This is a genomic window from Leeia aquatica (assembly GCF_012641365.1).
In the GTDB taxonomy this organism is placed as follows: Bacteria; Pseudomonadota; Gammaproteobacteria; order Burkholderiales; family Leeiaceae; genus Leeia; species Leeia aquatica.
In genome coordinates this window covers 512,588-569,409 of the sequence record NZ_JABAIM010000002.1, presented here as the reverse complement: position 1 = coordinate 569,409, position 56,822 = coordinate 512,588, and the positions used below count along the sequence as shown (strand labels likewise).

Annotated in this window: 56 protein-coding genes (1 of these 56 cut by a window edge); 50 read left to right on the top strand and 6 right to left on the bottom strand. The window is 60.2% G+C overall.

The annotated features are described in order from the left end of the window. The first annotated feature begins 65 nt into the window (after window positions 1–65). The 15 genes from dcd to pnp all read left to right on the top strand — a co-directional run bounded on the left by dcd (window position 66) and on the right by pnp (window position 16,795). On the top strand, window positions 66–638 hold the full coding sequence (dcd, locus tag HF682_RS11845; protein ID WP_168877489.1) for a dCTP deaminase: 573 nt from the start codon (window positions 66–68) through the stop codon (window positions 636–638). A gap of 14 nt (window positions 639–652) precedes the next feature. Beyond that, window positions 653–1,330 carry a response regulator transcription factor gene (locus HF682_RS11840; protein WP_168877488.1) on the top strand — a complete coding sequence of 226 codons (678 nt, stop codon included), beginning with the start codon at window positions 653–655 and terminating at the stop codon, window positions 1,328–1,330. After that, the gene (locus HF682_RS11835; RefSeq protein ID WP_168877487.1) at window positions 1,327–2,745 is read left to right on the top strand and encodes a sensor histidine kinase; all 1,419 of its coding nucleotides are present in this window, start codon (window positions 1,327–1,329) and stop codon (window positions 2,743–2,745) included. Before HF682_RS11840 ends, HF682_RS11835 begins: the two co-directional genes overlap by 4 nt. Before the next feature lie 104 nt (window positions 2,746–2,849). Further along, window positions 2,850–3,272, top strand: coding sequence for an EamA family transporter (locus HF682_RS11830; RefSeq protein WP_168877486.1), 423 nt, complete (start codon window positions 2,850–2,852; stop codon window positions 3,270–3,272). A gap of 230 nt (window positions 3,273–3,502) precedes the next feature. Then, a complete protein-coding gene (locus HF682_RS11825; protein ID WP_308418731.1) occupies window positions 3,503–4,762 on the top strand; it encodes an ABC transporter substrate-binding protein in 1,260 nt (419 codons plus the stop codon). A 172-nt stretch (window positions 4,763–4,934) separates the two neighbouring features. Next, the gene (locus tag HF682_RS11820; RefSeq protein ID WP_168877485.1) at window positions 4,935–5,837 is read left to right on the top strand and encodes a carbohydrate ABC transporter permease; all 903 of its coding nucleotides are present in this window, start codon (window positions 4,935–4,937) and stop codon (window positions 5,835–5,837) included. Then, window positions 5,830–6,678: a carbohydrate ABC transporter permease gene (locus tag HF682_RS11815; protein ID WP_168877484.1), complete on the top strand. Its 849-nt coding sequence runs from the start codon at window positions 5,830–5,832 to the stop codon at window positions 6,676–6,678. The genes HF682_RS11820 and HF682_RS11815 overlap by 8 nt, the downstream gene beginning before the upstream one ends. 29 nt (window positions 6,679–6,707) lie before the next feature. Continuing rightward, window positions 6,708–7,790: an ABC transporter ATP-binding protein gene (locus tag HF682_RS11810; RefSeq protein ID WP_168877483.1), complete on the top strand. Its 1,083-nt coding sequence runs from the start codon at window positions 6,708–6,710 to the stop codon at window positions 7,788–7,790. Window positions 7,791–7,967: 177 nt separating this feature from the next. Beyond that, complete coding sequence (gene rimP, locus HF682_RS11805) at window positions 7,968–8,405, top strand: ribosome maturation factor RimP (RefSeq protein WP_168877482.1); 438 nt, start codon at window positions 7,968–7,970, stop codon at window positions 8,403–8,405. Window positions 8,406–8,477: 72 nt separating this feature from the next. Continuing rightward, window positions 8,478–9,956, top strand: coding sequence for a transcription termination factor NusA (gene nusA / locus HF682_RS11800; protein WP_168877481.1), 1,479 nt, complete (start codon window positions 8,478–8,480; stop codon window positions 9,954–9,956). 25 nt (window positions 9,957–9,981) lie between these two features. Continuing rightward, the gene (gene infB, locus HF682_RS11795) at window positions 9,982–12,774 is read left to right on the top strand and encodes a translation initiation factor IF-2 (RefSeq protein WP_168877480.1); all 2,793 of its coding nucleotides are present in this window, start codon (window positions 9,982–9,984) and stop codon (window positions 12,772–12,774) included. Between the two features lie 81 nt (window positions 12,775–12,855). Continuing rightward, window positions 12,856–13,221: a 30S ribosome-binding factor RbfA gene (gene rbfA, locus HF682_RS11790; protein ID WP_168877479.1), complete on the top strand. Its 366-nt coding sequence runs from the start codon at window positions 12,856–12,858 to the stop codon at window positions 13,219–13,221. Beyond that, window positions 13,214–14,140 carry a tRNA pseudouridine(55) synthase TruB gene (truB, locus tag HF682_RS11785; protein WP_168877478.1) on the top strand — a complete coding sequence of 309 codons (927 nt, stop codon included), beginning with the start codon at window positions 13,214–13,216 and terminating at the stop codon, window positions 14,138–14,140. The genes rbfA and truB overlap by 8 nt, the downstream gene beginning before the upstream one ends. A 75-nt stretch (window positions 14,141–14,215) precedes the next feature. Then, complete coding sequence (gene rpsO / locus HF682_RS11780) at window positions 14,216–14,485, top strand: 30S ribosomal protein S15 (RefSeq protein WP_168877477.1); 270 nt, start codon at window positions 14,216–14,218, stop codon at window positions 14,483–14,485. Window positions 14,486–14,662: 177 nt separating this feature from the next. Next, window positions 14,663–16,795 (top strand): polyribonucleotide nucleotidyltransferase, encoded by a 2,133-nt coding sequence (pnp, locus tag HF682_RS11775; RefSeq protein WP_168877476.1) that lies wholly within the window; start codon window positions 14,663–14,665, stop codon window positions 16,793–16,795. Window positions 16,796–16,863: 68 nt separating this feature from the next. Here pnp and HF682_RS11770 read toward each other — a convergent pair whose 3' ends face one another. Continuing rightward, a complete protein-coding gene (locus HF682_RS11770) occupies window positions 16,864–17,706 on the bottom strand; it encodes a hypothetical protein (RefSeq protein ID WP_168877475.1) in 843 nt (280 codons plus the stop codon). 85 nt (window positions 17,707–17,791) lie between these two features. After that, a complete protein-coding gene (locus tag HF682_RS11765) occupies window positions 17,792–18,379 on the bottom strand; it encodes a superoxide dismutase (protein ID WP_168877474.1) in 588 nt (195 codons plus the stop codon). Window positions 18,380–18,735: 356 nt separating this feature from the next. Here HF682_RS11765 and HF682_RS11760 point away from each other — a divergent pair, with 356 nt between their 5' ends. Both HF682_RS11760 and pip read left to right on the top strand, forming a co-directional pair. Beyond that, the gene (locus HF682_RS11760; RefSeq protein WP_168877473.1) at window positions 18,736–19,659 is read left to right on the top strand and encodes a CobD/CbiB family protein; all 924 of its coding nucleotides are present in this window, start codon (window positions 18,736–18,738) and stop codon (window positions 19,657–19,659) included. Window positions 19,660–19,691: 32 nt separating this feature from the next. Further along, window positions 19,692–20,678 (top strand): prolyl aminopeptidase, encoded by a 987-nt coding sequence (pip, locus tag HF682_RS11755; RefSeq protein WP_168877472.1) that lies wholly within the window; start codon window positions 19,692–19,694, stop codon window positions 20,676–20,678. A gap of 149 nt (window positions 20,679–20,827) precedes the next feature. Here the strand turns inward: pip and HF682_RS11750 are convergent, their stop codons facing one another. Genes HF682_RS11750 through mfd form a run of 3 tightly spaced genes read right to left on the bottom strand, consistent with a single transcriptional unit; the run spans window position 20,828 to window position 25,695 of the window. After that, the gene (locus HF682_RS11750; protein WP_168877471.1) at window positions 20,828–21,439 is read right to left on the bottom strand and encodes a pyridoxamine 5'-phosphate oxidase family protein; all 612 of its coding nucleotides are present in this window, start codon (window positions 21,437–21,439) and stop codon (window positions 20,828–20,830) included. Between the two features lie 2 nt (window positions 21,440–21,441). After that, on the bottom strand, window positions 21,442–22,281 hold the full coding sequence (gene serB, locus HF682_RS11745) for a phosphoserine phosphatase SerB (protein ID WP_168877470.1): 840 nt from the start codon (window positions 22,279–22,281) through the stop codon (window positions 21,442–21,444). 3 nt (window positions 22,282–22,284) lie between these two features. Continuing rightward, entirely contained in the window at window positions 22,285–25,695 is a 3,411-nt protein-coding gene (gene mfd, locus HF682_RS11740) for a transcription-repair coupling factor (RefSeq protein WP_168877469.1), read from the bottom strand. A gap of 184 nt (window positions 25,696–25,879) precedes the next feature. Between mfd and HF682_RS11735 the strand changes: the two genes are divergently transcribed. The 10 genes from HF682_RS11735 to HF682_RS11690 all read left to right on the top strand — a co-directional run bounded on the left by HF682_RS11735 (window position 25,880) and on the right by HF682_RS11690 (window position 33,894). Further along, window positions 25,880–26,245 (top strand): ComEA family DNA-binding protein, encoded by a 366-nt coding sequence (locus HF682_RS11735; protein ID WP_168877468.1) that lies wholly within the window; start codon window positions 25,880–25,882, stop codon window positions 26,243–26,245. 172 nt (window positions 26,246–26,417) lie between these two features. Continuing rightward, window positions 26,418–27,320, top strand: a complete 903-nt coding sequence (gene cysM, locus HF682_RS11730; protein ID WP_205882039.1) for a cysteine synthase CysM — start codon at window positions 26,418–26,420, stop codon at window positions 27,318–27,320. Next, window positions 27,317–29,296 (top strand): hypothetical protein, encoded by a 1,980-nt coding sequence (locus tag HF682_RS11725; protein WP_168877467.1) that lies wholly within the window; start codon window positions 27,317–27,319, stop codon window positions 29,294–29,296. The genes cysM and HF682_RS11725 overlap by 4 nt, the downstream gene beginning before the upstream one ends. 25 nt (window positions 29,297–29,321) lie before the next feature. Further along, on the top strand, window positions 29,322–29,498 hold the full coding sequence (locus HF682_RS11720; protein ID WP_168877466.1) for a hypothetical protein: 177 nt from the start codon (window positions 29,322–29,324) through the stop codon (window positions 29,496–29,498). A 14-nt stretch (window positions 29,499–29,512) separates the two neighbouring features. Continuing rightward, entirely contained in the window at window positions 29,513–29,938 is a 426-nt protein-coding gene (locus HF682_RS11715) for a YdbL family probable chaperone protein (RefSeq protein WP_240947237.1), read from the top strand. 39 nt (window positions 29,939–29,977) lie between these two features. Continuing rightward, a complete protein-coding gene (locus HF682_RS11710) occupies window positions 29,978–30,325 on the top strand; it encodes a hypothetical protein (RefSeq protein WP_168877465.1) in 348 nt (115 codons plus the stop codon). A 27-nt stretch (window positions 30,326–30,352) separates the two neighbouring features. Then, window positions 30,353–30,856, top strand: a complete 504-nt coding sequence (locus HF682_RS11705; protein ID WP_240947236.1) for a disulfide bond formation protein B — start codon at window positions 30,353–30,355, stop codon at window positions 30,854–30,856. Continuing rightward, complete coding sequence (locus HF682_RS11700; protein WP_168877463.1) at window positions 30,853–31,176, top strand: (2Fe-2S) ferredoxin domain-containing protein; 324 nt, start codon at window positions 30,853–30,855, stop codon at window positions 31,174–31,176. The genes HF682_RS11705 and HF682_RS11700 overlap by 4 nt, the downstream gene beginning before the upstream one ends. A 136-nt stretch (window positions 31,177–31,312) precedes the next feature. Next, the gene (locus HF682_RS11695) at window positions 31,313–31,948 is read left to right on the top strand and encodes an alpha/beta hydrolase (protein WP_168877462.1); all 636 of its coding nucleotides are present in this window, start codon (window positions 31,313–31,315) and stop codon (window positions 31,946–31,948) included. A gap of 98 nt (window positions 31,949–32,046) precedes the next feature. After that, window positions 32,047–33,894, top strand: coding sequence for a diguanylate cyclase (locus HF682_RS11690; RefSeq protein WP_168877461.1), 1,848 nt, complete (start codon window positions 32,047–32,049; stop codon window positions 33,892–33,894). A gap of 5 nt (window positions 33,895–33,899) precedes the next feature. On the opposite strand, the gene HF682_RS11685 is transcribed toward HF682_RS11690, so the two are convergent. Next, a complete protein-coding gene (locus tag HF682_RS11685) occupies window positions 33,900–34,670 on the bottom strand; it encodes a DUF2189 domain-containing protein (RefSeq protein WP_168877460.1) in 771 nt (256 codons plus the stop codon). A 203-nt stretch (window positions 34,671–34,873) separates the two neighbouring features. Between HF682_RS11685 and HF682_RS11680 the strand changes: the two genes are divergently transcribed. From HF682_RS11680 to rpoD, 23 genes are all read left to right on the top strand, one after another. Next, window positions 34,874–35,206 (top strand): PilZ domain-containing protein, encoded by a 333-nt coding sequence (locus tag HF682_RS11680; RefSeq protein WP_168877459.1) that lies wholly within the window; start codon window positions 34,874–34,876, stop codon window positions 35,204–35,206. Window positions 35,207–35,295: 89 nt separating this feature from the next. Beyond that, entirely contained in the window at window positions 35,296–36,933 is a 1,638-nt protein-coding gene (gene pyrG, locus HF682_RS11675; protein ID WP_168877458.1) for a CTP synthase, read from the top strand. A 6-nt stretch (window positions 36,934–36,939) separates the two neighbouring features. After that, complete coding sequence (gene kdsA / locus HF682_RS11670) at window positions 36,940–37,779, top strand: 3-deoxy-8-phosphooctulonate synthase (RefSeq protein WP_168877457.1); 840 nt, start codon at window positions 36,940–36,942, stop codon at window positions 37,777–37,779. A gap of 4 nt (window positions 37,780–37,783) precedes the next feature. Beyond that, window positions 37,784–38,260 (top strand): GNAT family N-acetyltransferase, encoded by a 477-nt coding sequence (locus HF682_RS11665; protein WP_168877456.1) that lies wholly within the window; start codon window positions 37,784–37,786, stop codon window positions 38,258–38,260. A gap of 67 nt (window positions 38,261–38,327) precedes the next feature. After that, entirely contained in the window at window positions 38,328–39,611 is a 1,284-nt protein-coding gene (gene eno / locus HF682_RS11660; protein ID WP_168877455.1) for a phosphopyruvate hydratase, read from the top strand. Window positions 39,612–39,873: 262 nt separating this feature from the next. Beyond that, a complete protein-coding gene (ftsB, locus tag HF682_RS11655) occupies window positions 39,874–40,212 on the top strand; it encodes a cell division protein FtsB (RefSeq protein ID WP_308418730.1) in 339 nt (112 codons plus the stop codon). Between the two features lie 142 nt (window positions 40,213–40,354). Then, window positions 40,355–42,133: a GGDEF domain-containing protein gene (locus HF682_RS11650; RefSeq protein ID WP_168877454.1), complete on the top strand. Its 1,779-nt coding sequence runs from the start codon at window positions 40,355–40,357 to the stop codon at window positions 42,131–42,133. A 119-nt stretch (window positions 42,134–42,252) separates the two neighbouring features. Further along, window positions 42,253–42,657, top strand: a complete 405-nt coding sequence (gene flgB, locus HF682_RS11645; RefSeq protein ID WP_168877453.1) for a flagellar basal body rod protein FlgB — start codon at window positions 42,253–42,255, stop codon at window positions 42,655–42,657. A gap of 15 nt (window positions 42,658–42,672) precedes the next feature. Then, window positions 42,673–43,083, top strand: a complete 411-nt coding sequence (flgC, locus tag HF682_RS11640; RefSeq protein ID WP_168877452.1) for a flagellar basal body rod protein FlgC — start codon at window positions 42,673–42,675, stop codon at window positions 43,081–43,083. A 12-nt stretch (window positions 43,084–43,095) separates the two neighbouring features. Continuing rightward, entirely contained in the window at window positions 43,096–43,770 is a 675-nt protein-coding gene (locus HF682_RS11635; RefSeq protein WP_168877451.1) for a flagellar hook assembly protein FlgD, read from the top strand. 12 nt (window positions 43,771–43,782) lie between these two features. Further along, on the top strand, window positions 43,783–45,051 hold the full coding sequence (gene flgE / locus HF682_RS11630) for a flagellar hook protein FlgE (RefSeq protein WP_168877450.1): 1,269 nt from the start codon (window positions 43,783–43,785) through the stop codon (window positions 45,049–45,051). A gap of 21 nt (window positions 45,052–45,072) precedes the next feature. Further along, the gene (flgF, locus tag HF682_RS11625; protein WP_168877449.1) at window positions 45,073–45,816 is read left to right on the top strand and encodes a flagellar basal-body rod protein FlgF; all 744 of its coding nucleotides are present in this window, start codon (window positions 45,073–45,075) and stop codon (window positions 45,814–45,816) included. 11 nt (window positions 45,817–45,827) lie between these two features. Then, on the top strand, window positions 45,828–46,610 hold the full coding sequence (flgG, locus tag HF682_RS11620) for a flagellar basal-body rod protein FlgG (RefSeq protein WP_168877448.1): 783 nt from the start codon (window positions 45,828–45,830) through the stop codon (window positions 46,608–46,610). 11 nt (window positions 46,611–46,621) lie between these two features. After that, complete coding sequence (locus HF682_RS11615; protein ID WP_240947235.1) at window positions 46,622–47,338, top strand: flagellar basal body L-ring protein FlgH; 717 nt, start codon at window positions 46,622–46,624, stop codon at window positions 47,336–47,338. 14 nt (window positions 47,339–47,352) lie between these two features. Then, window positions 47,353–48,441 (top strand): flagellar basal body P-ring protein FlgI, encoded by a 1,089-nt coding sequence (locus HF682_RS11610; protein WP_308418729.1) that lies wholly within the window; start codon window positions 47,353–47,355, stop codon window positions 48,439–48,441. Between the two features lie 109 nt (window positions 48,442–48,550). Further along, window positions 48,551–49,594: a DUF475 domain-containing protein gene (locus HF682_RS11605; RefSeq protein ID WP_168877447.1), complete on the top strand. Its 1,044-nt coding sequence runs from the start codon at window positions 48,551–48,553 to the stop codon at window positions 49,592–49,594. 79 nt (window positions 49,595–49,673) lie between these two features. Next, a complete protein-coding gene (gene flgJ / locus HF682_RS11600) occupies window positions 49,674–50,648 on the top strand; it encodes a flagellar assembly peptidoglycan hydrolase FlgJ (RefSeq protein ID WP_168877446.1) in 975 nt (324 codons plus the stop codon). Between the two features lie 53 nt (window positions 50,649–50,701). Beyond that, a complete protein-coding gene (gene flgK / locus HF682_RS11595; protein ID WP_168877445.1) occupies window positions 50,702–52,588 on the top strand; it encodes a flagellar hook-associated protein FlgK in 1,887 nt (628 codons plus the stop codon). Window positions 52,589–52,617: 29 nt separating this feature from the next. Next, on the top strand, window positions 52,618–53,523 hold the full coding sequence (gene flgL, locus HF682_RS11590) for a flagellar hook-associated protein FlgL (protein ID WP_168877444.1): 906 nt from the start codon (window positions 52,618–52,620) through the stop codon (window positions 53,521–53,523). Window positions 53,524–53,658: 135 nt separating this feature from the next. Next, complete coding sequence (gene rpsU, locus HF682_RS11585) at window positions 53,659–53,871, top strand: 30S ribosomal protein S21 (RefSeq protein ID WP_168877443.1); 213 nt, start codon at window positions 53,659–53,661, stop codon at window positions 53,869–53,871. Window positions 53,872–53,893: 22 nt separating this feature from the next. Continuing rightward, window positions 53,894–54,343: a GatB/YqeY domain-containing protein gene (locus tag HF682_RS11580; RefSeq protein ID WP_168877442.1), complete on the top strand. Its 450-nt coding sequence runs from the start codon at window positions 53,894–53,896 to the stop codon at window positions 54,341–54,343. Between the two features lie 108 nt (window positions 54,344–54,451). Beyond that, a complete protein-coding gene (gene dnaG / locus HF682_RS11575) occupies window positions 54,452–56,242 on the top strand; it encodes a DNA primase (RefSeq protein ID WP_168877441.1) in 1,791 nt (596 codons plus the stop codon). A 76-nt stretch (window positions 56,243–56,318) separates the two neighbouring features. After that, window positions 56,319–56,822: the beginning of an RNA polymerase sigma factor RpoD gene (gene rpoD / locus HF682_RS11570; RefSeq protein WP_168877440.1), read on the top strand. The gene runs 1,407 nt beyond the window's last position; only the first 504 of its 1,911 coding nucleotides appear in the window; the start codon lies at window positions 56,319–56,321; its stop codon lies beyond the right edge, outside the window.

The following is a 56,822-nucleotide window of genomic DNA, read 5'->3' as shown; positions in this document are numbered from 1 at the left end:
CATGCCGGTTCAACGTTACAATAGACCATTGCTGCAAGCCGTGCAGTAGATTGAAAGGGGAGCAGATGTCCATCAAGTCCGACAAGTGGATACGCCGCATGGCCGAGCAACACGGCATGATCGAGCCCTTTGAGCCGGGCCAGGTGAAAGAAGTTCACGGACAGCGTGTGGTGTCATATGGTACCTCCAGTTATGGCTATGACATACGTTGCGCCAATGAATTCAAAATCTTCACCAATATCAACAGCACCATCGTGGACCCCAAGGATTTCGACCACAACAACTTTGTCGATTTTCAGGGTGACGTCTGCATCATCCCGCCGAATTCCTTTGCCTTGGCGCGCACGGTAGAGTATTTCCGCATCCCGCGCGAAGTGCTGACCATTTGCCTGGGCAAGTCCACCTACGCCCGCTGCGGCATCATCGTCAACGTCACCCCGTTTGAGCCGGAGTGGGAAGGCTATGTGACGCTGGAGTTCTCCAACACCACGCCGCTGCCTGCCAAGATTTATGCCAATGAAGGTTGCGCGCAGGTGCTGTTCTTCGAAGCGGATGCTGATGATGTCTGCGAAACCTCCTACCGCGACCGCGGTGGCAAATACCAAGGGCAGGTGGGTGTCACCTTGCCCAAAACCTGACCGGGCAGAGCGGCATGCGCCTGTTTCTTGCAGAAGACGACACCATCCTGGCGGACGCGCTGTGCACCGGTCTGGGCAAGCATGGCTTTACGGTGGAGTGGGAGACCGATGGCGCGGTGGCTGAGCGGCGCTTGCTGAATGGAGAGTTTGACCTCGCCATTCTGGATATTGGCCTGCCCTCGCTGGATGGACTCACCCTGCTGCGGCGGGTTCGCATGCTCAAGCCCTCGCTGCCCATTCTGCTGCTCACCGCGCTGGACGGGCTGGACAACCGGGTGGCCGGGCTGGACGCGGGTGCGGATGATTACCTGGCCAAACCCTTCGAATTCCCCGAGCTGGAAGCCCGCTTGCGCGCCTTGATGCGTCGCAGCCATATCCTACCGCCTTCTGCTCAGCAGTTTGGCGAACTGATGCTGGACCGCGCTGCGCAACGCGCCTGGTACGCGGGTACCCCGCTGGATCTGTCGGCTCGCGAGCTGGCGGTGCTGGACATCCTGATCTCCCGGCGTGACCGGGTGGTGACCAAGGAACAGATCGCGGAAGGCTTGACCGAAGAGCCGAGCGAGGTGGGGCTGAACGCCATCGAGGTCTATATCCACCGGCTGCGCAAGAAACTGGAACCCTGCCATGTTGGTATCCGCACCATACGCGGCTTGGGTTATCTGCTGGAACAGCAGGGCAGCGAAGCGTGACCCAGCGCTGGGCCAAAGCCAATCTGGGGCCCAGGAAGCTGTCCTTGCGGCGGCTGCTGTTGATCTGGTTGCTGCTGCCTCAGCTGGTACTGTGGGTGGCGGGGGCTTGGGTCAGCTACAACGTGGCCTTGCGCTACGCCAATATCGCGATTGACCGCAGCCTGTGGCAATCCAGTAAAGCCTTGGCCCGGCAGGTGCAGCCGCTGGGCGGCGGCCTGTATATTGACTTCCCCAAGGCGGCACAGCAGATTCTGGAAGAAGACCCGGATGACCGGGTGTACTACATGGTCAGCACCCCTCCGGGCCGTTTTATCCTGGGCAACCGTAATTTGCCACCGGTACCGTCACGCCAGAGCGTGCACCTGAATGATCCCTTCTTTTACGATGGCAAACTGGGCAGCCTGACCGTCCGCGTGGCGGCGTTGTACCTCAACTATGGCTCGGTTAAACAGCCGCAGTTGCTGCTGGTGCAGGTGGCCAAGGGGGTGGTGGCGAGGGAAGAGCTGGCGCGCGAGATTCTGTACGCCACCGTGGTGCCCCTGTCCATCCTGATGGGCCTGACCAGCGTGCTGGTGTGGAGCGGGATCAGCCGTGGCCTTAACCCCTTGCGGCGCCTGCGCCGGCAGGTCGAGAATCGCAACCCGCAAGATCTGGCACCAATCGAATTGCACAGCGCGCCGGACGAGGTGCGCTCGCTGGCCGAGGCGCTGAATGCCCTGCTGGGCGCCGTCAACCACAGTATCAGTGTGCAGCGCCGCTTTATCGGCGATGCTGCGCACCAGCTGCGCACGCCGCTGGCAGGGCTGAAATCACAGACTGAACTGGCCATGCAGGAAACTGACCCTGCCCAGCTGCGCGAGCGCTTGCAGCGGGTGCATACCAGTGCCACCCGCAGCATTCACCTGGTCAACCAGCTGTTGACGCTGGCCCGGGCAGAGCCTGAGCAGGAGCATGCCTTGCTGCGGGCACCGGTGGAGCTGGGCAAGCTGTTACGGGAAGTGACCGCCGAGGCTGTACCCCGTGCCTTGCAGGCCGGGGTGGATCTGGGGTGCGAGGTCGGGGCGGAGGCGGTGCACATTGCGGGCAATAGTGCGCTGTTGCGCGAGTTGCTGCTGAACCTGATCGATAATGCCAACCGCTATGTTGGGCAAAACGGTACGGTGACCGTCCGCTTGCGTCGGGAGGGCGACAAGGCCGTGGTTGAAGTGGAGGATGACGGACCGGGCATCGCCGAAGCGGACAAGGAGCGCGTGTTCGAGCGCTTCTATCGAGGGGTGCAAACGGGTAATGGTTGCGGACTGGGCCTGGCCATCGTACAGGAAATCGCCCGCCGTCATGCCGCCGAAGTGCTGCTGCAGGATGTGGTGCCGCACGGCTTGCGGGTGCAGGTCCGTTTCCCGCTGGAGGCGGACTGATTGCTGGCTTGAATGCAGGATGGCTGCAATGGTCATGCCTGGCCTGGTACCCGGTCGGTAAGTCCAAACGCCTGTGATGCAGTGCAATGGGAAGGAGGGTGAACATGGAGCGCTGGGTGGGCTATGCCGTGGTATCCATGTTTTTTGCGGGCTTTACTTCTGTGGTCGCCAAGCAAGGGTTACAGGGCATCTCGGCGGAGCTGGGCTTGACCGTGCGTACGCTGTTTGTCGCCCTCTTCATTCTGCTGTTTGCCGCGCAAGCGGTACCACTGTCCAGCTGGCAGACCTTGCATGGGCGTAATCTGCTGTGGCTGGGCCTGTCGGGTGTGACCACCGCCATTTCCTGGGTGTTTTATTACAAGGCGCTGAAGGCCGGTGATGTGGCCACCGTGGCCCTGATCGACAAGGGGAGTGTCGTGGTGGCCATGCTGCTGGCCTGGTTGCTGCTGCGAGAGCAGATCAGCGTGCGCATGCTGCTGGGCGCTGCCTTGATTGTCAGCGGCTTGCTGGTGATTGCCCGCAAGTAGGCGCTTGCGTGTAGCCATTGGAAGCCAGCTTCAGCGCGGAGCTGACGGTGTGCTGTCATTTGTATGTGCATTTGCTTACCGTGTGCCTCCAAAAAACTTACTCAAAACTTACAAAAGCTATTTACTTCTGTAAGGTAGCTGTCTATAGTGAGCAGCAATTGGCGTGCTGTAACAGGCAGCAACACCAATTTGTCTGTCACCTATAAATTTTTCCTGTAAGGAGAAGAGACGTGTCGCTGAAACTGAAAACCCTGCTCAAAGCCCTGACCGTAGCTGGTGTAGTGAGTGCTGCTGGTGCAGCGGTGGCTGGTGAAGTGGAAGTGCTGCACTGGTGGACCTCCGGTGGTGAGGCCAAATCGGTGGCTGAACTGAAGAAGATGATGCAGGCCAAGGGCCACACCTGGAAAGATTTCGCGGTGGCTGGTGGTGCTGGTGACAATGCCATGACCGTGCTGAAGTCGCGCGTGGTGTCGGGCAACCCGCCTGCAGCTGCACAGATCAAGGGCCCGGCCATCCAGGAATGGGCGGCTGAAGGCGGCGTGGCAGACATCTCTGCCGTTGCCAAGGCCAACAACTGGGACAAGGTGCTGCCGTCTGTCGTGTCCCAGCAGATGAAATACAAGGGCGCTTACGTGGCGGCCCCGGTGAACGTGCACCGCGTGAACTGGCTGTGGGTCAACAAGGCCGCGCTGGACAAGGTGGGCGGCAAGGCTCCGGCCAACTGGGACGAATTCTTCGCGCTGGCCGACAAGTTCAAGGCTGCAGGCATTATCCCGGTCGCACACGGTGGCCAGGACTGGCAAGACTTCACCACCTTTGAAGCGGTGGTGCTGGGTGTCGGTGGTGCCAAGTTCTACAACGATGCACTGGTGAAGCTGGACCAGAAGGCGCTGAAGTCGCCGACCATGGAAAAAGCCCTGACCGTGTTCAAGAAGATCCAGAGCTATGTGGACAAGGGCGCTCCGGGTCGTGACTGGAACCTGGCTACTGCCATGGTGATCCAGGGCAAGGCCGGCATGCAAATCATGGGTGACTGGGCCAAGGGTGAATTCGTTGCTGCTGGCAAGGCACCAGGCACCGACTTCGTCTGCGCAGCGACTCCGGGTTCCGCCAATGCCTACACCTTCAACGTGGACAGCTTCGTGATGTTCAAGCAGAAGGATGCCAACAATGCCAAGGCACAAGGCGATCTGGCTGCTGCCATCCTGAGCCCGGAATTCCAGGAAGTATTCAACCTGAACAAGGGTTCCATCCCGGTACGCACCGACTCCAAGATGGACAAGTTTGACAGCTGCGCCCAGCAGTCCAACAAGGACTTCCTGGCCACGGCCAAGAATGGCGGTCTGCAACCGTCCATCGCCCACGGTATGGCCGTTTCCCCGGCTGCTGCAGGCGCCATCAAGGATGCCGTTTCCAACTACTGGAACACCAACGGCATGAGCGCCAAAGACGCCATGGCCAAGATCGCCGCTGCAGCACAAGCCAAGTAAGCGTTACCAGTCTGACGCAAGCCTTGACGCCGGGCCCAGGCCCGGCGTGAAAAGGGGCACCAGCGTCATGCTGCGTGCCCCTTTTCACTTTCCAATGCCCTGACCGTGCGTCCTGCACGGGGTGTTGTATAGTCAATGCATACAGGCTTGCCTGACGAGCAAAGGTATTGTCATGTCTGATCAATCATCCGTTGTCGGCACGCGCCGACTGGACCAGTGGTTGCCGAAGATGGTGGTTGCGCCATCCTTTGTGCTGTCGCTGATCTTCATTTATGGCTTCATCCTGTGGAACGGCTACCTGTCGTTCTCGGAATCCCGCATGCTGCCCAACTATGACTGGGCGGGCACGGTGCACTATGAGGCACTGTGGGAGAACGACCGCTGGTGGGTGGCGGTCAAGAACCTGGGTATTTTCGGCGGCTTGTTCATCCTGGTGGGCACGGTACTGGGCCTGTTTCTGGCGATCCTGCTGGATCAGAAGATCCGTCTGGAAGGGGCGCTGCGCAGTATCTATCTGTACCCGATGGCGCTGTCCTTCATCGTGACCGGTACCGCCTGGAAGTGGATGCTGAACCCGGAGTTCGGGCTGGAGCATCTGGTGCAGTCCTGGGGCTTTCCCAACTTTACCTTCGACTGGCTGGTCAACCCGGATTACGCCATCTACACGGTGGTGATTGCTGGGGTGTGGCAGTCCTCGGGCTTCGTGATGGCGCTGTTCCTTGCCGGTTTGCGCGGGATTGACGATTCCATCATCAAGGCGGCCCAGGTGGATGGTGCCTCGCTGCCGCGCATCTACTGGCGCATCATCATTCCGTCGCTGCGCCCGGTGTTTTTCAGCACCATCATGATTCTGGCGCATCTGGCGATCAAGAGCTTTGACCTGGTGATTGCCCTGACCAATCGCGGACCGGGTTACTCCACCGACATGCCGGCCTCGTTCATGTACACCATGGCGTTCGAGCGCGGCAAGCTCGGTATGGGGGCGGCCAGTTCCACCATGATGCTGGCCATGCTGGCGGCCATCGTGGTGCCTTATCTGTATTCGGAGCTGCGGGGTTACAAGAAAAATGGCTAAGAGCGGACGCTTCGTGATTTATGCAGTGCTGCTGCTGGCCGCGCTGTTCTACCTGATGCCGATGTATGTGATGCTGTCCACCTCGCTGAAGTCGATGGATGACATCCGCAACGGCGGCCTGCTGGCCTTGCCCAGTGCGCTGGACTTTACCGCCTGGCTCAAGGCGTGGTCGGGTGCCTGTACCGGTATTGAATGCAGTGGCCTCAAGCCCTACTTCCTCAATTCGGTGATGATGGTGGTGCCAGCTGTGCTGACCTCCACCCTGCTGGGGGCCATCAATGGCTATGTGCTGACCAAGTGGCGCTTCAAGGGATCGGACCTGATCTTCTCGCTGATGCTGTTTGGCGTGTTCATGCCGCTGCAGGTGGTGCTGCTGCCGATGTCGCAGACGCTGGGCTGGCTGGGGCTGACCGAGTCAATCTGGGGGCTGGTAACGGTGCACGTGCTGATGGGGATTGCGTCGACCACGCTGTTTTTCCGTAACTACTACATCTCGATTCCGGATGAGCTGGTGAAGGCTGCGACGCTGGATGGCGCAGGGTTCTTCCGCATCTTCTGGCGCATCATCCTGCCGCTGTCCACCCCGATCTTCATGGTGACGCTGATCTGGCAGTTCACCAATATCTGGAACGACTTCCTGTTTGGCGTGGTGTTCTCCGGAGCAGACAGCAAACCGATTACGGTGGGCCTCAACAATCTGGTGAATACTTCCACCGGGGTGAAGGAATACAACGTGGACATGGCGGCGGCCATCATTGCCGGTCTGCCCACCATGCTGGTGTACCTCATCGCGGGCAAATACTTCGTGCGCGGCCTCACCGCCGGCGCCGTCAAGGGCTGACGGGGCGCGCCCCGCAAAGGAATGCAAACATGCGTGCATTGAAAATCAAGAATGTCAAAAAGAGCTTCGGCGGGACCGACATCCTCAAGGGCATCAATATCGAGATCGAGCCGGGGCAGTTCCTGATCCTGGTCGGGCCTTCCGGGTGTGGCAAGTCCACCCTGATGAACCTGATTGCGGGCCTGGAGAGCGTCACCAGCGGCGAAATCGTGATCGGTGACCGGGTGGTGAACGATGTACCACCGAAGGACCGTGATATCGCCATGGTGTTCCAGAGCTATGCGCTCTATCCCAACATGAATGTGCGGCAGAACATCACCTTCGGCATGGAAATGCGTAACGTGCCGAAGGAAGAGCAGGCCACCACCTTGGCCCGTGTGGCCAAAATGCTGCAAATTGAACATTTGCTGGACCGTAAGCCGGGGCAGCTGTCCGGTGGCCAGCGTCAACGGGTGGCGATGGGGCGGGCGCTGGCACGCAACCCGGGGCTGTTCCTGTTTGACGAGCCGCTGTCCAACCTCGATGCCAAGCTGCGTGTGGAGATGCGGACCGAAATCAAGCTACTGCATCAGCGTACCAAGACCACAGTGGTGTACGTGACGCACGACCAGATTGAGGCCATGACGCTGGGTGATCGTATTGCCGTGATGCGCGATGGCGTGATCCAGCAGTTCGGCAGCCCACAGGAAATCTACGACAACCCGGCCAATATGTTCGTGGCAGGCTTCATTGGCTCGCCGTCGATGAACTTCATCCCGACCAAGCTGGTGGCCCGCGAGGGTGGGCTCGGCGTGGAGATTCAGCACGGTGAGCAACACTGGGTGTTCCCGCTGCCGGAGAAGAAGGGTCTGGAAGCCTGGGTAGGCAAGGACGTGGTGCTGGGCATTCGCCCGGAACAACTCACCGCCAACAGCGAAGGTTACGACTGCAAGGTCGACATCATTGAGCCGACTGGTCCGGATACCCTGGTGTTTGTCGAACTGAACCACAAGGAAGTGGTGTGTCGCGTGCATCCGCGGGATGCCAAATTGCCGGGTGAAACCATTCGCCTCGGCGTCGATCTGAGCAAGGCGGTACTGTTCGACCCCAAGACCGAGCAACGTATCGACTGATTCCCTGTGTCACCTTACGTGCACATTGGCCGGGTAGCGTGCTGCCCGGCCTTTTTTATCAGGCGATAGTGGCCGGTTTTGTCAATCGGCATCAAGTCTGGTACAATCCAGCCGTTTATCGGATTCGCTTTTTCAGTACTGATGGGCCTCGGCCCTTTTTTTGTTTGTGGAACGGGTATGGACATTCGCGCATTGGTCGAACACACGCTGGGCGGGATGGGGTTTGAGCTGGTTGATCTGGTGGTAACCCCTCGCGGCGGCTTTCAGCTGTTTATCGACCGGCTGGACCAGAGCAATGGTGGCGTCACCATTGATGACTGCGTGCGGGTCAGCAACCAGTTGAGCAACGTTTTCCTGGTGGAGAACGTGGATTATGACCGGCTGGAGGTGTCCTCGCCGGGTCTGGATCGCTTGCTGAACAAACCGGCGGATTTTGTACGCTTTGCCGGTCGCAAGATCAAGGTCAAGCTGCGCACCCCGCTTGATGGGCACAAACGCTTGGTAGGGCATCTGAAAGGGCTGCAGGACGATGTGCTGACCCTTGAGGTGAACGGTCAGGCACAGGCGGTACCGATGTCGCAGGTCGACAAGGTGCGGCTGGAACCGGAATTCTAACAGCGGCGTTTTCATGAGAAACGGCCGTCAGGCAGGTATGACAAGGTTATTGGGAATCCCCGGAGGCAAGACATGAGTCGTGAAATTCTGTTGCTGGTCGACGCGCTGGCTCGGGAAAAGAACGTCAATAAGGAAGTGGTGTTTGGCGCGCTGGAGTATGCGCTGGCCTCGGCCACCAAGAAGCGTTACAGCGAAGATATCGATGTGCGTGTGCAGATCGACCGTGTCACCGGTGAATACCAGAGCTTCCGTCGCTGGGAAATCGTCGAAAAGGACGTGTTCGAATTCCCCAGCAAGCAAATGATGCCGCACGAGGTGGAAGAGGATTATCCGGAACTCAAGCTCGAACTGGGTGAGTTCGTGGAGGAGCCGCTGGAAGCCATTGAATTTGGCCGCATTGGCGCACAGACCGCCAAGCAGGTGATCTTGCAGCGCATCCGTGATGCAGAGCGTGAGCAACTGCTGGAAGACTTCCTGGCCCGCAAGGAACACTTGGTCAATGGCGTGATCAAGCGCATGGACCGTAACGGTGCCATCATCGAAGCCGGCAAGCTGGAAGCCCTGCTGCCGCGTGACCAGATGATCCCGAAGGAAAATCTGCGGGTGGGCGACCGGGTGCGTGCGTTCCTCGCCAAGGTCGAGCGTACCGCACGCGGTCCGCAACTGTTCCTGTCGCGCACCTCGCCGCAATTCATCGGCAAGCTGTTCGAGCTGGAAGTGCCGGAAATTGAAGAAGGCCTGATCGAGCTGAAGGGCGCGGCGCGTGACCCGGGTGTGCGCGCCAAGATCGCAGTCAAAAGCAACGATCCGCGCATTGACCCGCAGGGTACCTGCATTGGCATGCGCGGCAGCCGTGTGACGGCGGTGACCAATGAACTGTCCGGCGAACGCGTGGACATCATCCTGTGGTCCAGCGATCCGGCCAGCTTTGTGGTCAACGCGCTGGCTCCGGCCGAGATCAGCAAGATCTCGGTGGATGAGGAAGCCCATAGCATGGACGTGGTGGTGGATGAAGACCAGCTGGCGATTGCCATCGGTCGCGGTGGCCAGAACGTGCGCCTCGCCTCCGAGCTGTCAGGCTGGCAAATCAACATCATGACCGTGGATCAGGCGGAAGAAAAGAATGCCGCCGAATTCGCGGCCATCCGTCAGCTGTTTATCACCACGCTGGATGTGGATGAAGAAGTGGCGGACGTGCTGGTGGACGAAGGCTTCTCCACGCTGGAAGAAGTAGCCTATGTCCCGCTGGCCGAAATGCTGGAAATCGATGCCTTCGATGAAGACACTGTGAACGAACTGCGCAGTCGTGCCCGTAATGCACTGTTGACCCGTGCCATCGCCAGCGAGGAACAGCTGGAAGCAGGTGCAATGGACCTGCAATCGGTGGACGGTGTGGACAGCGCCATCGCACACAAGCTGGTAGAACATGGTATTCAAACCCGTGATGACCTGGCCGAATTGGCCGTTGATGAGCTGGTCGAGATGACCGGCATCGACGAGGAGCGCGCCAAGGCGCTGATCCTGAAGGCCCGTGCACACTGGTTTAACTGAGACACTCCGGGAACAAGGAGCGAGTATGGGAACGACAAACGTCGCACAATTTGCGGAAGAGCTCAAGCTGCGGCCTGAGCTGCTGCTGGACCAGCTGCGCGCGGCCGGGGTGAGCAAGTCTTCATTGAATGATCAGCTGTCTGAGGCCGACAAGTCCCGGTTGCTGGACTACCTGCGCCGTCAGCATGGCGCAGCATCGGACAAGAAGATTACCTTGACCAGCCGCCAAACCACCACCATCAAGCAAGCAGATGGTGCCGGTCGCGGCCGCACCATTCAGGTGGAAGTCAAAAAGAAGCGGGTCTTCGAGAAGCGCGAACCACAAGCTGCGGAAGCCCCGGTGGCGGAAGCCGACCTTGCGCTGGAAGCTCCGGTGCCGGTGATTGAAACGCCGGTGGTCGAGGCACCTGAAGTGGTGGTAGCCCAGCCGGAGCCGGTTATCGAAGCCCCGGTAGTGGAGGTGGTGCCGGAGCCGGTCGTGGTGGTCGAACCGGAACCCGAGCCGGTGGTGGAGCCCGTGGTGGTGGCCGAAGTTGAAGCGGCCCAGCCGGAGCCGGTGGCTGAAGCACCGGCAGCGGCACCGCAGCCTGCCGCAGAGGCCAAATCCAAGACCCAGGGTACCCTGCATGTCAAACATGCCTTCCTGACACCGGAAGAAATCGCCGCGCGTGAGCAGGATGCCAAGCGCCAGGCGGAGCTGCGCGCTCGCCAGGAGGCCGATCGTCAGGCCCGTCTGGATCGCGAAGAGCGTCTGCGTCGTGCACAAGCTGCCCAGCAGCAGGCTGCTGCTGCGCCGAAGCCTGCGGAAGCCGCACCGGCCCGTGGTGCTGCGGCCAAGCCCGCCGCACCGGCCGCGACCGACCGCAAGGATGCCGCGCCGAGCAAGGACAACAAGGACGCCCGCAAGGGTGGTGGCCGTGATGAGCGTGACGATGGCAACCGCAAGCGTGGCCTGAAGGTGCGCGGTGGTGCCGATAGTAACGACCGTCGTTCCCGCAAGGGTGGCAAGCGTGGTGGCAGCGATGCCAACTCCACCTTCCAGGCGCCGACCGAGCCGATGGTGCGTGACGTTGCGGTGCCGGAAACCATTACCGTGGCCGAACTGGCGCACCGCATGGCGGTGAAAGCGGCTGAAGTGATCAAGACCATGATGAAGATGGGGTCGATGGTCACCATCAATCAGGTGCTAGACCAGGAAACCGCCATGATCGTGGTGGAAGAAATGGGCCACGTCGCCAAGGCCGCCAAGCTGGATGACCCGGAAGCCATGCTGGCCGATGCCGACGAGCAACATCAGGATTACCAGCTGTCGTCTCGTGCACCGGTGGTGACGGTGATGGGTCACGTTGACCACGGCAAGACCTCTCTGCTGGATTACATCCGCCGCGCCAAGGTGGCATCGGGCGAAGCGGGTGGCATTACCCAGCATATTGGTGCGTATCACGTGGAAACCAGCCGTGGCATGATCACCTTCCTCGACACGCCGGGTCACGAGGCGTTTACCGCCATGCGTGCCCGTGGTGCCAAGGTGACCGACTTGGTGGTGCTGGTGGTGGCCGCTGACGACGGCGTGATGCCGCAAACGATTGAAGCCATTCACCACGCCAAGGCGGCGGAAGTGCCGATCGTGGTGGCAGTGAACAAGATCGACAAGCCGGATGCTAATCCCGAGCGGATTCGCCAGGAACTGGTGCAGCATGAAGTGGTGCCGGAAGACTGGGGTGGCGATGCCATGTTTGTCGAAGTGTCGGCCAAGCAAGGTACCGGCATTGACGAACTGCTGGAAGGCATCCTGCTGCAGGCCGAAGTGCTGGAGCTGACCGCGCCGGTCGATGCACCAGCCAAGGGTATTGTGATCGAAGCCCGTCTGGACAAGGGCCGTGGCCCGGTCACCACCCTGTTGGTGACCAGCGGTACGCTGCGTCGCGGTGATGTGGTGCTGGCCGGTGGTGTGTATGGCCGTGTCCGTGCCATGCTGGATGAAAACGGCAAGCCGGTGGATGAAGCTGGCCCGTCGATTCCGGTCGAGATTCTCGGTCTGTCCGATGTACCGAATGCCGGTGAAGATGCCATGGTGCTGGCCGATGAGCGCAAGGCACGTGAAATTGCCCTGTTCCGTCAAGGCAAGTTCCGCGACGTCAAGCTGGCCCGCCAGCAGGCTGCGAAGCTGGAAGGCATGTTCGAACAGATGGGCGAGGGCGAGGTCAAGACCCTGCCGTTGATCATCAAGTCTGACGTGCAAGGCTCCTACGAAGCGCTGGCGCAGTCACTGCAGAAGTTGTCGACCGAAGAAGTGAAGGTCAACATCATCCACAGCGCAGTGGGTGCCATCAGCGAATCCGACGTCAACCTGGCGATTGCCTCCGGCGCCGTCATTATCGGCTTCAACGTGCGTGCCGATGCACAATCGCGCCGTCTGGCCGAAGGCAATGGCGTGGACATCCGCTACTACAACATCATTTACCAGGCGGTGGATGAGGTGAAGTCGGCGCTGTCCGGCATGCTGGCACCGGAGAAGCGCGAGCAGGTCATCGGTATGGTGGAAGTGCGTCAGGTGTTCGTCATCTCCAAGGTGGGGACGATCGCCGGCTGCTACGTGCAGGATGGTATGGTCAAGCGCCACGCCGGGGTGCGTGTGCTGCGTAACAACGTGGTCATCCACCAGGGTGAGCTGGACTCGCTCAAGCGCTTCAAGGACGACGTCAAGGAAGTGCGCTCCAACTTTGAGTGCGGCCTGTCGCTGAAGAACTATAACGACCTGGTCGAAGGTGACCTGCTGGAAATCTTCGAAGTCGTGGAAGTGGCCCGTTCGCTGTAAGGCGTGCTGGGTGCAGGATCGGAACGCCGGACCGAGTGTCCGGCGTTGCCGCTCGTAGCATGAACATCATATTGGAACACAATGGCCAAACATTTTACCCGGGCTGACCGGGTGGCACAGCAGCTGCAAAAAGACATCGCCGAGTTGATTCGCGCCGAGCTGGATCATCCGCGTGCTTCGCTGATTACCATCACCGATGTGGAAGTAACGCGCGATTACTCGCACGCCAAGGTGTTCTACACCTTCCTCGGTGAGGAAACCGCTCGTGAAGAGATCGCCGACAAGCTGGAGGCGGCCAAAGGCTTCTTGCGCTCGCAACTGGCGCGCGGCTTCAAGCTGTTCAAGATGCCGGAACTGCACTTTGTCTACGACCTGTCGGTCGAGCAAGGGGTGCAGCTGGATCAATTGATCAGCCGCGCCAACCCAACTCCGGCCAGCGATGAGTAAACCTCGCCGCATCAAACGGCGGGTGGATGGTGTGCTGCTGCTGGACAAGCCTGAAGGCGCATCCAGCAACCAGGTACTACAAAAGGTGCGCTGGCTGTACCAGGCCGAAAAGGCAGGCCATACCGGCGTGCTGGATCCGCTGGCGACTGGACTGCTGCCGCTGTGCTTTGGAGAAGCCACCAAATTTGCGCAGCGCTGGCTGGATGCCGACAAAGCCTACCGGGCCACGGTACAACTGGGCGCCACCACCACCACCGGCGACCGCGAAGGCGAGGTATTGCAGACCTGGCCAGTGACCGTGGATGAGGCCGCGTTGCGTGCCGTGCTGCCACAGTTTCTTGGCCCGCAGATGCAGGTGCCACCGCTGTACTCGGCACTCAAGCACCAGGGCCGCCCCTTGTACGAATATGCCCGTGCCGGACAGGAAATTGAACGAGCGGCGCGCGCGATTCACATTTATGCGTTAGAATTGCAGTCTTGCTCGTTTCCGCAGTTTGTTCTGGATGTGCGTTGCTCCAAAGGCACTTATATCCGGACCCTGGCGGAAGACATGGGCAAGGCTTTGGGCTGTGGTGCGCATCTGGCAGGCCTGCGCCGTACCGAAACCGGTGGCTTTTCACTGGATCAGGCGGTGACGGTTGAGGAACTGGAAGCGATGGACCCTGCTCAAAGGGATGAATTGTTGTTGCCGGTAGACCGCCTGTTGGGTGATCTGCCGCAATTGCAACTGTCGGCGAACGATGCCGGCAGGCTGACCCACGGTCAGGCTGTACGCCATGACGGCCAGCCGGGGCAGCAACGGGTATACGGGCCAGAAGGCCGTTTCCTCGGACTCGGGGAAATCAGGCTGGACGGCATGCTGTATCCGTCGCGCATGATGGGTGGTGCCAATGAGCCCAAGCTGTCTGCTGCGGAATGAGGTCTTATTTTTTTGAACCAGGGCTGAAATGCCCGCCCCGACTGCCGCAAGGCACGGGTTGATGGAGAAATTGAAATGGCGATTACCGTTGCCCAGAAAGCCGAAGTGATTGGCAAGTTCCAGCGTGCCGCTGGTGATACCGGTTCTTCCGAAGTGCAGATTGCACTGCTGACCACCCGTATCAATGACCTGACCGGCCACTTCAAGAACAACAGCAAGGATCACCATTCCCGCCGCGGTCTGCTGCGGATGGTGAGCCGTCGTCGCAAGCTGCTGGACTACCTGAAGCGTACCGATCTGGATCTGTATCGTTCGCTGATCGAACGTCTGGGCCTGCGTAAATAAGTTGCTCCGGCGGGAAACCGCCTGCCTGCATGCCACCCCTTGCCTTTGGGTAACGGGTGGCATGTTCACATCGAAGGAGGGAGTCTCTAATCGTGCCCGGCGGTTGCAAGACCGGCTGGCAGGCTTAGAGTCTCCTTCGGCAGGGATGCCCAGTGGGGCTGAGTTGAAAGGAAAAACATGAAATTGCAATTGAGCAGTGTGAAAAAAAGCTTCCAGTTTGGACAGCATACCGTCACCCTGGAAACCGGCGAAATCGCGCGCCAGGCCAGCGGTGCCGTGATGGCCAGCATGGGCGATACCGCTGTGCTGGTGTCGGTGGTGGCGGCCAAGAGTGTCAAGCCGGGACAGGATTTCTTCCCGCTGACCGTGGATTACCAAGAGCGTACCTACGCCGCCGGCAAGATTCCGGGTGGCTTCTTCAAGCGTGAAGGCCGCCCGAGCGAAAAGGAAATTCTGGTTTCCCGCCTGATCGACCGTCCGCTGCGCCCGCTGTTCCCGGAAGGCTTCTTCAACGAAGTGCAGATCGTGGCTACCGTGATGTCGGTGGACCCGGAGATTGATCCGGACATCCCGGCCATGCTGGGTGCCTCTGCCGCGCTGGCTGTGGCTGGTGTGCCGTTTGATGGCCCGATTGGCGCGGCCCGTGTGGGTTATGTGGATGGCCAGTATGTGATGTGCCCCACTTCCACCCAGCTGAAGTCCTCGCAACTGGACTTGGTGGTGGCCGGTACCGAAACCGCCGTGCTGATGGTGGAATCGGAAGCGCAATGCCTGCCGGAAGATGTGATGCTGGGCGCCGTGGTGTTCGGTCACGAACAGATGCAGGCCGCCATCAACGCCATTCTGGATCTGGCCGAAGAAGGTGGCAAGGACCTGTGGGACTGGCAAGCACCGGCTCAGGACGAAGCGCTGGTAGCCCGTGTAGCCGAGTTGGCACAGGAAGGCATCGCAGCCGCCTATCGTATCCGCGACAAGCAGGCGCGTACTCAGGCGCTGGCACAAGTGAAGGAAACGACTTTTGCCGCTGTCCTCACCGCCGAGATGGACACGGTACAGGTCAACGCCATCAAGAACATGGTGAAAGAGCTGGAAGCCAAGGTGGTTCGTGGTCAGATCCTGGCCGGTGAGCCGCGAATCGACGGTCGTGACACCCGTACCGTGCGCCCGATCGCCATTCGCAACAGCGTGCTGCCGCGTACCCATGGTTCGGTGCTGTTCACCCGTGGTGAAACCCAGGCGCTGGTGGTAGCCACGCTGGGTACCCCGCAAGACGTGCAGAAGATCGACGCACTGATGGGTGAGTACTCTGATCGCTTCATGCTGCACTACAACTTCCCGCCGTACTCCACCGGTGAAACCGGTCGTGTCGGTTCGCCGAAGCGCCGCGAAATCGGTCACGGTAACCTGGCCAAGCGCGCGCTGAAGGCGGTGCTGCCTGCAGCGGAAGACTTCGCCTACACCATGCGTGTGGTGTCCGAGATCACGGAATCCAACGGTTCCTCCTCGATGGCTTCGGTGTGCGGTGGCTGCCTATCGCTGATGGACGCTGGTGTGCCGCTGAAGGCGCACGTGGCCGGCGTGGCCATGGGTCTGATCAAGGAAGGTAACCGTTTTGCGGTGCTGACCGACATTCTGGGTGACGAAGATCACCTGGGCGATATGGACTTCAAGGTAGCCGGCACCGAAGACGGTGTGACCGCGCTGCAGATGGACATCAAGATCAACGGCATCACCAAGGAAATCATGAAGGCCGCGCTGGAGCAAGCCAAGGCGGGCCGTCTGCACATCCTGGGCCTGATGAAGGAAGCCATGTCGGGTGCCTCCACCGAGATTTCGCAGCATGCCCCGCGCATGTACACCATGAAGATCAACCCGGAGAAGATCCGTGACGTGATCGGCAAGGGTGGCTCGGTGATCCGTGCGCTGACCGAAGAAACCGGTACCCAGATCAATATCGAAGAAGATGGCACCATTACCATCGCTTCGGTGAGTGCTGAAGGTGCCGCACTGGCCCGCAAGCGCATCGAAGAAATCACGGCGGAAGTGGAAGTGGGCGCGGTGTATACCGGCCCGGTGGTGAAGGTGCTGGAGTTCGGTGCCATCGTCAATCTGCTGCCGAACCGCGATGGCCTGCTGCATATCAGCCAGATTGCCCACGAGCGCGTGGCCAATGTGACCGACTATGTGAAGGAAGGCGACGTGGTCACCGTGAAGGTGCTGGAGCTGGACGAGAAGGGCCGTGTCAAACTGTCGATGAAGGCGCTGCTGCCGCCGCCGGAGAAGAAACCGGCCCCGGCTGACGAAGCCTGATTCGCGGTCTGATCTAACAAAAACGCCACGGTTTGCCGTGGCGTTTTTGCTTCCGGCCTTTGGCGTGCCTAGAACGGTGTGGGGCGCTGGTAGACAAAGCGGAAGCCTTCGATCTGCTGCACAAAGTCCAGCCGGAAATCGTAGGCAGACAGTGAGGGCGCGAGCAGCTCAACCCGATCTTCCGCCTGCGCCAGCCGAATGATCTGCTTGCGTGGCTGGCTCCAGGTCTGTGACACACTGATCAGCTCGATACCCTCGCGCAGGGTATTGCATACTGGCACATTCAGAATGGGCGAGCGCACAGACCGCCACCAGCCGCGCATGCCGATTTGTCCCAGAATACGCCAGAGCACGGCGCCAGGCTGGCGCGGGCTATGGGCGAGGTCAAATTGGGCCAGTGGTGCATCGGCAGCATCGCGGTAATCCCCTTGCCAGCGGTTTTGCTGGCAGCGCAGCTGGCTATGGGTGAGCTGGGCATCCAGCAGCAAATGATCCCGGTTAAACGACACCACGCGCTGGGTATTGTTCCACAGGTGCTGGCATACCATGTGGACGGGCTGGCACATCAGCGCATGGAACAGGCGCAATGGGTGAGTGGGCCGGGGCGGTAGCGACTGCGTGCTGGCAAACAGGGAAAACTGCAATTCATGATGCGCGCCGAGGTTGGCCTCGGTGAAGTCACCCAGCCAGATGGCTGCCAGCGCCCGGCCCTGCTCGTCCAGCAGCGGGTATTGCCCGGCGGGCAAACGGGCTGCAGCAACCGCACCATCCACGTGGCCCCCCAGCATCAGCAAATGCCCATCGTAGACATGGTAAGGAGAGCTCAGGCTTTCCCCATTCAGCTCGATGTGCTGATCCAGTGGAAAGCGGCGGAACAGGTCGTGCTGCTCAGCGGTGTGAGGCGTATTCATGACGTCATGATACGGCGGTGTCCCGGCGCGCATCAATAAAAAACCCTGCCAGATGGCAGGGTTTTTTGGCTGGGCTTTGGCTTGATCAGGCAAAGCGCTGAGCGACCACGTCCCAGTCCACCAGCTTCCAGAAGCCTTCCAGGTAGTTCGGGCGGCTGTTGCGGTAGTCGATGTAGTAGGCGTGTTCCCACACATCACAGGTCAGCAGGGCGGTGTCAGCGGTGGTCAGCGGGGTGCCAGCGGCGCTGGTGTTGACGATGTCCAGGCTGCCATCGGATTTCTTCACCAGCCAGGTCCAGCCGGAGCCGAAGTTGCCCGCAGCGGAGGTATTGAAGGCCTTTTTGAATTCGTCCAGCGAACCCCACTTGGCATTGATGGCGTCAGCCAGTGCACCGGTCGGTACGCGGGCATCACCGGCGTTTGGCTTGAAGCCCAGCCAGAAGAAGGTGTGGTTCCACACCTGCGCGGCGTTGTTGAACAGACCGCCTGCCGGGGCCTTCTTCACGATCTCTTCCAGCGACAGGGCTTCGTTGTCGGTACCCTTGATCAGGTTATTCAGATTGGTGATGTAGGTCTGATGATGCTTGCCGTAGTGGTACTCCAGCGTTTCCTTGGACATGTGCGGCGCCAGGGCGTCCAGTGCATACGGCAGTTCGGGCAGTTTGTGTTCCATGAGCAACTCCATAAGGGCAGGCGGGCTGCCGGGTTGGTGTCGGAAGGGCTGGAAAACCGCTCAGCCTGTTCCATGACGGTCTGCCTGGGCATGGCCCAGTGTCGTGGCGTAGTGTAGCCGATCACGGGGGAGGGTGCCAATAGTTGACAAAATTGATCTACTATTGGCTTTAATCCCGAAAATGCCCTGTCACGGCCTGTGTGCCTTGTGCAGCGCCTAAGACAAGCCATCGCCCCTTGTGGTATTGTGTACCGCCGGGTCAGCCGCAATCATGCGTACTGCGTAATGGCCCTGAGTCCGTGCTGGCGTCCGCATGTTCATGCGGGGACGTGAGCGGTTAAGTCTACGGAGTGTGCATGAGCTTGCTCGCCTTGATTCTTGCCCTGCTGCTGGAACAGTTCTACCCGCTGGGCAGTCGTAACCGTGTCTTCCTGCTGTTTACCCGGCTGGCGAATGTCATTGAGCGTAAATTCAACGCCGGTGAGTATGCGCACGGCGTGGTGGGCTGGTGCTTGGCGGTGTTGCCGCTGTGCGCACTGACCTGGCTGATCTATGCCGGGCTGGCCCACTACGTGCATCGGCTGGCGGGGTGGCTGTGGTGTGTCGCCGTGTTGTATCTGACCATGGGCTTCCGCCACTTCTCCAGCGCCTTCTCCGGTATTTCTGAAGCGTTGCAGAATGATGATCTGCCCAAGGCGCGCGAACTGCTGGCGCAGTGGACCGGGCAAGCCACCAGTGAGATGACCACCAGCGAAGTGTCCAAGGTGGCCATTGAGCAAGGCTTGATGGATTCCCACCGCTTTGTGTTTGGTACCATTTTCTGGTTCATGGTGCTGCCGGGCCCGATGGGGGCGGTGCTGTACCGCTTGTCGACTCGCCTGTACGACAAATGGGGCAGCATGCGTATTCCGGGGGACGCCGCATTTGGTCGGTTTGCTGTACAGGTTTATGAGTGGCTGGACTGGATTCCGGTCCGCTTGACCGCCACCAGCTTTGCCATCGTCGGTGACTTTGAGGATGCGGTGTACTGCTGGCGTTCGCAAGCAGCCAACTGGGCCAATTACGCCTACGGCATCCTGCTGGCCAGTGGCGCAGGGGCTATTGGTGTACGGCTGGGCGACCCGGTGCACCAGGACCATACCGTCAAATATCGGCCGGAGCTGGGGCTGGGCGATGATGCGGATCCGAATTACCTGAAGAGTGCGGTGGGCCTGATCTGGCGTACCGTGGTGCTGTGGCTGGTGGTCATTCTGCTGATCTGGTTGTCCAGCCGCGTTTGAGTCCGTTTCTGCCCTTTTCTGTTGAGACAAGCATGCTGGACACCATCCTGTTCCCCGCCATTGAGCCACTGCGTCATGGCCATCTGCCGGTGGATGAGTTGCATACCCTGTACTGGGAGTGCTGCGGCAACCCGGAGGGTATTCCGGTGCTGTTTTTGCACGGTGGGCCGGGCTCGGGTATTTCTGCCACCAGCCGGCGTTTTTTTGATCCGGAACGCTACCACATCATCTTGCTGGATCAGCGGGGCTCCGGGCGCTCCACTCCGCTGGGTGAGCTGCGCAACAATACCACGGCCCATCTGATTGCTGACATTGAAGCATTGCGCCACATGTTGGGCATTGCCAAGTGGCTGGTGTTTGGCGGCTCATGGGGTTCGACGCTGGCGCTGGCCTACAGTGAAGCACATCCCGAGCATTGCCTTGGCCTGGTCTTGCGTGGCATCTGGCTGGGTAGTGAAGCGGAGATTGACTGGTGGGCCAATGGTATACGCATGGTGTTCCCGGACGCATGGGCACGCTATGCTGGGCATATTCCGGAAGCTGAGCGTGATGATCTGCTGGCTGCTTACGGCAGGCGGCTGTTTTCGGATGATCCTGCGCTCTACCTGCCCGCAGCGCGTGCCTGGGCGGAGTATGAGAATGTCTGCGCCCAGCTGTTGCCCCCGCCAGCGGATGAGGTGATGAGCGACGCCTTGGTGACGGCGATGGGGCGACTGGAGGCGTGGTACTTTACCCATCGCATTTTCCTGCCGCCGGACCAGCTACTGAATCAGGTGGACCGGATCCGGCATTTGCCCTGCTTTATTGCCCACGGGCGTTACGACATGGTGTGTCCGCTGCGCTATGCCTTCCAGCTGAAAGCAGTCTGGCCTGAAGCGCAGTTGCATGTGGTGGCCGATGCCGGGCATACCGCAGGCGAACCGGGCATAGCCCATGCACTGGTCGCGGCAACCAACCATTTTGCCCAGCACGGTGAGTTCCAGGCTTTTCAGCCGCCTGCGTTCAGCCGTTTTGCCTGAACCGGCTTAGAACCTGTTTATGGTCTGCTGCGCGACGGCGATACGGCGTTGAAAACCACTTCAGAATGCTCATTTACACCGAGTAAACTCCGCTTCCTCAGTCGTTTTCGCCTTGTCTCACCCTCGCTCGCGAGACCCTAAACAGGTTCTTAGGGAACCAGCCAGCGCGACTGCAGCTTGCCTTCCGGCGTCCAGTGGAACTGGGCGCGGCGCTGGCTATAGTGGGCCAGATACAGCCAGTCCAGTGTCTCAATCTGCACCTGTAACAGTGCGAAGTGCGCGCGCCCCTGTTCACTCTCGGTTGAGCTGGGGGCGCGAAACGCCAGTGCTTGCGGCAGGCCGTTGCCGGGCTCATCCAGCGGTTTGCCGGGGCCGGGGTGGACCAGATAAGTACGGCGCGACAGCATGCGGCTGGCTCGCCAGCCCGCATCTGCCTGGGCGTCATCCAGGTGCAGGCTGGCTTGTCCGCTCAACTGCAGCTGGATCTTCTGCGCGGCATCATACACATGCAGCGACACCGCCGGGTTTTGCCGGATTTCCTCAAGCTTGCTGCTTCGGCTGTCGGTGTGCAGGGTCAGCACCCGCTGCTTGATGTCCAGCGCCCGCAGGATGATGCTGCGCAGTTTGGGCTTGCCATCCAGGCCGACCGTGGCCAGCGTCGGGACATGCGCCGGTACCCGGATATCCGGCACGCCTTGCTGCAACAGCCGCCAGGCAGCATCCAGTGTGGCATTCAGGTCATCGTAGAACGGGGTCGGCATGGTCAGTTCGGGAACAGATTAAGCAGGCCATCCAGCCCGACATGATCGAAGCAGGCCGTAGCGACGTGTTTCAGCGCCGGCTTGCCACGGAAGGCAATGGACACCGCCGCGGCCTGGAACATGGGAATATCGTTGGCACCATCCCCAAACGCAATGGTCTGGTCGGGCTGTAGACCGGCAGCATCCCGTAAGCGCTGCAGGTGGCGTGCCTTGGCAGCGGCGTCGATCAGCTCGCCTTCCACCCGACCAGTGAGGTGACCATTGTGTACTTCCAGTCGGTTGGCGATGGCGTGGGTCAGGCCCAGCCGCTGTTGCAGCCGCTCGGTAAAGAAAGTGAAGCCGCCTGAAATCAGCAGCGTCTGCAAACCGGCGGCGTGCACTTGCTTCAGCATACGCTCTGCTCCTGGCTGGAGTGCCAGCCGCTGCTGGTAGACGGTGTCCAGCGCGGCCTCTGGCAGCCCCGCCAGCAATGCCACCCGCTCACGCAGGCTGCTGGCAAAATCCAGCTCGCCCGCCATGGAGCGCTCGGTAATGGCGGCTACCTCGGCCTTCAGCCCTTGCAGGTCGGCAATTTCGTCGATGCACTCGATGGTGATCAAGGTGGAGTCCATGTCCATGGCCACCAGCCCAAAGGACGACAGCGGTCGTGCATCCACCCAAGCGTGGTCGTACTGCCACTGTGCACACAGGCTGGCGATACGAGCCCGCTCAGCGGGCTGTGCCTCATCCAGTAGCCCGCACTGCGGGTGGCGCTGTACCGGCGCAGCACTGTGGCTCAACTGTGCCAGCAGCGCCAGATGGGCAGGGTCAATATCGCGGAGGGCATGGACAATCAAAGGCATGGCTTAGCTCAGTTCCTTGAACAATTCCTTGATACGGGCAATGCGTACGCCCAGTTCCGGCAGTTTGCTTTCCACCTTCAGCCGGTCCGGCCCGGCCAGTTTGTAATGGCGCTTGCTCTGGATCAGGGTGATGATTTTCATCGGGTCGATCGGTGGGTTGGGGACAAACTGCAGGTTGATGCCGTTTTCCGTGGCGTCGAGCTTGCTCACCCCCAGCGGCTTGGCCAGCAGGCGCAGGCGGTGCGATTCCACCAGCGCTTGTGTGGCTTCCGGCAGCAGGCCAAAGCGGTCGATCAGCTCCTGGTGCAATTCATCCAGCTCGTCCGCGGTGCTGCAGTTGGCCAGCCGCTTGTACAGGACCAGCCGCTCATGCACATCGGGACAGTAGTCGGTCGGCAGCAGGGCGGGGACGTGCAGGTTGATCTCGGACACCACTTCCAGCGGCTGCGAGAAGTCCGGCTCCAGCCCCTTCTTCAGTGCTTTGACCGCCTGATTCAGCATTTCGGAGTACAGGCTGAAGCCGATTTCCTGTACCTGGCCGCTCTGGCCGTCGCCCAAAACCTCGCCCGCGCCACGGATTTCCAGGTCGTGCATCGCCAGATAGAAACCGGAGCCCAGCTCCTCCATCATCTGGATGGCTTCCAGCCGTTTGATGGCAGCGTTGGTGGTCTTTTCCGGGGTCAGCAGGTAGGCATAAGCCTGATGGTGGCTGCGCCCCACCCGACCCCGCAGCTGGTGCAACTGGGCCAGACCGAATTTGTCCGCACGGTGAATCAGGATGGTGTTGGCGTTGGGAACGTCGATACCGGTTTCGATGATGGTGGTACACAGAAACAGGTTGAAGCGCTGCTGGTAAAAGTCGCGCATCACGGTTTCCAGCTCGCGCTCGCGCATCTGGCCGTGGCCGATGCCAATGCGGGCTTCCGGCACCAGTTTTTCCAGTCGGGCGCGCATGTGCTCGATGGTGTCGACCTCGTTGTAGAGGAAGAATACCTGACCACCACGCTTGAGCTCGCGCAGTACCGCTTCGCGGATCACACCATCTGATTCGGGCGCGACAAAGGTCTTGATTGCCAGTCGCCGTTGCGGCGCGGTGGCGATCACCGAGAAGTCGCGCAAGCCTTCCAGCGCCATGCCGAGCGTACGCGGAATTGGCGTGGCCGTCAGGGTCAGCACGTCCACTTCAGCGCGCAGGGCTTTCAGCTGTTCTTTCTGCCGTACGCCAAAGCGGTGCTCTTCGTCGATGATCACCAGACCCAGCCGGGCAAATTCTATGTCCGGCTGCACCAGGCGATGGGTGCCGATCACGATGTCGACGCTGCCATCCGCCAGACCCTTGAGGGCCTGCGCCTGTTCCTTGGCGGTGCGGAAACGGCTAAGCTCCACCACCTTCACCGGCCAGTCGGCAAAGCGGTCGCTGAAGGTTTGCCAATGCTGCTCGGCCAGCAGGGTGGTGGGCACCAGCACCGCTACCTGTTTGCCATCGGCCACCGCCACAAAGGCGGCACGCAAGGCCACTTCGGTCTTGCCGAAACCCACATCGCCACACACCAGCCGGTCCATCGGCTTGCCGCTGGTCATGTCCTGAATCACCGCTGCGATGGCTGCTGCCTGATCTGGGGTTTCCTCGAAACCAAAGCCCTCGGCAAAAGCGGCATGATCATGCTCGGAGAGCTTGAAGGCGTAGCCCTGACGGGCCGCGCGACAGGCGTACAGGTTGAGCAATTCTGCAGCCGTATCGCGTACCTGCTCGGCGGCCTTCTTGCGCGCCTTGTCCCATTGACCGGAACCCAGTTTGTGCAGCGGCGCGGCGTCTGCGGAAACTCCGGCATAGCGGGACACCACGTGCAGCTGCGCTACCGGGATGTACAGCTTGGCATCATCGGCATACGACAGGTGCAGGAACTCGGTGGCACCTTCACCCAGATCCAGTGTCACCAGCCCCAGATAACGGCCCACCCCGTGCTGCTCATGCACCACCGGGTCTCCGGCTTTCAGCTCGGAGAGATCGCGCAGTAGGTTTTCGGTATTGGTTTTTTTGCCTTGCCGCTTGCCTTTGCTGCTGCTGTAAGTGGCGTACAGCTCGGCTTCGGTGAGCAGGGTGTAGTCTGCTGTGGCGTAGCCTTGCTGCAAGGCGCCGACGCACAGCGCAAATGGTGCGTCACTGTTTAGGAAGGCGGCGAAATCCTCGACCACCTGTGGCTGCAGCTGGTATTCCTTGAGCAGGTTGAGCAGGGTTTCACGCCGACCAAGCGACTCGGCCACCAGCAGCGTGGGGGTGCGAGCAGTCTGCAGGTGCTGGCGCAGGCGGAACAGCGGGTCTTCTTCGCGGCGCTCCACCCATACTTTCGGTGCACTGAGGCAGGGGCCACTGTCATGCTCGATCGCGGGCTCCGGCAGGGTGATGCGGGTCCAGTGCTGGCAATGGGCAAAGAATTGCTCGGCACTCAGGAACAGGCGCTGCGGCGGCAGCAAGGGATGTTCCTTGTCGCCAGACAGTAGACGGTAACGGGAATCGGTGTCCTTCCAGAAACCCTGCGCGGCCTCATCCAGATCGTGATGCAACGCCAGTGTGGCCTCTGGCGGCAGGTAGTCAAACAGGGTGGCGGTTTCGTCAAAGAACAGCGGCAGGTAGTACTCGATGCCTGCCGGGGTCATGCCGGCGCTGACATCCTTATACAGCCGGGACTTGGTTGGATCGCCCTCAAAGGTTTCGCGGAAATTGCGGCGGAAGGTCTGCACACCGTTGGCGTCGGTCGGGAATTCGCGCGCGGGTAGCAGGCGGATGTCGGCGACCGGGTAGAGGGTGCGCTGGCTGTCGACATCAAAGGTACGGATGCTCTCCAGCTCGCGGTCGAACAAGTCCAGCCGGTACGGCAGCACCGAGCCCATCGGGAACAGGTCGATCAGGCTGCCGCGTACACTGTACTCACCGGGCGAATAGACCTGGTTGACGTGATGATAGCCTGCCAGGGTGAATTGCTCGCGCAGCTTGTCGAGGTCCAGTACCTCGCCCTTGCGAAGCATGAAGGTATAGGCCGCCAGATAAGACGGCGGGGTCAGCCGGTACAGCGTGGTAGCCAGTGGTACGATGGCCACATCAAACTGTCGGCTGTGCAGCTGGTAGAGTGTCGCCAGCCGGGCGGAGACCAGATCATGGTGCGGCGAGAAATGGTCGTAGGGCAGGGTTTCCCAGTCCGGCAGCAGGCAGCAGCGTAGCGCCGGGTTGAAAAAGGCCAGCTCTTCCAGCAGGCGCTGGGCATGCTGTGCGGTGGCGGTAATCACCACCAGCGGAGCGCGCTGCCCGGCCAGCTGCGCCAGCGCCAGTGCATCTGCCGCGCCAGGCAAGGCGGGCCAGCGGAATTTCTGCCCGGCAGCGGGGAGGATCAGGTCAGGCAAGGCGTTCAGCGACATGGACGAAAGGACAGGCGGCAAAACGCTGATTATAAAGGAAGTCCACTTTCACCGCAGCCCGCCTGCTTGCGGTAGATATTGCGCTGCAATACACTGATCATGTGTGGTCTTGGTGACAACCCGGCTACGGGCGAGATTGTTGCATTACAGTGATTCCATTTATACCAACAGGGAGTGTTGCGCCATGAAGAAGCTGTTTGCAGGCTTGTTTGCTGCTTTTGCCATGCATTTTGCGCTGGCCGCCGTCAATATCAATACTGCAACCCAGGCGCAGCTGGAAAGCCTGAAGGGCGTGGGTCCGGCCAAAGCCAAGGCCATTATCGAGTACCGTACCAAGAATGGCCCGTTCAAGACGCTAGACGGCCTGAAGAATGTCAGCGGCATTGGTGATGGCATTTACAACAAGATCAAGGGTGACATTACGCTGTCAGCGGCAGCCACCACGGCCAAACCAGCGGTCCCTGCCGGTAAGCCCGCTACGGCAGCAACGCCAGCCAAACCGGCTGAGCCTGCCAAGAAAGATGTCAAACCGGCAGCGCCGAGCAAGTAAGCGCCGCACGGCGACATTGGCCGCCCTATCAGGCCACCCGGCAGGGTGGCCTTTTGCTTCATGCCTGGCAGGCATAAACTCATGCCATGCCGGTCAATGCGGAACCCTGCCTTTCGGCTACCATCCAAAGCATTTCAACCTGCCTGGCCCTCGGCCCGAAATGTGAATCATCATGACACTGACCATTGCCCAGACCGTTGGCAACACGCCGCTGGTTTCCCTGCAACGCTTGCCGGCACAGCTGGGTATTGCGCCTGGGGTCTCCATTCTGCTGAAGCTGGAGGGGAACAATCCCGCAGGTTCGGTCAAGGACCGGCCCGCACTGTCCATGATTCGCCGGGCGCAGGCGCGCGGCGACATTCAGCCCGGTGACACGCTGATCGAGGCCACCAGCGGTAATACCGGCATTGCCCTGGCGATGGCGGCTGCGGTGATGGGCTACCGCATGATATTGATCATGCCGGAACACCTGAGCGTAGAGCGGCGGCAGTCGATGGCGGCTTATGGTGCACAGATCATTCTCACCCCGCGCGAGGTGGGCATGGAGGGCGCGCGTGACCTGGCTGAGCAGATGCAGCGAGACGGCAAGGGCCGCATTCTCGACCAGTTTGGCAATCCGGATAATCCGCTGGCTCACTATGAGGGCACCGGCCCGGAAATCTGGCGTGATACCGAGGGGCGCATCACCCACTTTGTCAGCAGCATGGGGACGACGGGTACCATCATGGGGACGTCCCGTTTCCTCAAGGAGCTGAACCCGGCGATTGAAGTGGTGGGGGTGCAGCCGGAAGAGGGCGCGCAGATTCCAGGCATCCGCAAATGGCCGGAAGCCTATCTGCCACGCATTTATGACCCTGCCCGGGTCGACCGGTTGCTGTATGTTTCCCAGCAGGCGGCAGAAGACATGACCCGTACGCTGGCGCAGCAGGAAGGTATCTTCGTCGGGGTGTCATCCGGTGGTGCGCTGGCTGCTGCCCTGCAGCTGGCTGCTGGCTTGCAACATGGCGTGGTGGTGTCGATTGCCTGCGATCGGGGCGACCGCTATCTGTCGACCGGTATTTTCCCGGCAGGATGATGCAACGCGTCCTGCTCTTGCTGCTGATGTTGCCCATGCTGGCATGGGCTGCACAACTGCAACTGGATCTGGGCAGCCTCACTGGGCCCCAGATGCAACTCACCCATCTGCAAGCCTCTCTGGATACCGAGCGTCAGCAACTGCGCCTGCAGGCGGCCCAGCTCCAGTTTGGCCAACACCAGTGGCGGCAGCTACAACTGCAGTGCGGACGCTTCGTCTGGCAGGCCAGGGAGCTGGCGTGCCTGGAGGGGCAGCTCAGTTTTGACGGGCCGCCACGCAAGCGGGTGGCCGGGCGTGTCAATTTGCGTTATCAGCCCCAAAGCCGCAGCTTGCAACTCACCCTGTCTCCCCAGTCGGGGCAGCAGCTATCGCTGCACGCCGCAGCGGGCAAGGGTGGCTGGCAAGGCAAACTGGATTTACAGCAATGGCCGGTGACTGACGCCTTGCCGTGGTGGCCGACGGAATTGCCCAAGCCCAGTCAGGGGCTGCTGAGTGCGCAACTGATCTGGCAGCAGACCAGCCCGAGACTGGATGGCAAGCTGTCCTTGCGTGGCGTGCAGTTTGCGGACAGCAGTGGCAGCCGGGCAGGTGAGCGGGTTGATCTGGACTGGCAAGGGCAACTGGCCCTGAATGCCGAGGGCGGCAGCTGGCAGGGGCAGCTACGCTGGTTGGCGGGCGAGGTGTACTGGGAGCCGTTCTATCTGAAGCTGGATGCCTCGCCACTGGTGCTGGAGAGCCGGGGGCAGTGGCAAGGTCAGCAGCTGGAGGTCAAGCAGGCACAGCTGCAGTGGGCTCCTTTGGGACAACTGGATTTTGATCTGCTGTTACAGCAAGGCAAACTGAACCGGGTGCGGCTAGAGGGGAAGGGGCTGGCGTTGAAGCCGCTGTACGAAACGGGCTTGCAGCCTTTGTTGACCAGCCCGCTGCTGAAAGCGTTGCAAGCGGAGGGCAGGGTAGACGTATCCTTGCTGGTGCAGGAAGGTGCGCCACAGCGCTTGACCTTGGGCCTGCACGAAGTGTCTTTGGTGGACAAAGGCGGCAAGCTGGGCTGGTATGGCGTGAATGGCAGCCTACCCTGGTCCCGGACGGAAGCGACGACCGCAGCCCTCGGCTGGAAAGGGGGCGTGGTGCTGGGGCTGCCTTTGGGCGCTGCGGAGTTGAAATTGAATCTGCATGGTACATCGCTCAGTACGCCGCGATTTGAGCAGGCCTTGCTTGGAGGGCGCCTGCTGTTGAAGGATGTGTCGCTCAAGCAGCAGGAGGATGGCTGGCATGGAGGCCTGAGCGGAGAGCTGACAGGCGTGTCGCTGCCGGAAATGTCCACGGCCCTGCAGTGGCCACGCATCGAGGGTGAACTGTCTGGCAGCTTGCCGAGGGTGGTGCTGAGCCCGAAAGAGTTGCGCCTGTTCGGCCCGCTGGAAATCCAGGCCTTTGATGGTATTGCCTTCTTGCGCAATGTGCGGCTGCAGGAGCCTTTTGGTGTGGCGCCGCGGTTCTCGGCGGACCTGGCCATGCAGAACCTGGACCTGTTGCAACTGACCCGTACCTTCTCGTTCGGCGCCATCGAGGGGCGTCTGGACGTTAATGTGGATGATCTGCAGCTCCTCAACTGGGAGTTGCAGCAGTTTGATGCGCGTATTGGCAGCAGCCCCGGCGATTACCGGAAACGAATCAGTCAGCGTGCGGTCGAAAACATCAGCGCGCTGGGAGGCGCGGGCACGGCAGCGGCCTTGCAACGTACTTTCCTGCGCTTTTTTGAGACGTTTGGCTATAGTCAGCTCGGCGTGAGTTGTCGCTTGCGCAACAATGTCTGCCAGATGGATGGCATCGCGACTTCGCCCAATGGCTATGTGCTGGTATCGGGGGGTGGCGTTCCGTCCATCAACGTCATCGGCTACAATCGCGCTGTGCAGTGGTCAGAGTTGATGCAGCGTCTGAAGCGGATTACTGCGGGTGGTTCCGCAGTGGTGCAGTGACCTCACCGGAGAAGAAGGATACACCATGACCCGTTCCTTGCTGTTGCTGTCGGCACCGTTGCTGCTGGCAGCGTGTGTGACCATCAACATTTATTTCCCTGCTGCGGAAGCCGAGAAAGCGGCGGACCGCATCATTGATGAAGTGTTGCAGGTCAAAAAGCCCGCCACCCCGGCGACGCCTGCTCCTGCAACCCAACCTTGAACCGGAGCCTGATCATGTTCCGTTGGATGAATACCTTGCGCGCCACCCTGCTGGCGTTGTGCCTTGGCGCCAGTATCAGCGCGCATGCTGCGGCGGATCTGGACATCAGCAGTCCTGCCATTCAGGCCTTGACCCAAAGCATGAAGGCACGTACCGCCCAGCTCAGCGATTACTATGCCTCGGGTGCCGTAGGCTTTGCCCAGGATGGCAGCATCCGGGTGCGTGATGCCAATCTGGTGCCCCTGCCCAAGCGGCAGGAGGTCAACCGGCTGGTGACAGAAGAAAACCAGGATCGTGCTGCGCTGTACCGCGAGATTGCGCGGGCCAATGGGCATCCGGAATGGGAAGACGAGATCCGTCAAACCTTTGCCCAGCGTTGGGCGCAGCGTGCACAGGCGGGCTGGTGGGTGCAGGGGCGCGACGGCTGGCGGCAAAAGTAAGCCCTGCTGGCTGAATCACATACTGTCTGGGAGAGGTCCGTGCGACGATTTGTGACCCCTGTGTGGTTGATGGCCATTGGCCTGCTCTGGTTGCTGTACGAGCTGGACCTGCTGCCGGTAGGCCGCCTGAAATGGTCCTTACTGTTGGCAGCCATTGGCTTGGTCACGCTGATTGATCAAGGCGTCAACAAGCGGAGCTGGCCGACAGGCATGGGCTTTTTACTGGCAGCACTGATTCATGCTTTGTGGGTGTTTGAGTGGTTCCGCTTCGCCTTGCAATTCCCGCTGTGGCTGATGGGCTTTGGCCTGCTGCTGGCCATGAACCGGACCGGGCTGATTCCGGATGCGCCGGTACCCGTGCGGCGAGCGGAAACGGTTGAACACTGAGCGTTATCTATTTTCTGGGGGTTGATCTTGTCTTTGCTGGATCGTTTGCCGGCGCGTCGCTGGTGTTATCTGGCCGCCTTTGCGGTGTGCACCGCCTTGATGGCTTATGCCTTGTACCTGCAGTATGTCAAATACCTTGAGCCCTGCCCGCTGTGCATGGTGCAGCGGGTGTTCATCATTGCCATGGGCGTGGTGTTCCTGATTGCGGGCCTGCACGGTCCGGGCCCGCGCGGTGCTCGCTGGTATGCGGGGATTCAGGCCTTGCTGGGCTTATCCGGGGCGGCCATCGCGGCGCGCCACGTCTGGATTCAATACCTCCCGGAGCGGGATGTGCCGCAATGCGGGCCGGGCTTGTCCTACATGCTGGACACCCTGCCATTCTCACAGGTGCTGACCCAGCTGCTGCATGGCTCGGGTGAGTGTCATGACAAATCCTGGATGTTTCTGGGCTTGACCATTCCGGGCTGGACATTCTTGTTCTTCCTGTCCTTGGTGTTGTGGTCGTTGCTGATGACAAGGAAGGCTGCATGAGTATCGCTGAACCCTTTTTCCGCCACCATGTGTTTTTTTGCTGCAACCAACGCGGCCCTGGCGAAACCTGCTGCAATAATGCGGGGGCGAGCGAGCTCCGGGCGTATGCCAAGGATCGCGTCAAGGCCCTCGGCCTGAATGGGCAGGGCAAGGTGCGTATCAACCAGGCAGGGTGTCTGGACCGCTGTGACTCAGGGCCGGTGATGGTGGTGTACCCGGAAGGGGTGTGGTACACCTTTATTGACCGTGAGGATGTCGACGAGATCATCCATGAGCATTTGCAACAGGGTCGTATCGTCGAGCGCCTGCGCGTCGAGTAGCCTGTGTGCCGATCCACCGGGTCTGCCCCAAGGGCCGGGTGGGTGGACTGTCAGAATCCCGTTATAATTATTTGACATGACAGGCCGGGTTCGCCAACGTGCGGACGGGAGACGGCCTGCAACGCTGGGAATCCGGATGAAAGTCAGCACACGCGAACTGATGATTGCAGGGCCGGTGGGCAACTTGCAAACCCTGAACCTGTGGTGTGAAAGCGGGCCGGTGCGCGGCATTGCGCTGGTGGCACACCCCAATCCACAGCAAGGCGGCACCAACCAGAACAAAGTGGTGCAGACGCTGGCCAAGGCGTTCGCCCGCAAGGGCTACTGGGTGCTCTGCCCGAATCTGCGTGGGGTAGGCAGTAGCGAGGGGCAATTTGACCACGGCTTGGGTGAGGCGGACGACATGGCCGCCGTATTGGCCTGGGCGCGGCAACAGCAGCCGCAGGCCACGGCGTTACCTCTGATGCTGGCCGGGTTTTCCTTTGGCACCTTTGTGCAGGCCCAGCTGGCAGCGCGCCTGCAGCAGGCTGGGGAGCCCGCGCCTGCCATGGTACTGGCCGGGCCTGCTGTAGGGCGCTTCCCGTTGGCGAGCGTGCCGCCGGAAGCCCTGGTCATTCACGGTGAAGAGGACGAAGTCGTCCCTCTGGCCGATGTGCTGGCGTGGGCGCGGCCACAAAAGCTGCCGGTGGTGGTCTTGCCGGGCGTCAGCCACTTCTTCCATGGACACCTGGGCCAGCTCAGCCAATGGGTGGATATCCGTTGGCCCGGCTGATGGTGATGTGTTGTGGCCTACGCCTTCGTCAGGTGTGGCGAGGGCTGTACCTGTTGTTGTTTGTGCTGATAGGGCCGGCATGGTCAGCCGCTGCGGGGGTGGCTCCCCTGCTGTTGCAAGAGAGTCGGCAGGGCCAGTCCTTGCAGGGCCATGTCTGGCACCTGCTGGATGCGGATGGCCAATTGACCATGCAGCAGGTTCTCACCCCCGCGGTGGCGGCCCGCTTTCAGCGCCTGCCCGATTCGGCGCGTTTTGGTGTCGATCCGCGCGTGCACTGGTATCGCTTCTCGCTGCAATCAGCGGGACCTGCAGACCAAGCATGGTGGCTGCAAATCGCCAATCCGTGGCTGGATGACATTCGACTTTATATGCCGGATGGCCAGGGTCAGTGGCGAGAATTGCGTAGTGGTGATCATGTCCCACCTCGACTGCAAGCCTTGTCATTCCGGCACTTTACCTTGCCACTTCAGGTGACGGGCTCCCAGCCCACTACCTATTATCTGCGGGTTCAAACCGTTGGCACACATAACGTCCCGCTCAGTGTCTGGCAGCCGGAGCGGCTGGCCACCGCCATGCAGCTGGATTCTGGCCTGCAAGCCTTCTATTACGGCGTGATGCTGGTATTGGTGCTGTATAACCTGTTCCTGCTGCTCTCTTTCCGTGAATGGCTGTTTGCGGAGTACGCCCTGACGGCGCTGTTTGGCGGCTTTTCCATTCTTGCGGTCAGTGGTCAGGGGGTGCAGCTGATCTGGGGTGAGTCGGCCTGGGCGGCAGACCGCATGGTATTGTTGATTCCTGCGCTGTGGTCGCTGTTCGGGGTGCGCTACATGCAGCGGGTGCTGGATCTGGTGGAGTATGCGCCACGATTGAATCGCGCAGCTTGGGCCGTGCAAGCCTATGCCTTCTCGGCCGTGATACTGACGCCATGGATCTACCACCCGCTGGCCATTTTTCTGACCAACTCCACCACCCTGCTGGCGGTGCTGATCAGTTTGTTCGCATCCTTGCGCATGGCTTTACGGCGTTACCTGCCTGCCTGGTTCATGGTAGTGGGCTATGCGTTGCTGCTGACGGGGGCGCTGGGGGTAGTCGTCGCCAACCTGGGTGTGGGTGGCTCCAATATCTGGGCGCATCATGCAATGCAGTTGGGTACCATGCTGGAGGGCCTGCTGCTGGCGTTTGCGCTGGCCCTGCGTAATCGAATGAATCAGCAAGAGGGCGAGCGCGCCATCCAGCAGGTGTTCCTGGCGCAGGCCAGCGAGTTGAAATCGCTGCAAAGCTCCGAAACCGTACTGGAGGCGCGGGTACAAAGCAAAACCCGCGAGCTGGACAAGACCCTGCGCAAGCTGGAGCGGGAAAGCCAGGAGCGCTCACGGCTGGAAGCCTTGCTGCGGGAGAATGAGGCGCTGGTCAAGCAGATTGCTTACTACGACGTATTGACCGGTTTGCCGAATCGCCTGTTGCTGGCGGACCGGCTGGAGCGCTTGCTGGCGGGGTTGCTGCAGCGGCCGGAGGCGCTGGGTTTGCAACTGCTGCTGCTGGACGTGGATGGTTTTCGCCAGGTCAATGGCTTGCATGGACAGCCCTGTGGCGATGCCATCCTGCAGCAACTGGCGCAACGTCTGCAGACGCTGGAGCGCAAGGATCTGCTACTGGCCCGGTTGGGCGGGGATGAGTTTGCGGTGGTGGTGCCTGAGCTGCTAGAGCCGGATGAAGGTGAAAAGCTGGGGCGTACCTTGCTCAGAACCCTTGCCGTGCCTTATGAAGTGCAAGAAGGCTCGATTCGGCTGACGGTGACGATCGGCATGGCATCCGCGCCGCAAAATGGACACACCATGGTGGATTTGCTGCAGCACGCTGAGCTGGCGCTGCATCAGGCCAAACAGTGGGGGGGGAACCATCTGGGCACCCTGCCGCATACCATGCAGGATGCCCCGGTACTGTAGCCCGTTCAGCTTTCTGGCAACAGCACTCCGCGGTAGGCATGCCAACTGGCGGCACCGATCCAGGGCGCTGTCAGGATCAGTCCCACAAAGCCCGTCAAAAAGCCCAGGCTGATGGCGGCAACAATCAACGTGCCCCAGATCAGCATGGCGCCCGGATTGCGCCCACAGGCGATGACGCTGACGATAATGGCGGAGATGGCGTCAATCTTGCGGTCCATCAGCAGTGGAATCGACACGACGCTGACCATGAATACCAGCGCGGCAAAGCCAGCCCCCACCAGCACATAGGCGCTCACGAAGGCGTAATGTGCCTGATAGAAAGCCAGGTGCAGCAAGTCGTCCTGCGTGGGCGGGTTGCCCTCAAAAAACAGCGCAATCAGAACCACGCCGACCCGTATCCAGCTGGCCATCAGCAATACTTCGATCATCACCATGAAACCAATGGAGGGCAGGTTGGCCCGCCAGGCCGTCAGGCTGTCTTTCAGGCTAGGTGCTTCGCCCAGTTCTTGCTGCCGGGCCAGGTGGTAAGTGCCGATGGCCAGAAACGGGCCGATCAGCATGAAGCCGGTCACCAGACCCAGCATCACTTCCGGATAGCGCGCCAACACCAGCCAGAATGCGGCACCGGACAAGGCAAACACCAGACCGTAACTGGCATAGGCCAGCGGCGCTTGCCGCAGGTCTTGCCAGCCTGCGGACAGCCAGCCCAGCGGGGCCGCCAGCGGCACATTGCGTGTGGATGGGAACGGGGTAACGCCTTCTTCAGACACAACCATGCCAACCTCCTGCAAGGGGATGGCTGATCTTGCGGCAATTTGCCGCAGTTGTCATGCTGTCCTGCAGCACAGGCGCACCCTGCCGGTGGCGTGTTGCTTGACCCGGGACAGATAACGTACAGGTCACATTGACAGTATTTCCTCTCCTCCCGTATAACTTCAGATTCCAGTCGGCACATGGTCAATCCGCAAAGGGCAGTCAGATGGCAGTCAAAGAGGCGCACCGGGTGGTGGTCAGTTGGCGCTCCGCCGTGGTGGTGGACGGCCACTCGCCCATGCAGGGCAAGATCATTGCCATGGGGGATTCCGGCTTCTCCATGCTGATTCCGCATACACTGCGCACCGGTGCGCGCCATCGCGTGCTGATGGAGGCGCCACTGGGCGCTGGGGGGCAGCGCCAGTATCTGGAATGTCAGGCGACGGTGCTGCATAGTGTATTGACGCACGGCACTGAGTTCAGGGTTGGCTTTCAGATTGACCAGATGGACAGCAAACAGCGCGATCAGCTCAAAAGCTGGCTTGCCAGTCGCCCCTGAAAGTCTGGGGGGGCGTGCATGCCCCCCCCTTATGCCGAACGCGGGATTAGGGTAAAATAACCCATTCAAACCACGTCTGTTTTATCCCCATGACCAAATTCGTATTCGTAACCGGCGGTGTCGTGTCCTCGCTGGGTAAAGGCATTGCTGCGGCATCCCTCGCAGCCATTCTGGAATCGCGTGGAATTCGGGTCACCATGCTGAAGCTGGACCCGTACATCAACGTGGACCCGGGCACCATGAGCCCGTTCCAGCACGGCGAAGTCTTCGTGACCGAAGATGGTGCCGAGACCGATCTGGACCTGGGCCACTACGAGCGCTTTATCAGCAGCAAGATGCGCAAGGCCAACAACTTTACCACTGGCCAGATCTATGACTCGGTGATCAAGAAGGAACGCCGGGGCGACTATCTGGGCGGCACGGTGCAGGTGATTCCGCACATCACTGACGAGATCAAGCACTTCATCAGTCTGGGTGCGGGTGATGCAGAAGTGGCGATTGTGGAAGTGGGGGGCACGGTAGGTGACATCGAGTCGCTGCCGTTTCTGGAAGCCATCCGCCAGATGGGGGTGCAACTGGGGCGCGACAACACCTGCTTCGTGCATCTGACCCTGGTGCCGTATATTGCGGCGGCGGGTGAAATCAAGACCAAGCCGACCCAGCACAGTGTGAAGGAATTGCGCGAAATCGGTATTCAGCCAGATGTGCTGATCTGCCGTATGGACCGCCCGCTGCCGGACGATGAGCGCCGCAAGATTGCGCTGTTCTGCAATGTGGCCGACAACGCCGTGATTTCCTGCTACGACGTCGACTCCATCTACAAGATCCCGATGGTGTTGAATCAGCAAGGGCTGGACGAAATCGTCTGCCGTCGCCTGCACCTCACCCCGCGTCCGGCTGACCTGGCGATGTGGGAAAACCTGGTATTTGCCAAGGAAAATCCGGAACACGAAGTCAACATCGCCATGGTTGGCAAGTATGTTGACCTGGCGGATTCCTACAAGTCACTGACCGAAGCTCTGGTGCACGCAGGCATCCACAACCGCACCCGTATTCAGGTGCACTATGTGGATTCGGAAGAAATCGAGCGCGATGGCACCGACAGCCTGAAATCCATGGACGCCATTCTGGTGCCGGGCGGCTTCGGCAAGCGCGGCGTGGAAGGCAAGATCAAGGCGGTGCAGTTTGCCCGTGAAAACAAGGTGCCGTATCTGGGCATCTGTTACGGCATGCAACTGGCGCTGATCGAGTTTGCCCGCCATGTGACGGGCTGGGATGGCGCGTCTTCCACCGAGTTTGATCTGGAAACCCCGTATCCGGTGGTGGCCCTGATCGATGAGTGGGTGAACCACGACGGCAAGATCGAGAAGCGGGACGAGAACTCCAATCTGGGCGGTACCATGCGCCTGGGCGGGCAGGAATTCGTGATGTCGCCGGGTTCGCTGATCTCGAAGATCTACGGTGGCGAGCGTTATGTGGAGCGTCACCGCCATCGTTATGAAGTGAACAACCACTACCTGCCGCGTCTGGAAGCCGCGGGCCTCAAGGTATCGGGCCGCTCGGCAGGCGCAGAGCAGCTGTGCGAAGTGATCGAGCTGCCGGATCATCCGTGGTTTGTGGGTGTTCAATTCCACCCGGAGTTTACTTCCACGCCGCGCAACGGCCACCCGCTGTTCAGCGCCTACATCAAGGCGGCCGTGCAATACCACGATGGCAAGAAGGGGTAAGCAGGCATGCAACTGTGCGGGTTTGAAGTCGGCCTCAACCAGCCGCTGTTCCTGATTGCCGGACCGTGTGTGATTGAGGGCGAGCAGTTTTCGATCGACGTCGCTGGGCAGTTGAAGGAGATTGCGGCAGCAGCAGGGGTGCCGTTCATTTTCAAAAGCTCCTTCGACAAGGCCAACCGCAGCTCCGGCCAGTCGTTCCGCGGTTATGGCATGGACGAAGGGCTGCGCATTCTCGCTGAGGTGCGCAAGCAAGTTGGCGTGCCGGTGCTGACCGATGTGCACGATACCTGGCAGATCGAGCCGGTGGCTGCGGTAGTGGATGTGCTGCAGACGCCGGCATTCCTGTGTCGCCAGACCGACTTTATCCAGGCCGTGGCCTGCGCGGGCAAGCCGGTGAACCTGAAGAAGGGCCAGTTTCTCGCGCCGTGGGACATGAAGAACGTGGTGGACAAGGCCAAGGCGGCCAATGGTGGCCTCGACAACATCATGGTATGTGAACGTGGCGCCTCGTTTGGCTACAATAATCTGGTATCCGACATGCGCAGCCTGGCTGTGATGCGCGAGACCCAATGCCCGGTGGTGTTTGATGCCACCCACTCGGTGCAGTTGCCGGGCGGGCAGGGCAGCAGCTCCGGCGGGCAGCGTGAACATGTGCCGGTGCTGGCCCGTGCTGCAGTGGCCGCCGGGGTCGCCGGGGTGTTCATGGAAACCCACCCGGATCCGGCACAAGCCAAGTCAGACGGGCCGAATGCCTGGCCGCTCGGCAAGATGCGTGATTTGCTACAGACACTGGTGGCGCTGGACAAGGTGGTGAAATCAGCCCGCTGGTTTGAAAACGAGGTGTAATGCCATGGACGCCAAGCATCCGGAATTGACGGTAACCCGAAGCAGCAGCCGCCACGCAGCGGCCATCATGCTGCTGGGGGAGATGGAAGCTGAAATGACCGGACGCTATGGCGACTATGCCATCAGCCCGTTTCGCCTGGGGGATGTCGACAAACCGGGCAATGCGCTTTATCTGGCCACTTGCGACCGTGCCTTGGCGGGCTGTGGTGCACTGAAGCCACTGGAAAGCGATACGGTGGAAATCAAGCGCATGTATGTGCGTGCTTCTTTCCGCCGCATGGGCGTGGCCCGTCGCCTGCTGGAAGAGCTGGAAGCGGCGGCCCGCAAGTTCGGCTATCGCCGTATCGTGCTGGAAACCGGTAACCGCCAGCCGGAAGCGGTGGGTCTGTATGAACGGGCGGGTTATTCGCGTATTGAGCCCTATGGCGAGTACGTCGACCAGCCACGCAGCCTGTGTTTTGCCAAGCTGCTCGTGAAATAAGGCCGTGAGTGCGGCATTTCCCCCTGTAACTGTTTTTTGATCATCTGTCACGAAGGGTAGCTAACTCATGAGTTCGATTGTTGATGTGGTCGCACGCGAAATCCTGGATTCTCGCGGCAATCCGACCGTGGAAGCCGATGTCTTGCTGGAAAGTGGTGTCATGGGCCGTGCCGCCGTGCCGAGTGGTGCCTCCACCGGTGAGAAGGAAGCGCTGGAGCTGCGCGATGGCGACAAATCCCGCTATCTGGGCAAGGGCGTGCTGAAGGCGGTAGAGCACGTCAACACCGAAATCTGCGAAGCCATCATTGGTCTGGACGCTTCGGAACAAAGCTTTATCGACCGCACCCTGCTGGAGCTGGATGGCACCGAAATGAAGGGTCGCCTGGGCGCCAACGCCATGCTGGCCGTGTCGATGGCCGTAGCCCGTGCTGCCGCCGAAGAGGCTGGCCTGCCGCTGTACCGCTATCTGGGTGGTGCCGGGACCATGACCCTGCCGGTGCCGATGATGAACGTGATCAACGGTGGCGCGCACGCCAACAACAATATCGACTTCCAGGAGTTCATGATTGTTCCGCTGGGTCGCCCGACCTTCCGCGAGGCACTGCGCTGTGGCGCTGAAGTGTTCCACGCGCTGAAGAAGCTGATTGGCGACAAGGGCATGTCCACCGCCGTGGGCGATGAAGGCGGTTTTGCACCGAACCTGAACAGTCATGAAGAAGCCATCGAGCTGATTCTGACGGCCATTTCCAATGCCGGTTACACCGCAGGCGAAGATGTGATGCTGGCGCTGGATTGTGCGGCCTCCGAGTTCTACAAGGATGGCATGTACGATATGGACGGCAATGGCCTGAAGCTGACCACCCCGCAAATGGTGGATTACCTGGCCTCGCTGGTGGGCAAATATCCGATCATCAGCATCGAAGATGGCATGTCTGAGCACGACTGGGATGGTTGGGCGCTGCTGACCGAGCGTCTGGGCGACAATGTGCAGCTGGTGGGTGACGATGTGTTCGTGACCAATCCGAAGATCCTGCAAGAGGGGATCAACCAGGGTATTGCCAACTCCATCCTGATCAAGGTCAACCAGATCGGTACCCTGTCGGAAACCCTGCAGGCCATCGAACTGGCCAAGCGGTCCAATTACACATCGGTGGTATCACACCGCTCCGGTGAGACCGAGGACAGCACCATCGCTGATCTGGCAGTGGCCACCAACGCCATGCAGATCAAGACCGGCTCCTTGTCCCGTTCGGACCGCATGGCCAAGTACAACCAGCTGCTGCGCATCGAAGAAGAGCTGGGCGATATGGCACGCTATGCGGGCCGCGATGCGTTCTATCACATCGCCTGAAGCCACACGGCCCCATGAAATGCGCCACCTTCGGGTGGCGTTTTTCATGGGGCTGACTTTATGGTTAATGCTGATGGCATTTTAATGGGCCGGAGAGAATTGCGCTGTGTTCTGAGGCGGATGCTGTGCCATGACGGCCCGCTTGGCAGACAGGGCTTGTCTGTTGCATTTCTCGAGCCACGACACGTTGATGCGAAAGGCATGACAGTGCGTGACGGCATGTGTTAAAGTCCGGCGCAAATCGATTGATGAAGTTTTAAGCATGTTCCTGCGTGTCCTGAGCCTGGCCCTGGCCGTTTTGATCGTTGCCTTGCAGCAGCCCCTGTGGCTGGGCAAGGGCGGCTGGCTGATGGTCTGGAAGCAAGAGGCTGAGCTGGAAAAGGCGCAGGCGCATAATGCGGCCTTGCAGCGCCGCAATATGGCACTGGAAGCTGAAGTGCTGGACCTCAAACAGGGCTTTGATGCCATCGAAGAACGTGCCCGTAATGAGCTGGGCATGGTCAAGCAGGATGAATTGTTCATCCAGGTGCTCGATACCACCAACACCACAACAGCCCCAGCGCCCCTGCCTGCAGACAGCACACCAGTCGTACCACACTGATCATCCCGGTATTTCCCGCTGGCTGTTTGTTCGCCACCTTCCTACAATGACAGGGTATGGCCACCATGCTGGTGGCTACTGATCCTGTGACTTCTTCAGCACCGGGCGACCCATGGTCGGCCGGGTCATGACAGGTGCCGGCATGCCGCTGACCAATCCAACCGAAATCGCCCGCGAAACCCTGAAACAGTTGGCCATGAGCCGCCAGCTGCCCACGCCGGACAATTACCGCAAGGCCTATGCCCAGATCTCGGGTGACACACTGGAGACCACCCATCCTGTGATCCAGCTGCTGACGGATGCGTTGCCCCAAGGCGGGCGGCCTCGCGTGGAGTTGCAGCGCCTGCAAAAGCAGCTGGATGATGCCCTCAAGGCGGAGGACTGGAACAGCTGGTCCAAGGTCGTGCTGGAATTGCTGTCTGGCGGCAGCGCTGATGGTGGGGAGCTGAGCCAGCCGTGGGGAGAAATCGTTCGTGAGCTGGTCCGGCAATGGGAGTTGCGACAGGTGGGCTGGACGCCCGCTCGCAAGAAGGAAGCGCTGGAGCGGGTGCTGATCAATTTTGGCGGCAACCCGGTGCAGCTGAACGAGAAGTTGGCAGGGTTGATACGTGGCTGGCGTGACAACCTGCCGCCTGATGCGGACACCGTTCTCAGTGGCGAGCTGGATGCCGATGGCCGCAGCGGTGTAGAGGAGCGTGACGGCGACAATGTCGATGGCGAGGTGTTCCAGGCGTGGCGGGACTTGCTGGCCAGCACGCTCGAGTATGGCGTCGTCGCGCGCTTGCAGCATGCACCGGACCTGCTGGAAGAGGCCAGTGCCCTCAATGTTCGCCTGCGGGAAGTGGCCGACAGTCGGGCGTTGCAGGCTTTTTCGGCGCAAGCCAAGAAATTCTGGATCAAGCTGGAGTTGCGCAACGAGTCGGATCAAACCCTGATGCTGGGTCTGCAGCGCTTGCTGCGTTTGCTGGTCAGCAATATCGGCGAGCTGATGGCGGATGATGGCTGGATGCAGGGGCAGGTGGAAGTGATCAAGGCGGTGATTGATCAACCGCTGGATAGCCGCTATCTATACGAGATGGAGCAACGCCTCTCGGAGCTGATTTTCAAGCAGGGCCATCTCAAGCAAAGCCTGACCGAGGCCAAGCTGACCTTCAAACACATGATTACCACCTTTATTGACCGGCTGGGGGTGATTGCAGAAAGCACGGGCGGCTATCACGACAAGATCGTGTCCTACTCCAGCCAGATCCAGAAAACAGATGATGTCACCCAGCTCAGCATCATCTTGGATAACCTGATGGAAGACACCCGCCACATGCAGGTGGACATGCTGCGCTCGCGTGATGACATGCGGCTGGCACGGCAGGAGGCCGAAGCTGCCGAGAGTCGCATCAGCGAGCTGGAGCGCGAGATCGAGGCCATTTCAGCGCAAGTGAAGACCGATCAGCTGACCGGCACCCTCAACCGTCGCGGTCTGGAAGAGGCCATGGCGACAGAGCTGGCGCGCGTGCGGCGCGAGCATGGCGCCCTGTCGCTGGCCTTGCTGGATATCGACAACTTCAAGAAGCTGAATGACAGCCTGGGGCATCAGGCGGGCGATGAAGCGCTGACCCACCTGTCGGCGGTGGTCAAGGATGTATTGCGGCCTACCGATTACATCGCACGCTATGGCGGTGAGGAATTTGTGGTATTGCTGCCTGGTACGGGCATGGCAGAAGCGATTCAGGTCATGCAGCGGGTGCAGCGTGAGCTGACGCGACGCTTTTACCTGCACCGTAATGAGCGAGTGTTGATCACCTTCAGCTGTGGTGTGGCCGAGTACCAGGAAGACGAAAGCCAGCAGGATGTGCTGGCGCGTGCGGATGCGGCGATGTATCGCGCCAAGGTGAGCGGCAAGAACCGGGTCGAAGCGGCAGACTGAGCTTCCAGGGGCGGCAAGCGTTGCCGCCCGAGCCCCGCCGATTTCGCCACCCCGCACTGCTGTGGTCGTGGTCATTGGGTGGCACACTTTCTGCTTGAGGTTACGGCAAGGAGCCCGCCATGATCCAGAACCTCGACAAACACTTCAATTTCCTGCAAACCGCGCTCAAGGCACGTGCCTCGCGGCAGGAACTGCTGGGCGCCAATCTGGCCAACGCGGACACCCCCAATTACAAAGCGGTCGATGTAGATTTTCGCCAAGCGCTGCAAAACGCGCTGGCAGGAGCGCAGCATGGTGCGCACATGCAGCTCACCCACCGCCGTCATCTGGATGGCGCGCAAGGCGGCTTTCTGGACGCTGACGTCAAATACCGCAACCCGACCCAGCCCGCCATTGACGGTAACACGGTAGATGCGGAAGAGGAAATGGCACGCTTCTCGGAGAATGGTCTGCACTATCAGGCGCTACTGACCTTCACCACAGGCCGCATCAGAACCTTGCAGCAAGCACTGTCGAACAACTAAGAAGGATGCGCTGACATGTCCATCATGGGAGTGTTTCAGATTGCCGGTTCAGCCATGACAGCCCAGTCGATGCGGCTCAATGTGGTCGCCAGCAATCTGGCTAACGTGGATTCGGCCACCAGCTCGACCGGGCAGCCCTACAAGGCGCGGCAGGTGGTGTTTCAGGCGACACCGGTCAATGGCCTGAATGGCCCGGCACAAGGGGTGCGTGTCAGCCAGATTGTGGAAGACCCGTCGCCGCCACGCATGCTGTACGCACCGGATAACCCGCTGGCCGACGAAAAGGGCTATGTGCAGATGCCCAATGTGAGCGTGGTGGAAGAAATGGCCAACATGATTTCCGCCTCCCGGTCTTATCAGACCAATGCCGACATGATGAATACCGCCAAGACCCTGATGCTCAGGACTCTGGCACTGGGACAGTAAGGAGTACGTGCGATGGCAACCGTAGGCACCGTGGATGGCAGCAACAACAACCCGTTTGCTGAGTTTAATAATAGCGTGCAGGCAAGCAAGAAGGGTTCGGCCGGGATTGAGGATCGCTTCCTCAAGTTGCTGGTGACCCAGCTGCGCAATCAGGACCCGCTCAATCCGCTGGACAATGCGGCGACCACCAGCCAGATGGCTCAGATCAGTACGGTGACCGGCATTGAGAAGCTCAATACCGCCATCAGCAATATGGCGGCCTCATTTGCCGCCGCGCAGTCTTTCCAGGCAGCGACCCTGGTGGGGCGTTCGGTGCTCACTGATGGCAATACCCTGAATCTGGCCAGTGGCAAGGCCAATGCAGGCATGGAACTTGCTCAGGATGCAGACAAGGTCAAAGTCACCATCAAGGACAAAAACGGCAACGTGATGCAGGAAGTGAATCTGGGCGCTCAAAAGGCCGGGGTGATCAACTTCAGCTGGGACGGTGCCAAAGATGGTGGTGGTACGGCAGCAGATGGCGAGTACAAGTTCGAGATTGAAGCTACTGTCGCTGGCAAGAAAGTGGAAACCGCCGCCCTGACCGTCGGCAAGATTGAGAGTGTGACCTTTGGCGCCAATGGCATCATGGCCAAGGTGACCGGTGTAGGGCAAATCGGGCTGGGCGACATCCGGCAGATCATGTAAGCGGAGATAATCATGGGATTCCAACAAGGTCTTTCCGGACTGAATACTTCCAGCAAGAGCCTGGATGTGATCGGTAACAATGTGGCCAACGCCAGTGTGGTAGGCTTCAAGCCCTTCCGCACCCAGATGGCGGACGTGTTTGCCGCCAGCCTCTCGGGCAGTGGTACCAGCAATATTGGTATTGGCTCGGCCGTGGGCTCAGTGATGCAGCAGTTCCTGCAGGGCAATATCAGCGTGACCAACAACCCGCTGGATGTGGCCATCAACGGGCAGGGCTTCTTCCGCCTCTCCAACAACGGTGCAATTTCCTACAGCCGCAACGGCCAGTTCCAGGTCGATAAAACCGGCTACGTGGTGAATGACCAGGGTCGTCGCCTGACCGGCTACCCGGCAGATGCCAATGGCAACATCATCAGCTCGGCGCCGGTCGACATCCAGATCAATACCACCGATTTGCTGCCCAAGCAGACTGCAGCGCAAACGTGGGGGATTAACCTGGACTCCCGCGAGGCGGTGATCAGTGTGCCGTTCAATTCGGCCGATGGCACCACCTTCAATCGCAGTACTTCGCAAACCATTTATGACAGTCTGGGTAATCCGCACACCCAGGCGGTGTATTTCCAGAAAGCTTCTGCCAACAACTGGAATATGTATGTGACGGTGGATGGTACGGCTGTTCCGGTAGGGACTTTTGGCTCGCCCGCACAAGCTGCACGCCTGACCTATGGTACCAACGGCACGATTACTGGCTGGGATGCAGGTGCCGGTACGCAACCCATCAGTACACCGATCCCGATCAATATTCCGGGTGCCTTGACCACCAGCTGGGGTGCTGCGACGCAGAATATGACCATGCAGGTGAGCACCTTCACCCAGTTTGGCAGTGTGTTCAGCGTCAACAAGCAAACGCAGGATGGGTACTCATCCGGTCGCCTGAATGGCATTTCGATCTCGCCGGACGGCACGGTACTGGGGCGCTACACCAACGGCCAGTCGCGCAATATGGCGCAGATCGTGCTGGCCAACTTCTCCAACCCGCAAGGCCTGCAGCCGCGTGGTGGTAACGAGTGGACCGAAACCCCGACCTCGGGCGGGCCACTGGTGGGGGCGCCCGGCAGCTCCAGCCTCGGCGTGCTGCAATCGTCAGCGGTGGAAGAGTCCAAGGTGGATCTGACCGAAGAGCTGGTGAACATGATTACCGCTCAGCGGGTGTATCAGGCCAATGCGCAGACCATCAAGACGCAGGATCAGGTGCTGCAGACGCTGGTTAACCTGCGCTAAGCATTGAAAGGCTGAGAGGGTATGGACCGACTGCTGTATGTCTCGATGACCGGTGCGCAGCATGCGCTGCTGAAGCAGTCGGCCACCACCCACAATCTGGCCAACGTCAATACCCAGGGTTACAAGGCCGAAACCCATGCGTTTCGGGCGCTGTGGGTGTACGGCCCCGGCGCACCCACCCGCACCTACGCCGTCGATGCCACCGTGGGCAGTGACTTTGCGCCAGGTTCCCTGCAAGCCACCGGGCGCGACCTGGACATCGCCATCCAGGGCAAGGGCTGGTTTGCGGTGCAAGCCAGTGACGGCAGCGAAGGCTATATGCGTAACGGCGCTTTCGAGGTCGATGCGGAAGGGACGCTGAAAGCCCCCAATGGCATGCCGGTTTTGGGCGATGGCGGGCCGATTCAGATTCCCGCCAATACCCGCGTCACCATCGGCCGCGATGGTACGGTGTCGACTGTCCCTGATGGCAACGGTGTGACCCGGGTCACCATTCTGGGACGGCTCAAACTGGTGAACCCGGACGAAAAGGAGCTGGTCCGCAGCGATGATGGTCTGTTTCGGCTCAAGTCGGGTCAGCCTGCTGAGGCCGACCCTACTGTGCTGGTGGCCGGCAATGCGCTGGAATCCAGCAATGTGAATGCGGCGCAAGCCATGGTGGAACTGATTACCCAGTCTCGACAGTTCGACCTGCAAGTCAAGATGATGCAAACCGCTGACCAGAATGCGCGGCAAACGGCACAAGTCCTGTCGCTGAACGGCTGAGGAAGACCTAGATGATTCGCTCCCTGTGGATAGCCAAAACCGGTCTGGATACCCAGCAGACCAATATTGACACCATCTCCAACAACCTGGCCAACGTCAGTACCAATGGTTACAAGCGGCAGCGACCGCTGTTTGAGGACCTGCTGTACCAGACCCTGCGGCAGCCGGGTGCCAGCTCCACTCAGCAAAACCAGATTCCCAGCGGGCTACAGGTCGGCACCGGCGCACGGGCGATTGCTACCGAGCGCATCTTCACTCAAGGCAGCCTGCAACGCACTGAGAACGGACTGGATATTGCCATCAATGGCAGTGGTTTCTTTCAGATCCTGCTGCCGGATGGCACGACTGCCTACACCCGCGATGGGGCGTTCCAGAAGAGCAGTACCGGAGAAGTGGTGACCAGCAGTGGTTACCCTTTGCAACCCAGCATCACCATTCCGGACAATGCGCTGGACCTGACGATCGGCAAGGATGGTGTTGTCAGCGTACTGCTGCCAGCCTCCACCACCCCGACTCAGATCGGCACCATTCAGACCGCCAATTTCATCAATCCCGCAGGCTTGCAGAGCATGGGGGAGAACTTGTATCTGGAAACCGCTTCCAGCGGCGCACCAGTGGTGAACACGCCGGGCACCAACGGGCTGGGGGTGCTGACGCAGAAATATGTGGAAGTCTCAAACGTCAACGTGGCCGAAGAACTGGTCAGCATGATTCAGGCCCAGCGTGCCTTTGAATTGAACTCCAAGGCGGTGACGGCATCGGATCAGATGCTGCAACGCTTGACCCAGCTGTAATGGAGAGGGTGATGATGAAATCCGTGTGCGCCGCTAGCCTGTTGTTGTTGCTCACTGCGTGCAGCAATACGCCGAAATCTATTGTTGAAGGGCCGTTGACCGTGCGTCCGCCCAAGCAGGAAGTGGTACCCGCCAATAATGGTGCCATCTATCAGGCCAGCAATGCGCGACTGAATCTGTTTGAAGACCGGATTGCCCGCCACATTGGCGATACCCTGACCATTCAGATTGAAGAAAAGCTGGCCACGACCAACAAGGCAGAAACCAAGATCACCACCTCAGACAAGCTGACGGCAACGGCACCCAGCCTGACCTTGCCGACTTTCTCCAAAGTACCGGTGGTGGGTGGGGTGCTGCGCAAGGCGGGTGACATTCTGAAGGATGTGTCTTCAGTGAGCGCGACGGGCAATACCACCAGTGATTTTGCCGGCAAGGGTGACAGCAGCAATAACAACACCTTCAGCGGCAGCATCACGGTGACGGTGGTGGACGTGCTGAACAACGGCAATCTGGTGGTGGCAGGCGAGAAGCAGATCGCCAGCAATTACGACACCACGTTTGTCCGCCTCTCCGGGGTGATTGACCCGCGTGACATCAAGGTAGGCAACACCATATCCTCGACCAAGATGGCGGATGCTCGGATCGAGCAGCGTGGTGATGGGCTGGTCGATTCGGCGCAGGCGATGGGCTGGTTGTCACGCTTCTTCCTGTCCTTCCTGCCGTTCTGAAGGAGTAGCAGCACATGAGCATGAAACGCTGGTGGCTATTGCTGGGCGTGCTGCTGATGAGCGCAGCCCAGGCAGACCGTATCAAGGATCTGGCGACGGTGGCCGGCGTGCGGCCTAACCAGCTGGTGGGTTACGGTGTGGTGGTGGGGCTGGATGGCTCCGGCGACAGTTCGACGCTGACCTCACAAAGTCTGGTCGCCATGCTGAGTCAGTTGGGTGTGCAATTGCCGCCCGGCACCAATCTGTCGGCAAAAAATGCCGCACCGGTGAGTTTGACCGCTACCCTGCCTGCCTTTGCCAAGCCAGGCCAATTGATTGATGTCACCGTTTCGGCGATGGGTAGCTCCAAAAGTCTGCGTGGCGGTACCCTGCTGCTGAGCCCGCTCAAAGGGGCGGACGGGCAGGTCTATGCCATGGCACAGGGCAATATCCTGCTGGGTGGTGCGGGGGCTTCGGCCAATGGCAGCAGCGCCCAGGTCAACCAGCTGAATGCCGGACGGATCCCGTCCGGTGCGACGGTGGAGCGGCAGGTGCCGACCCCACTGGGGCAAGGTGAGTACATCAATCTCGAATTGACCAGTACCGATTTCACCACAGCAGATCGGGTGGTGGATGCCATTAACCGCAATATCGGTGCGGGTACTGCGCGGGCGGTGGATGGTCGGCAAATCCAGGTGCGCGCACCGAGTGATTCCAGCCGCCGGGTGGCTTTTCTCTCGCAGATCGAAAACCTCTCGGTGGCACCGGCGGCAGCGGCGCCGCGAGTGATTGTGAATGCGCGCACCGGCTCGATCGTGATGAACCAGATGGTGACTGTAGAGAACTGTGCCGTAGCGCATGGCAATCTCAGTGTGGTGATCGGTACCGATAACAGCGTCAGCCAGCCGGGAGCGCTGTCCAACGGCCAGACCACGCCGAACGCCAATTCGACGGTGTCGATCAATGCCGACAAAGGTCAGCTGGTCAACCTGCCGCGCTCTACGCGCCTGTCTGACGTGGTGAAGGCCTTGAATGCGGTGGGGGCCACGCCGCAGGATTTGCTCTCCATCCTGCAAGCGATGAAAGCCGCAGGTGCGTTGCGGGCGGAGCTGGAAATCATCTGATGACGCTTGCTGTCCGGTTAGGTGCGCGGTAGCATCGCCGCAATTCAAGATATTTAACTCAAAACGGCGCAAAATGCGCCGTTTTGCATGATCAGAAAGGCCAAACGGCGTGCAGACCCTGTTGCGTTACTTCAAAGGTTCCTTGTCCCTTTTGTTGCTGGGGCTGGCGGCAGCCTGGTGGCTGGGGGAGTCCTTCGGGCTGGGTGGCGCGCGCGCCATGTTTGTGGTGCTGATTCTCTCCGTGCTGGAGATATCGCTGTCGTTTGACAATGCCGTGGTCAATGCCACGGTGCTGAAAGACATGGATGCGGTCTGGCGCCGGCGTTTCATGACTTGGGGCATGCTGATTGCCGTGTTCGGCATGCGGGTGATCTTCCCGGTGTTGATTGTCGCGGTGGTGGCAGGCATCAGCCCGTGGGGCGCTTTGCAGATGGCGGTGCAGCAACCCGCTGTGTATGCCGCTACCTTAACGTCCGCCCATGTGGTGGTCGCAGGCTTCGGTGGCACTTTCCTGCTGATGGTGTTTCTCAAGTTCTTTCTGGACAAAGAGAAAGACATTCACTGGATACGCCTGCTGGAAGCACCCTTGTCCAAGGTCGGGCGCATGCAGGCGTTTGAGATCGCCCTGTGCCTGCTGGCCATCTATCTGATGAATAGCTGGCTGCCGCAGGCTGAGCGCTTGCCCTTTGTGCTGTCCAGCCTCGCTGGCTTGATCACTTACATTGTGGTGGACGGTTTCAGTGCCCTGCTGGAGGGCGAGAATGACGGTGTGGCGGATACGGTGGCGCTGGCCCGTACCGGCTTGTCATCCTTCCTGTATCTGGAAGTGCTGGATGCCAGCTTCAGCTTTGATGGCGTGATTGGCGCATTTGCCCTGTCCAACAACATCTTCATCATCGCCATTGGTCTGGGCGTGGGGGCGATGTTCGTCCGCTCACTAACCATCCTGTTTGTCGAGAAAGGAACGCTGGACCAGTTCCGCTATCTGGAGCACGGGGCGTTCTATGCCATTGGTGCGCTGGCCGTCATCATGTATCTGGGGACAGTCCAGCATATCTCGGAAGTGGTCACTGGCCTGATTGGCGCTGGCTTCATCGTCCTCTCCTTGCTGGCCTCCTTGCGGCATAACCGGCGCCATCCGACCCAGGCTTGACCTGCCATCACTGAGTGGCCTGCACCCGGCAGGCACGCTTCCTGCATGATGTGGTGTGCTTACTTTGGCAGACTGCATCATGACACTGACCCTCTCATCCACGCATCGCAACCCGACGCAGGCACTGGCCAGCGATGTGCAAGCCTTGTCGGGCCTGCGCCGTGACGCACGGCAAGGCTCACAAGAGGCCTTGCGCGGCGCTGCCCAGCAGTTTGAGGCGCTGATGCTGCAGCAGATGCTGAAAAGCATGCGTGCCTCGGTGCAGGAGAGCGATTTGTGGAGCAGTAGCGACAGCAGGCTGTTTCAAGGCATGCAGGATGAGCAGATGGCGCTGGAGATGTCCAAGGGCAAGGGTTTTGGCCTGGCGGACGCGTTGCTGCGGCAGATGTTGCCGACGGATACGCTGTCGGCGGCAATGCCTGCCGAGCGGGCAGTGCAACGCTTTGCGCCGCAGTATGCCGGGCACGGTCGTTTGCCCACTGCCCAGTATGCGGCGGAGCAGGGCAGCAAAGCTGCTCCCGCTACGCAGACGAGCACTGTGGCATCCATTCGCGCAGCCAGTCCGGCTCAGGCAGAGGACAGGGTGGCCCGATTCCTGCAACAGGTGGGTGACGGCCTGACATCGGCAGCCAGTCAACTGGGCGTGTCTCCCATGCTGGTCGCTGCTCATGCAGCACTGGAGAGTGGCTGGGGCCGCCGCGAGATCAAGGATGCGGCAGGTCGTAACAGTTTTAACCTGTTTGGTATCAAGGCGGGGCCAGAGTGGCAGGGCAAGGTGGCGGAAACCACCACCACTGAATATGTGGGTGGACAGGCTGTCAAGCGAGTAGAGCGCTTCCGGGCCTATGACTCTTATGCGGATGCTTTCAAGGATTACGCCAGAATGCTGGCCAGCAGTGAGCGTTATCAAGGGGTGTTGAACCGGGGCAATGATGCAGTCGGTTTTGCGCAGGCTTTGCAGCGCGGTGGTTATGCAACCGATCCGCACTATGCGGGCAAGCTGGCACGGGTGGCTTCACATCCTGGGCTGAGGGCGATCCAGTTGGCCGGCTGACCGGCTCAAGATTTGTGTTTGACTGACGATATAAAGTCAGTGGGAGTACCATCATGCAACTATTCGGAATCGGTTTGTCGGCATTGAACGCAGCCCAGCTCGGGTTGAGCACGACCGGCCATAACATCGCCAATGCCTCCAGCGCGGGCTACCACCGGCAGGAGATCTTCCAGTCGGTGCAGACCCCGACCCTGACCGGGGCGGGCTTTGTCGGCAATGGGACCTATGTCGAGAATATCCGCCGTTCCTACAGCCAGTTTCTGGATGGTCAGGTGATGGAGGTCGAAGGCGTTGCCAGCTACCTGACCACCTATCGCAATGGAATGGAGCAGGTGGATAACCTGCTGGGGGACGCCAAGTCGGGCCTTGCCCCGGCGCAGCAAGAATTTTTCCGCACCATGCAGGAAGTGGCGGCCAATCCGGCCAGCGTGCCGGCACGTCAGTTGTTGCTGTCCGCCACTCAGAGCATGGTGGCCCGTTTCCAGACCATGGACAAGCGGCTGGAAGATTTGTACATCGGCGCCAATCGGCAGATTGAGGATTCCATCAGCGAGGTCAATGCCTTGGCCAAGCAGATTGCCGAACTTAACAAGCGTGTGATCAGCGCCGAGAGCAATGCGGGCAAGCTGCAAGCCAATGACCTGCGTGACCAGCGTGAAAAACTGATTGCGGACCTCAACAAGATCGCCCGTACCCAGGTGTCAGTCGATTCAGAAGGTAATTACAACGTCTTTGTCGGCACCGGGCAGAGTCTGGTGGTTGGGCCGAATGCCAGTGCGCTCAAAACCCAGCGCTCGGCAGAAAACCCGCAGAAGCTGGATATCTTTGCGACCAATGGCTTTGTGGACGTTCTGATTCCGCCAGCCAGCCTGAGTGGCGGGCGTATTGGCGCGCTGTTTGCCTATCGTGATGAAAGCCTGTCGATTGCGCGCAGTGAACTGGGGCGCGAGGCCATGGTGATGGCCAATGCCATCAACCAGCAGCATCAGCTGGGGCAGGATCTGCAAGGCAACTTTGGTGGCGCCTACTTTACAGTGGCATCCCCGGTGGCTTTTGCCAGCACCAACAACAGTTCAGCATCGGTGATGTCTGCTACCGTCAGCAACTACAGTCAGCTGGTGGCCAGTGACTACCGGGTTACCTTCACCGGCGTGGGGGCCTACTCGGTCACACGCTTGTCGGACAACACCGTGTTTACAGGTTCTCCCGCGACCGTTGACGGGGTGAACCTGAGCTTTAGTGTCCCGGCCAACACAGGGGATGTCTTTTACCTACAGCCTACGGTGGCAGGCTCCAGTACACTCAAATCACTGGTGACTGATCCGGTCAAGGTCGCGGCTGCCTTACCCTTGCGTACGGTCGCCAATCTGGCCAATACGGGTACCGCCAAACTCGAAGTACAAAGTAACAGCAGTACCGCGGGCATTCCGGCCAGCGGCACCATGCGCACGCTCACCTTCAATGCCGGGGCGTATACCTCATCCGTTGGTACCGACACGGTTGCGCTCAGCGGCAATACCCTGACGGTGACGACGGCAGCCGGCAATGTCATCACCATGTCGGTGACCGGGACACCCGCAAATGGCGACACCTTCAATCTGGATCGCAACACTGGCGGGGTGTCGGATGGCCGCAATGCTGTGCTGCTGGGCAAGATTGCCACCACCAATCTGCTCAATGGCGGCACCACGACCTTGCAAGGGGCATACGGTCAGCTGGTCAGCCTGATGGGCAACAAGTCGCGCGAGCTGAAGGTGACCGGGGAGGCGCAGGATACGCTGCTGAAGAATGTAACGCAGGTTCAGCAATCCTTCTCGGGGGTGAACCTGGATGAAGAAGCGGCCCGCTTGATTCAATATCAGCAAGCCTACCAGGCCGCAAGCAAATTGATTTTGACTGCCAAGCAGACGCTGGAAGAAATCTTCAGCGTGATGCGTTAAGCGGTCAGTAGCAAGCAGGAGAACAGATCATGCGTATGAGCAGTTTGACCATGCGGGAGCTGAGTGTCAGCAATATTCAGCAACGCCAGCTGGATCTGATGCAGGCACAGCAACAGCTGGGAACGGGGCGACGGGTGCTGGTACCCTCGGACGACCCGGTAGCGGCGGCACGTTCGCTGGATGTCTCGCAGGCGCTGGGGCGTACCCAGCAGTTCAACGAAAACGGCGGGCGCGCCAACAGCATTCTGGCCTTGATGGAGACTCAGCTCAATGGCGTGATGCACGGCATCCAGAACCTGCGCGAGCTGGCAGTCAAGGCGGGCAATGGTGGCTTGTCCGATGCCAACCGCAAGGCACTGGCGGCGGAAGTGGAAGCCCGCTTTCGGGAGATGCTCAATATCGCCAATACCCGCGATGCGGATGGCCTCTACATGTTTTCCGGTTATCAAGGAAACGTGCAACCGTTCAACGAAACCGCCTCAACCACCCCGGTAGGGACCGTGGCCTATGCCGGTGATGATGGCGTGCGGCGCATCCAGATCAGCGAAACCCGTGAAGTGCAGGTCAGCGAGGCGGGCAACACGGTCTTTGGCAACCTGTTCGCCACCATCAAGACCTTGCATGATGCGCTGTATAACGGCGTCAACTCCCCGGGCTACCAGACTAATCTGGATACCGCGCTGAACAACCTCAAGACCACTCAGGACAATCTGGGGATTGTGTTTGGCGGGGTGGGGACCCGCGAGAACGAGATTGATGCCACGGTGTCCACCGGGCAGGACCTCGCATTGCAGTATCAGACCGAGCATAGCAAGCTGGTGGATATTGACTACGCCAAAACCATCAGCGATTATCTGCAGTCGAACCAGTTGCTGGAAGTGGCGCGTACCACCTACCAGAAGACCCAGGGCCTGTCCCTGTTCAACTACCTGTAAAGCCTGCGGATCAAGCTCGCCTCATATGGGGCGGGCTTGACTTTTCTGCATAAGAGGCTTTCGTTTCACTGGTGTGTCTGCTATACTCCCGCGTCTTAACCCCTAACCTGTTTTTGAATCCGAGGTTGATTATCCATGCCTAACGTACGCGTCAAAGAAAACGAGCCGTTTGAAGTAGCCATGCGTCGTTTCAAGCGCACCGTTGAAAAGACCGGTCTGCTGACCGAGCTGCGTGCACGTGAGTTCTACGAAAAGCCGACTGCTGAGCGTAAGCGCAAGCTGGCTGCTGCCGTCAAGCGCCATTACAAGCGCCTGCGCAGCCAGACCCTGCCGCCGAAGATGTACTGAGCTTTTCCGCAGGAGCTGTCTCGTGTCCCTCAAGGTACGCGTGCTGGATGACATCAAGCAGGCCATGCGCAACAAGGATAAAGTCCGTCTGGATACCTTGCGCTTGCTGTCATCCGAAATCAAGCAGAAAGAAGTGGACCAGCGGGTTGAGCTGGGCGACGACGATGTCGTCACTGTCATCAGCCGCATGCTGAAGCAGCGCCGTGACAGCATCAGCCAGTTTGACGCCGCTGGGCGCACCGATCTGGCAGATGCCGAGCGCGCAGAGGTAGAGATCCTCACTGCCTATATGCCACAGGCCCTGAGTGCCGAGGAACTGCAAGAGGCGGTGTTGGCTGCCATTGCAGAGGCTAGCGCCACTGGCCCGCAGGACATGGGCAAGGTGATGCCACTGCTGAAGTCCCGCTTGGCCGGTCGTGCCGACATGGCGCAGGTTTCTGCAAGCTTGAAGGCGGCACTCGCACCACGCTGATACGCAGCAGCTGCTGTACCAGCCCGCACCCCTGTAAAGGGACGCGGGCTGTTTGCTTTTTCAACGGCCGCCTGACCGGTTCAGGTAACCACGGCATGGAGGAAGCGAGTGATTCCGCAGTCTTTCATTGACGACCTGCTGGCCCGGGCTGACATTGTCAGCGTGGTTGACCGCTACGTGCCGTTGAAGAAGACCGGCATCAACTACTCGGCCTGCTGCCCCTTCCATCAGGAAAAGTCTCCCTCCTTTACGGTCAGCCCCAGCAAGCAGTTCTATCACTGCTTTGGCTGTGGCGCGCATGGTGATGCGCTGCGCTTCGTCATGGAGTATCAAGGACTGGGCTTCATTGATGCGGTGAAACAACTGGCAGCCGACTACGGCATGACCGTGCCGGATGTGCGCGAGGAGCAGGCACAGCAGTTCAAGGCGACAGTGTCGCCCTTGATTGACGTGCTGCAGCAGGCCAGCCAGCATTTTCGGCAACAGCTCAAGCAGAGCCCGGAAGCCATTGCCTACCTGAAGGGGCGTGGTCTGACCGGGGAAGTGGCCGCCCGCTTCGGCCTGGGCTATGCGCCGGATGACTGGCAAGGCCTGGCCAAAGTGTTTGCCGACTACCCGACCCGCAGTGCACTGGCGGAGAGTGGGCTGGTGATTGATAACGAACAGGGTCGCCGCTACGACCGGTTTCGTGATCGCGTGATGTTCCCCATTCACAATGCCAAGGGTCAGATCATCGGCTTTGGTGGCCGCGTGATGGGCAAGGGTGAACCCAAGTATCTGAACTCGCCGGAGACGCCGCTGTTCCAGAAAGGCCATGAGCTGTACGGCCTGTATCAAGCCCGGCAGGCCATCAAGCAAGCAGGCAAGGTGCTGGTGGTGGAAGGCTATATGGACGTGGTGGCGCTGGCGCAGTATGGCGTGGAGTACGCGGTGGCCACCTTGGGCACCTCGACCACGGCGGACCACCTGCATAAATTGTTTCGCCACAGCGAGCGGCTGGTGTTCTGTTTTGACGGCGACAACGCGGGACGCAAGGCAGCCTGGCGGGCGCTGGAGAATGCACTGCCGCAGTTGAATGATGCAGTACGGCTGGAGTTCCTGTTTTTGCCCGAGGGCGAAGACCCGGATAGCCTGGTGCGCCAGATTGGCAAGGCAGGTTTTGAGCAGAAGCTGGAGGCCGAGGCTGAGCCGCTCTCCCGTTTCCTGCAGCGTGAACTGGCGGCGCGGACCGAGCTGGCGCGTGGCGATGCTGAGGCGAAAGCACGCTTCTGGCATGAGGCCAAGCCCTTGTTGAATCAGATGGCCGCCCCCACCTTAAAGAGTGCATTGTGGGATGAGTTGAAGACGTTCACCGGCATGTTTCGCCGTGAGTCACCACAGCAGCAGGGTGGGCAGAAGGGACGCAAACCGTGGCAAAAGCAGGACGCATTGCCGCCACAGCCCGCGCGTACCGCACCCGCCAGCAACGAAGAGCGAGTGCTGATGTATCTGCTGCGCCGCCCCGGCTTGTGGCGGACATTGCCAGAGTCGGTGCACATTGAGCGTTGTGACTGGCCAGCCGCCGGGCGGGCCTTGCTTGACCTTCTGGCGGCCTCCCCTAAGCTGGAAGAGCTGGACAGCAACGCGCTGTTAAGCCTGGCTCCCCCGCAATGGCAGGCGCAGTGGAGCCGCTGGCTGCAGCGTGACTGGGTCACATCGCTGGATGTGTACAGTGAGGCGGGTGAGCAGGAGTTTCTGGCTGCTAGCCGCAGCATCTGGCTGGCGGTGGAAAGCCGCTGGCGTGCTGAGCGCAAGGCGGAGCTGGATGCCCGTATCCAGGCCGATGGCCTGGGGAGTCTGGATGAGGCAGAGCGGCAGGAGTACCTGCGGCTCATGCTGCCTGCACGGCAGCAAGCCTAGCCAATGAAGTGAAAAAGTCGTAAAATCAACAGTTTTCGGACCCGTTTCCGTCCACCCCATTGGGAATACGCACACAATGACCGAAGAAATTCGCCAGGACAAGCCCGAGTTCAGCAAGAAGGACCATGACCAGTCCCGGCAGCGCCTCAAGACCCTGATCGTACTGGGCAAGGAACGGGGCTACCTGACCTACGCCGAGATCAACGACCATCTGCCGGAAGACATGCTCGATGCTGAGCAGATCGAACAGATCATCAGCATGATCAACGACATGGGCATCCAGGTGATGGACGAAGCGCCAGATGCCGAGCAGATGCTGATGTCGGATGCCACCCCCGCCGTGGCTGATGACGATGTGGTGGAAGAAGCCGAAGCGGCGCTCTCCTCGGTCGACTCCGAATTTGGCCGCACCACCGACCCAGTGCGCATGTACATGCGCGAAATGGGCACGGTGGAGTTGCTGACCCGTGAAGGCGAAATCGAGATCGCCAAGCGGATCGAAGAAGGCCTCAAGCACATGGTGCAGGCCATCTCCGCCAGCCCCACCACTGTGGGCACCATCCTGGAAATGGTCGAGCGC

Bases quoted from the DNA above. Each gene is read 5' to 3' on its own strand.
- dcd (WP_168877489.1), top strand. From the start codon at position 66: ATGTCCATCAAGTCCGACAAGTGGATACGCCGCATGGCCGAGCAACAC.
- HF682_RS11840 (WP_168877488.1), top strand. From the start codon at position 653: ATGCGCCTGTTTCTTGCAGAAGACGACACCATCCTGGCGGACGCGCTG.
- HF682_RS11830 (WP_168877486.1), top strand. From the start codon at position 2,850: ATGGAGCGCTGGGTGGGCTATGCCGTGGTATCCATGTTTTTTGCGGGC.
- HF682_RS11820 (WP_168877485.1), top strand. From the start codon at position 4,935: ATGTCTGATCAATCATCCGTTGTCGGCACGCGCCGACTGGACCAGTGG.
- HF682_RS11815 (WP_168877484.1), top strand. From the start codon at position 5,830: ATGGCTAAGAGCGGACGCTTCGTGATTTATGCAGTGCTGCTGCTGGCC.
- HF682_RS11810 (WP_168877483.1), top strand. From the start codon at position 6,708: ATGCGTGCATTGAAAATCAAGAATGTCAAAAAGAGCTTCGGCGGGACC.
- rimP (WP_168877482.1), top strand. From the start codon at position 7,968: ATGGACATTCGCGCATTGGTCGAACACACGCTGGGCGGGATGGGGTTT.
- nusA (WP_168877481.1), top strand. From the start codon at position 8,478: ATGAGTCGTGAAATTCTGTTGCTGGTCGACGCGCTGGCTCGGGAAAAG.
- infB (WP_168877480.1), top strand. From the start codon at position 9,982: ATGGGAACGACAAACGTCGCACAATTTGCGGAAGAGCTCAAGCTGCGG.
- rbfA (WP_168877479.1), top strand. From the start codon at position 12,856: ATGGCCAAACATTTTACCCGGGCTGACCGGGTGGCACAGCAGCTGCAA.
- truB (WP_168877478.1), top strand. From the start codon at position 13,214: ATGAGTAAACCTCGCCGCATCAAACGGCGGGTGGATGGTGTGCTGCTG.
- rpsO (WP_168877477.1), top strand. From the start codon at position 14,216: ATGGCGATTACCGTTGCCCAGAAAGCCGAAGTGATTGGCAAGTTCCAG.
- pnp (WP_168877476.1), top strand. From the start codon at position 14,663: ATGAAATTGCAATTGAGCAGTGTGAAAAAAAGCTTCCAGTTTGGACAG.
- HF682_RS11770 (WP_168877475.1), bottom strand. From the start codon at position 17,706: ATGAATACGCCTCACACCGCTGAGCAGCACGACCTGTTCCGCCGCTTT.
- HF682_RS11765 (WP_168877474.1), bottom strand. From the start codon at position 18,379: ATGGAACACAAACTGCCCGAACTGCCGTATGCACTGGACGCCCTGGCG.
- HF682_RS11760 (WP_168877473.1), top strand. From the start codon at position 18,736: ATGAGCTTGCTCGCCTTGATTCTTGCCCTGCTGCTGGAACAGTTCTAC.
- pip (WP_168877472.1), top strand. From the start codon at position 19,692: ATGCTGGACACCATCCTGTTCCCCGCCATTGAGCCACTGCGTCATGGC.
- HF682_RS11750 (WP_168877471.1), bottom strand. From the start codon at position 21,439: ATGCCGACCCCGTTCTACGATGACCTGAATGCCACACTGGATGCTGCC.
- serB (WP_168877470.1), bottom strand. From the start codon at position 22,281: ATGCCTTTGATTGTCCATGCCCTCCGCGATATTGACCCTGCCCATCTG.
- mfd (WP_168877469.1), bottom strand. From the start codon at position 25,695: ATGTCGCTGAACGCCTTGCCTGACCTGATCCTCCCCGCTGCCGGGCAG.
- HF682_RS11735 (WP_168877468.1), top strand. From the start codon at position 25,880: ATGAAGAAGCTGTTTGCAGGCTTGTTTGCTGCTTTTGCCATGCATTTT.
- cysM (WP_205882039.1), top strand. From the start codon at position 26,418: ATGACACTGACCATTGCCCAGACCGTTGGCAACACGCCGCTGGTTTCC.
- HF682_RS11725 (WP_168877467.1), top strand. From the start codon at position 27,317: ATGATGCAACGCGTCCTGCTCTTGCTGCTGATGTTGCCCATGCTGGCA.
- HF682_RS11720 (WP_168877466.1), top strand. From the start codon at position 29,322: ATGACCCGTTCCTTGCTGTTGCTGTCGGCACCGTTGCTGCTGGCAGCG.
- HF682_RS11715 (WP_240947237.1), top strand. From the start codon at position 29,513: ATGTTCCGTTGGATGAATACCTTGCGCGCCACCCTGCTGGCGTTGTGC.
- HF682_RS11700 (WP_168877463.1), top strand. From the start codon at position 30,853: ATGAGTATCGCTGAACCCTTTTTCCGCCACCATGTGTTTTTTTGCTGC.
- HF682_RS11695 (WP_168877462.1), top strand. From the start codon at position 31,313: ATGAAAGTCAGCACACGCGAACTGATGATTGCAGGGCCGGTGGGCAAC.
- HF682_RS11685 (WP_168877460.1), bottom strand. From the start codon at position 34,670: ATGGTTGTGTCTGAAGAAGGCGTTACCCCGTTCCCATCCACACGCAAT.
- HF682_RS11680 (WP_168877459.1), top strand. From the start codon at position 34,874: ATGGCAGTCAAAGAGGCGCACCGGGTGGTGGTCAGTTGGCGCTCCGCC.
- pyrG (WP_168877458.1), top strand. From the start codon at position 35,296: ATGACCAAATTCGTATTCGTAACCGGCGGTGTCGTGTCCTCGCTGGGT.
- kdsA (WP_168877457.1), top strand. From the start codon at position 36,940: ATGCAACTGTGCGGGTTTGAAGTCGGCCTCAACCAGCCGCTGTTCCTG.
- HF682_RS11665 (WP_168877456.1), top strand. From the start codon at position 37,784: ATGGACGCCAAGCATCCGGAATTGACGGTAACCCGAAGCAGCAGCCGC.
- eno (WP_168877455.1), top strand. From the start codon at position 38,328: ATGAGTTCGATTGTTGATGTGGTCGCACGCGAAATCCTGGATTCTCGC.
- ftsB (WP_308418730.1), top strand. From the start codon at position 39,874: ATGTTCCTGCGTGTCCTGAGCCTGGCCCTGGCCGTTTTGATCGTTGCC.
- HF682_RS11650 (WP_168877454.1), top strand. From the start codon at position 40,355: ATGCCGCTGACCAATCCAACCGAAATCGCCCGCGAAACCCTGAAACAG.
- flgB (WP_168877453.1), top strand. From the start codon at position 42,253: ATGATCCAGAACCTCGACAAACACTTCAATTTCCTGCAAACCGCGCTC.
- flgC (WP_168877452.1), top strand. From the start codon at position 42,673: ATGTCCATCATGGGAGTGTTTCAGATTGCCGGTTCAGCCATGACAGCC.
- HF682_RS11635 (WP_168877451.1), top strand. From the start codon at position 43,096: ATGGCAACCGTAGGCACCGTGGATGGCAGCAACAACAACCCGTTTGCT.
- flgE (WP_168877450.1), top strand. From the start codon at position 43,783: ATGGGATTCCAACAAGGTCTTTCCGGACTGAATACTTCCAGCAAGAGC.
- flgF (WP_168877449.1), top strand. From the start codon at position 45,073: ATGGACCGACTGCTGTATGTCTCGATGACCGGTGCGCAGCATGCGCTG.
- flgG (WP_168877448.1), top strand. From the start codon at position 45,828: ATGATTCGCTCCCTGTGGATAGCCAAAACCGGTCTGGATACCCAGCAG.
- HF682_RS11615 (WP_240947235.1), top strand. From the start codon at position 46,622: ATGATGAAATCCGTGTGCGCCGCTAGCCTGTTGTTGTTGCTCACTGCG.
- HF682_RS11610 (WP_308418729.1), top strand. From the start codon at position 47,353: ATGAGCATGAAACGCTGGTGGCTATTGCTGGGCGTGCTGCTGATGAGC.
- flgJ (WP_168877446.1), top strand. From the start codon at position 49,674: ATGACACTGACCCTCTCATCCACGCATCGCAACCCGACGCAGGCACTG.
- flgK (WP_168877445.1), top strand. From the start codon at position 50,702: ATGCAACTATTCGGAATCGGTTTGTCGGCATTGAACGCAGCCCAGCTC.
- flgL (WP_168877444.1), top strand. From the start codon at position 52,618: ATGCGTATGAGCAGTTTGACCATGCGGGAGCTGAGTGTCAGCAATATT.
- rpsU (WP_168877443.1), top strand. From the start codon at position 53,659: ATGCCTAACGTACGCGTCAAAGAAAACGAGCCGTTTGAAGTAGCCATG.